Origin of the sequence: Actinomadura kijaniata, from assembly GCF_014138665.1 — a bacterium.
In the GTDB taxonomy this organism is placed as follows: Bacteria; Actinomycetota; Actinomycetes; order Streptosporangiales; family Streptosporangiaceae; genus Spirillospora; species Spirillospora kijaniata.
The window spans coordinates 674,880-731,575 of the sequence record NZ_JACJIA010000002.1; the positions used below are offsets into that span (position 1 = coordinate 674,880).

General features: G+C 72.5%; 46 protein-coding genes (1 of these 46 only partly in view). 23 read left to right on the plus strand and 23 right to left on the minus strand.

What is annotated here, in order from left to right; genetic code table 11:
* Positions 1-44 precede the first annotated feature (44 nt).
* A complete protein-coding gene (locus HNR61_RS10500; RefSeq protein WP_182842907.1) occupies positions 45-428 on the plus strand; it encodes a hypothetical protein in 384 nt (127 codons plus the stop codon).
* 108 nt (positions 429-536) lie between these two features.
* Here HNR61_RS10500 and HNR61_RS10505 read toward each other — a convergent pair whose 3' ends face one another.
* The 4 genes from HNR61_RS10505 to HNR61_RS10520 all read right to left on the minus strand — a co-directional run bounded on the left by HNR61_RS10505 (position 537) and on the right by HNR61_RS10520 (position 6,992).
* Positions 537-2,069 (minus strand): protein kinase family protein, encoded by a 1,533-nt coding sequence (locus HNR61_RS10505; protein WP_182842908.1) that lies wholly within the window; start codon positions 2,067-2,069, stop codon positions 537-539.
* A gap of 197 nt (positions 2,070-2,266) precedes the next feature.
* Complete coding sequence (murJ, locus tag HNR61_RS10510) at positions 2,267-3,922, minus strand: murein biosynthesis integral membrane protein MurJ (protein ID WP_312897836.1); 1,656 nt, start codon at positions 3,920-3,922, stop codon at positions 2,267-2,269.
* Between the two features lie 7 nt (positions 3,923-3,929).
* On the minus strand, positions 3,930-6,326 hold the full coding sequence (locus tag HNR61_RS10515; RefSeq protein WP_182842909.1) for a DUF6049 family protein: 2,397 nt from the start codon (positions 6,324-6,326) through the stop codon (positions 3,930-3,932).
* A 138-nt stretch (positions 6,327-6,464) separates the two neighbouring features.
* On the minus strand, positions 6,465-6,992 hold the full coding sequence (locus HNR61_RS10520) for an aminoacyl-tRNA deacylase (protein ID WP_182842910.1): 528 nt from the start codon (positions 6,990-6,992) through the stop codon (positions 6,465-6,467).
* Positions 6,993-7,343: 351 nt separating this feature from the next.
* Between HNR61_RS10520 and HNR61_RS10525 the strand changes: the two genes are divergently transcribed.
* Complete coding sequence (locus tag HNR61_RS10525) at positions 7,344-8,822, plus strand: CCA tRNA nucleotidyltransferase (RefSeq protein WP_182842911.1); 1,479 nt, start codon at positions 7,344-7,346, stop codon at positions 8,820-8,822.
* A 42-nt stretch (positions 8,823-8,864) separates the two neighbouring features.
* Here the strand turns inward: HNR61_RS10525 and HNR61_RS10530 are convergent, their stop codons facing one another.
* Positions 8,865-9,581 (minus strand): hypothetical protein, encoded by a 717-nt coding sequence (locus HNR61_RS10530; RefSeq protein WP_182842912.1) that lies wholly within the window; start codon positions 9,579-9,581, stop codon positions 8,865-8,867.
* A 196-nt stretch (positions 9,582-9,777) separates the two neighbouring features.
* Here HNR61_RS10530 and HNR61_RS10535 point away from each other — a divergent pair, with 196 nt between their 5' ends.
* Together HNR61_RS10535 and HNR61_RS10540 are read left to right on the plus strand one after the other, a co-directional pair.
* Positions 9,778-10,656 carry an NAD(P)-dependent oxidoreductase gene (locus HNR61_RS10535; protein WP_182842913.1) on the plus strand — a complete coding sequence of 293 codons (879 nt, stop codon included), beginning with the start codon at positions 9,778-9,780 and terminating at the stop codon, positions 10,654-10,656.
* A gap of 41 nt (positions 10,657-10,697) precedes the next feature.
* Positions 10,698-12,005, plus strand: a complete 1,308-nt coding sequence (locus HNR61_RS10540) for an adenosylmethionine--8-amino-7-oxononanoate transaminase (protein ID WP_182843209.1) — start codon at positions 10,698-10,700, stop codon at positions 12,003-12,005.
* Here HNR61_RS10540 and HNR61_RS10545 read toward each other — a convergent pair.
* The 4 genes from HNR61_RS10545 to HNR61_RS10560 all read right to left on the minus strand — a co-directional run bounded on the left by HNR61_RS10545 (position 12,002) and on the right by HNR61_RS10560 (position 17,090).
* Positions 12,002-13,285, minus strand: a complete 1,284-nt coding sequence (locus HNR61_RS10545) for an MFS transporter (RefSeq protein WP_182842914.1) — start codon at positions 13,283-13,285, stop codon at positions 12,002-12,004. The two genes, HNR61_RS10540 and HNR61_RS10545, sit on opposite strands and share 4 nt — an antisense overlap.
* A 50-nt stretch (positions 13,286-13,335) precedes the next feature.
* Positions 13,336-15,120, minus strand: coding sequence for an ABC transporter substrate-binding protein (locus HNR61_RS10550; protein WP_182842915.1), 1,785 nt, complete (start codon positions 15,118-15,120; stop codon positions 13,336-13,338).
* 180 nt (positions 15,121-15,300) lie between these two features.
* Positions 15,301-16,380 carry an inositol-3-phosphate synthase gene (locus HNR61_RS10555; RefSeq protein WP_182842916.1) on the minus strand — a complete coding sequence of 360 codons (1,080 nt, stop codon included), beginning with the start codon at positions 16,378-16,380 and terminating at the stop codon, positions 15,301-15,303.
* An 86-nt stretch (positions 16,381-16,466) separates the two neighbouring features.
* Positions 16,467-17,090, minus strand: a complete 624-nt coding sequence (locus HNR61_RS10560) for a PadR family transcriptional regulator (protein ID WP_182842917.1) — start codon at positions 17,088-17,090, stop codon at positions 16,467-16,469.
* A gap of 256 nt (positions 17,091-17,346) precedes the next feature.
* Here HNR61_RS10560 and HNR61_RS10565 point away from each other — a divergent pair, with 256 nt between their 5' ends.
* From HNR61_RS10565 to HNR61_RS10575, 3 genes are all read left to right on the plus strand, one after another.
* Positions 17,347-17,724, plus strand: coding sequence for a DUF5318 family protein (locus tag HNR61_RS10565; protein ID WP_182842918.1), 378 nt, complete (start codon positions 17,347-17,349; stop codon positions 17,722-17,724).
* A gap of 483 nt (positions 17,725-18,207) precedes the next feature.
* Positions 18,208-20,544, plus strand: a complete 2,337-nt coding sequence (locus tag HNR61_RS10570) for a transglycosylase domain-containing protein (protein ID WP_182842919.1) — start codon at positions 18,208-18,210, stop codon at positions 20,542-20,544.
* Between the two features lie 782 nt (positions 20,545-21,326).
* The gene (locus tag HNR61_RS10575) at positions 21,327-23,609 is read left to right on the plus strand and encodes a transglycosylase domain-containing protein (protein WP_182842920.1); all 2,283 of its coding nucleotides are present in this window, start codon (positions 21,327-21,329) and stop codon (positions 23,607-23,609) included.
* An 83-nt stretch (positions 23,610-23,692) separates the two neighbouring features.
* Here HNR61_RS10575 and HNR61_RS10580 read toward each other — a convergent pair whose 3' ends face one another.
* A complete protein-coding gene (locus HNR61_RS10580; RefSeq protein ID WP_182842921.1) occupies positions 23,693-25,276 on the minus strand; it encodes a serine/threonine protein kinase in 1,584 nt (527 codons plus the stop codon).
* Positions 25,277-25,381: 105 nt separating this feature from the next.
* Between HNR61_RS10580 and HNR61_RS10585 the strand changes: the two genes are divergently transcribed.
* Both HNR61_RS10585 and HNR61_RS10590 read left to right on the plus strand, forming a co-directional pair.
* Positions 25,382-26,557 carry a putative hexosyltransferase gene (locus tag HNR61_RS10585; protein ID WP_312897837.1) on the plus strand — a complete coding sequence of 392 codons (1,176 nt, stop codon included), beginning with the start codon at positions 25,382-25,384 and terminating at the stop codon, positions 26,555-26,557.
* A gap of 174 nt (positions 26,558-26,731) precedes the next feature.
* Positions 26,732-27,580 (plus strand): D-alanyl-D-alanine carboxypeptidase family protein, encoded by an 849-nt coding sequence (locus tag HNR61_RS10590; protein ID WP_182842922.1) that lies wholly within the window; start codon positions 26,732-26,734, stop codon positions 27,578-27,580.
* A 2-nt stretch (positions 27,581-27,582) separates the two neighbouring features.
* Here the strand turns inward: HNR61_RS10590 and HNR61_RS10595 are convergent, their stop codons facing one another.
* A complete protein-coding gene (locus tag HNR61_RS10595) occupies positions 27,583-28,533 on the minus strand; it encodes a MerR family transcriptional regulator (protein ID WP_182842923.1) in 951 nt (316 codons plus the stop codon).
* 146 nt (positions 28,534-28,679) lie between these two features.
* Here HNR61_RS10595 and HNR61_RS10600 point away from each other — a divergent pair, with 146 nt between their 5' ends.
* Entirely contained in the window at positions 28,680-29,183 is a 504-nt protein-coding gene (locus tag HNR61_RS10600; protein ID WP_246442404.1) for a guanyl-specific ribonuclease, read from the plus strand.
* Positions 29,173-29,781, plus strand: coding sequence for a barstar family protein (locus tag HNR61_RS10605; RefSeq protein ID WP_182842924.1), 609 nt, complete (start codon positions 29,173-29,175; stop codon positions 29,779-29,781). The genes HNR61_RS10600 and HNR61_RS10605 overlap by 11 nt, the downstream gene beginning before the upstream one ends.
* Positions 29,782-29,795: 14 nt before the next feature.
* Here the strand turns inward: HNR61_RS10605 and HNR61_RS10610 are convergent, their stop codons facing one another.
* The 3 genes from HNR61_RS10610 to HNR61_RS10620 all read right to left on the minus strand — a co-directional run bounded on the left by HNR61_RS10610 (position 29,796) and on the right by HNR61_RS10620 (position 31,511).
* Entirely contained in the window at positions 29,796-30,164 is a 369-nt protein-coding gene (locus HNR61_RS10610) for a DUF4190 domain-containing protein (protein WP_182842925.1), read from the minus strand.
* Between the two features lie 211 nt (positions 30,165-30,375).
* The gene (locus HNR61_RS10615; RefSeq protein ID WP_067821097.1) at positions 30,376-31,146 is read right to left on the minus strand and encodes a deoxyribonuclease IV; all 771 of its coding nucleotides are present in this window, start codon (positions 31,144-31,146) and stop codon (positions 30,376-30,378) included.
* Positions 31,147-31,187: 41 nt separating this feature from the next.
* Entirely contained in the window at positions 31,188-31,511 is a 324-nt protein-coding gene (locus HNR61_RS10620; RefSeq protein WP_067821100.1) for a hypothetical protein, read from the minus strand.
* A 249-nt stretch (positions 31,512-31,760) separates the two neighbouring features.
* Here HNR61_RS10620 and HNR61_RS10625 point away from each other — a divergent pair, with 249 nt between their 5' ends.
* The 6 genes from HNR61_RS10625 (at position 31,761) to HNR61_RS10650 (ending at position 34,637) form a co-directional block, all read left to right on the plus strand.
* Complete coding sequence (locus tag HNR61_RS10625; protein ID WP_182842926.1) at positions 31,761-31,925, plus strand: hypothetical protein; 165 nt, start codon at positions 31,761-31,763, stop codon at positions 31,923-31,925.
* A gap of 162 nt (positions 31,926-32,087) precedes the next feature.
* Positions 32,088-32,378: a 30S ribosomal protein S6 gene (gene rpsF / locus HNR61_RS10630; protein ID WP_182842927.1), complete on the plus strand. Its 291-nt coding sequence runs from the start codon at positions 32,088-32,090 to the stop codon at positions 32,376-32,378.
* Between the two features lie 37 nt (positions 32,379-32,415).
* Positions 32,416-32,961 (plus strand): single-stranded DNA-binding protein, encoded by a 546-nt coding sequence (locus HNR61_RS10635; RefSeq protein ID WP_182842928.1) that lies wholly within the window; start codon positions 32,416-32,418, stop codon positions 32,959-32,961.
* 67 nt (positions 32,962-33,028) lie between these two features.
* On the plus strand, positions 33,029-33,265 hold the full coding sequence (gene rpsR / locus HNR61_RS10640; RefSeq protein WP_019631633.1) for a 30S ribosomal protein S18: 237 nt from the start codon (positions 33,029-33,031) through the stop codon (positions 33,263-33,265).
* A gap of 18 nt (positions 33,266-33,283) precedes the next feature.
* Entirely contained in the window at positions 33,284-33,730 is a 447-nt protein-coding gene (gene rplI / locus HNR61_RS10645; protein WP_182842929.1) for a 50S ribosomal protein L9, read from the plus strand.
* Positions 33,731-33,953: 223 nt separating this feature from the next.
* Positions 33,954-34,637, plus strand: coding sequence for a peptidoglycan recognition protein family protein (locus tag HNR61_RS10650; protein WP_246442407.1), 684 nt, complete (start codon positions 33,954-33,956; stop codon positions 34,635-34,637).
* Between the two features lie 16 nt (positions 34,638-34,653).
* Here the strand turns inward: HNR61_RS10650 and HNR61_RS10655 are convergent, their stop codons facing one another.
* Positions 34,654-34,842 carry a hypothetical protein gene (locus HNR61_RS10655; RefSeq protein ID WP_182842931.1) on the minus strand — a complete coding sequence of 63 codons (189 nt, stop codon included), beginning with the start codon at positions 34,840-34,842 and terminating at the stop codon, positions 34,654-34,656.
* 128 nt (positions 34,843-34,970) lie between these two features.
* Positions 34,971-36,299 carry an MATE family efflux transporter gene (locus HNR61_RS10660; protein WP_182842932.1) on the minus strand — a complete coding sequence of 443 codons (1,329 nt, stop codon included), beginning with the start codon at positions 36,297-36,299 and terminating at the stop codon, positions 34,971-34,973.
* A 331-nt stretch (positions 36,300-36,630) separates the two neighbouring features.
* Here HNR61_RS10660 and HNR61_RS10665 point away from each other — a divergent pair, with 331 nt between their 5' ends.
* Together HNR61_RS10665 and HNR61_RS10670 are read left to right on the plus strand one after the other, a co-directional pair.
* Positions 36,631-40,530, plus strand: coding sequence for a replicative DNA helicase (locus tag HNR61_RS10665; protein ID WP_182842933.1), 3,900 nt, complete (start codon positions 36,631-36,633; stop codon positions 40,528-40,530).
* Between the two features lie 233 nt (positions 40,531-40,763).
* A complete protein-coding gene (locus HNR61_RS10670; protein ID WP_182842934.1) occupies positions 40,764-41,276 on the plus strand; it encodes a hypothetical protein in 513 nt (170 codons plus the stop codon).
* Between the two features lie 48 nt (positions 41,277-41,324).
* Here HNR61_RS10670 and HNR61_RS10675 read toward each other — a convergent pair whose 3' ends face one another.
* Positions 41,325-44,471, minus strand: coding sequence for an AfsR/SARP family transcriptional regulator (locus HNR61_RS10675; RefSeq protein ID WP_182842935.1), 3,147 nt, complete (start codon positions 44,469-44,471; stop codon positions 41,325-41,327).
* Positions 44,472-44,475: 4 nt separating this feature from the next.
* Positions 44,476-45,948, minus strand: a complete 1,473-nt coding sequence (locus HNR61_RS10680; RefSeq protein WP_182842936.1) for an MFS transporter — start codon at positions 45,946-45,948, stop codon at positions 44,476-44,478.
* Positions 45,949-46,059: 111 nt separating this feature from the next.
* Here HNR61_RS10680 and HNR61_RS10685 point away from each other — a divergent pair, with 111 nt between their 5' ends.
* A complete protein-coding gene (locus HNR61_RS10685; RefSeq protein ID WP_220509159.1) occupies positions 46,060-47,055 on the plus strand; it encodes an Lrp/AsnC family transcriptional regulator in 996 nt (331 codons plus the stop codon).
* 41 nt (positions 47,056-47,096) lie between these two features.
* Here the strand turns inward: HNR61_RS10685 and HNR61_RS10690 are convergent, their stop codons facing one another.
* Positions 47,097-47,984 (minus strand): RNA polymerase sigma-70 factor, encoded by an 888-nt coding sequence (locus tag HNR61_RS10690; protein ID WP_182842938.1) that lies wholly within the window; start codon positions 47,982-47,984, stop codon positions 47,097-47,099.
* Between the two features lie 40 nt (positions 47,985-48,024).
* A complete protein-coding gene (locus HNR61_RS10695; protein ID WP_182842939.1) occupies positions 48,025-49,176 on the minus strand; it encodes an NAD(P)/FAD-dependent oxidoreductase in 1,152 nt (383 codons plus the stop codon).
* A 139-nt stretch (positions 49,177-49,315) separates the two neighbouring features.
* Between HNR61_RS10695 and HNR61_RS10700 the strand changes: the two genes are divergently transcribed.
* The gene (locus HNR61_RS10700; RefSeq protein WP_182842940.1) at positions 49,316-50,212 is read left to right on the plus strand and encodes a LysR family transcriptional regulator; all 897 of its coding nucleotides are present in this window, start codon (positions 49,316-49,318) and stop codon (positions 50,210-50,212) included.
* Between the two features lie 7 nt (positions 50,213-50,219).
* Here HNR61_RS10700 and HNR61_RS10705 read toward each other — a convergent pair whose 3' ends face one another.
* The gene (locus HNR61_RS10705) at positions 50,220-51,092 is read right to left on the minus strand and encodes an NAD(P)-dependent oxidoreductase (RefSeq protein WP_182842941.1); all 873 of its coding nucleotides are present in this window, start codon (positions 51,090-51,092) and stop codon (positions 50,220-50,222) included.
* 70 nt (positions 51,093-51,162) lie between these two features.
* On the opposite strand from HNR61_RS10705, the gene HNR61_RS10710 reads away from it, so the two are divergent.
* Positions 51,163-54,237 (plus strand): AfsR/SARP family transcriptional regulator, encoded by a 3,075-nt coding sequence (locus HNR61_RS10710; protein WP_182842942.1) that lies wholly within the window; start codon positions 51,163-51,165, stop codon positions 54,235-54,237.
* Here the strand turns inward: HNR61_RS10710 and HNR61_RS10715 are convergent.
* Complete coding sequence (locus HNR61_RS10715; protein WP_182842943.1) at positions 54,203-55,345, minus strand: methyltransferase; 1,143 nt, start codon at positions 55,343-55,345, stop codon at positions 54,203-54,205. The two genes, HNR61_RS10710 and HNR61_RS10715, sit on opposite strands and share 35 nt — an antisense overlap.
* A 34-nt stretch (positions 55,346-55,379) precedes the next feature.
* Positions 55,380-56,228, minus strand: coding sequence for a helix-turn-helix domain-containing protein (locus HNR61_RS10720; RefSeq protein WP_312897839.1), 849 nt, complete (start codon positions 56,226-56,228; stop codon positions 55,380-55,382).
* 72 nt (positions 56,229-56,300) lie between these two features.
* Between HNR61_RS10720 and HNR61_RS10725 the strand changes: the two genes are divergently transcribed.
* Positions 56,301-56,696: the 5' portion of an SDR family NAD(P)-dependent oxidoreductase gene (locus HNR61_RS10725; RefSeq protein WP_182842944.1), read on the plus strand. The gene runs 384 nt beyond the window's last position; only the first 396 of its 780 coding nucleotides appear in the window; its start codon is at positions 56,301-56,303; its stop codon lies beyond the right edge, outside the window.

The following is a 56,696-nucleotide window of genomic DNA, read 5'->3' on the forward strand; positions in this document are numbered from 1 at the left end:
TGACTATTCTGTACAAAGATCATCAAATCAAACAAGGGAGTCGTGTGCGTCCGCGTTTCAAGGACATCCTGTCGGTCGGTGCCGCCACCGCTGCGGCCGTCGGTCTTCTCGCCGTCCCCGCCACTGCGCGGACCGCTGAGACGAGCGTCGGCGCCAAAGCCAAGAGCGGCCGTCTCTACACGATGAGCGGCAAGTACGAGAACAAGTACAACGTGCGCACCGGCCCCGGAACCGGGTACCGGGTGGTCGCCACCGTGCGGGGCAAGGGGAAGAGCCTTCCGTGCTGGTACAACGTCTGCAAGGGCGTCAAGCGCAAGTCCTACTACCGGTGCTACGCCAAGGGGGAAAGGGCCAACGAGTGGGTCCCCCTGAGCTACAAGGGCCGCAAGGTATGGGCGGCCATGAACTGCGGCGCCCTCGGAAGGTGATCCCGGCGAAGGGCAGCGGGCTCAAGTGGCAGCGCGCGGGACTGTGAGCAAGTGCCGACATGAAGAGGGGGTGCGGTGACCTCAGGCCACCGCACCCCCTCTTCATGATTACTGGGCTTGGCCGTGGACGGTGATCTCGCTCAGCCTCGCCTTGCAACTGGGCGGGAGCTCGGCGAACCACACAAGGACATATCGTCCCTGCGTCTGTTCACGCGCCTCCAGCGTGAAGGTCCCCGCCGAGCTGGTGCCCTTGCCGACGGTGCGCAGCGAGCCGAGGGCGTCGCTGTCACCGACCTTGAGCTGGAGGGAGGCCCCCGACTCGGGGGCGGTGACCTTCACGTTGGCGATCTTGACGGAGCGGCCCATGTCCAGCAGCACGCCGGCGCCCTTCAGCAGGTTCCCGAAGCGGACGTCCCGGTAGGTCTGGGTGTGCCAGTCGGCCTTGTACTTACCGTCCTTGATCGGGTCGGACACCCTGTTCATGGCCTCGTCGTGCTCGTTGCCGACCCAGAGCTCGTCGACCGATCGCGCGTTCTGGATGGGCAGGAGAACGGGGGGCTGCGGTGAGGCGGACTTCTTGGGGTCGGTGACGCCGGCCTTGTTGTTGTTCACGGGCGGGGTGCTGCCGTCGTCGCCGGTCAGGGCCCAGGCGCCCAGGCCCGCGATCACGGTCAGGGCCGCCGCGGCGGCGCCCAGCAGGGCCTTGCTCGTGCCCTTGCGGCGGGCCGGGGCGTGCTGGGGCGGCAGCGGGGGCGACGGGACGTGGTGCTGGTGCGTCGTCTGCCGGCTGGGCTGCGGGGTCGGCCGGGTGGGGGCCTGCTGGCGCGGGGGCGCCGGGCGGCGCGGCGGCGGGGGCGTGCCCAGGCCCGCGAACAGCGGGAGCGGGGTGCGCGGGACGCCGCGCAGCGCCGCGGCCAGGTCCGCCGGGGTCGTGATCGGGCCGTCGTCGGTCAGGCCCAGGCTGCGGCACACGATGTCGTTGATGCCGTGGGCGATGCCCGCCTGGACCATGCGGGGCGGCTGGACCGCGCCGTCGGTCCGGGGGGCGGCGGGCAGGGAGGAGCGTTCCGGGGTGCCCGGCCAGTGCGCGGTCAGCGCGGCGTAGAGCATCGCGCCGAGGCCGTGGGCGTCGTCGGCGGCGGGGTCGGCGGAGGCGCAGTCGCGGAGGGCGGCGTCGGTGGCGACGCCGAGGAGCTTGACGGTGCCACCGGTCGTCCACACCAGGTCGCGGGGCGACAGGCACAGGTGGGTCAGGCCCGCGCCGTGGGCGGCGGCGATCGCCTCGGCGGCCTCGTACAGCAGGGTGGCGGCGCGGCCCGGCTCCAGCGGGGCCTTGGTCAGCATCTGCTCCAGCGTCTCGCCGGACACCCACTCGCTGACGACGTAGGCGTTCTCGCCGCTGTCGTCGGCGTCGAAGACCTGGGTCAGACGCGGGTCGGTGAGGCGGCTGGCGGTGCGCGCCGCCGTGATGACGTCGGCGATGCGCGGGAACTCGGGGTCGAACGTCCGGACGGCGACGGCGCGGGCCAGGATCTCGTCCACGGCCTTCCACAGCGTCGAGCCGCCGGCGTCGTGGATGCGCTCTTCGAGGCGGTAGCGGTCGGCCAGGCGGGTGCCGGGCTCGATGACTGACGTGCTCACGGCAACGTCCTGCACAGGTGGTCAGATCCCATGTTCGTGGCGTGGCAGCTTACGCCTCCGACCCTCCTCTTTGCGTTCCCCAGGGTGTCGCCCCGCAAGCCGTAGTCCCCCACATGGTAGTGGTTAGCCACTCGAGTGGCTGCCTTATCGACGCGCGTCCCGTGTACTTTGCCACGCTTTACTCCCCGCGAGGTGACTCACCCCCGGCCCGGGAGACGGCGGGTGATGGTAGAGATCATCGTTTGGACCTCGCCGACGCGCAGCAGTTTCGCGAAAAGCAGGTACAGGGCCCCGCCGCCGGCGCCGCCGACGACCAGCGCGACCAGACCGGGCAGCAGGCCGGTGCCGAGGACCGCCTCGGTGATCGCGTGGACCGCGTAGCCGAAGCCCACAAGCGGCCACAGCGCGATGACGAGCTTGACGTACGACACGAAGACCCGGCGGCCGTCCATGCCGCCGAGGCGGCGGCGCAGGATCAGCCAGCCGACGAACGCCCCCATCGTCTGGGCGAGCGCGAACCCGCCCGCGATCCCCACGATGATCTTGTTGGTGGGCAGCACCGCGTAGGCGGTGAGCGCGCACGCGATGTTGGTCGCGACGACCGCGACGCTGACGAACGTCGGCGTGCGCGTGTCCTGCATGGCGTAGAACACCCGCAGCATCAGCTGGTAGGCGGCGAACGGCACCAGCGCGATCGCGAACATCCGCAGCACCTCGGCGATGACGTGCGCGTCGGCGACGCTGGTGGCGCCGTGCGCGAACAGCACCGTGGTGATCTCGGGCGCGAGCACGGCCATCAGCCCGGCGGCGGGCAGGATCACCACCGAGCACAGGCGCAGCCCGTTGGAGAAGTCGTCGGCGACCTCGCGCATCCGGCCCCCGGCGGCGTGCTCGCTCATCCGGGGCAGCAGCGCCGTGATCAACGAGACGCCGATGATCGCGTAGGGGAGCTGGAACAGCTGGTAGGCGTTGAAGTAGGGCGTGTAGCCGACGTCGCCGAGGTGTTCCAGGCGTCCCTTGACGCCGGCGGAGTTGGCCAGCCGGGTGGTGATCGCGAACCCGATCTGGGTGATCAGCACGTAGGCGAGCGTCCACACGGCCATCTTCCCGATCTGGCCGATCTCGCCCTTCTGGAAGTCCAGCCGGGGCCGCCAGCGGAAGCCCGAGCCGCGCAGCGACGGCCACAGCGCGACCGTCTGGAGCGCCATGCCGCCGATCGTGCCGCCCGCCAGCAGCGCGATCTGCCAGTCCGCGATCGTGTCGGGGTTGACCTTGCCGGTGCTGACCAGCAGGAACGCCGCGGCGGTGCCGATGATGACGAGGTTGTTCAGCACCGGCGCCCACATCGGCGCGGCGAACCGCTTGCGGGTGTTGAGGATCGCCCCGGCGAACGCGCTGACGCCCAGGAAGAAGATCTGCACCGCGAACAGCCGGGCGAACAGCACCGCCAGCTCGCGCTGCGAGCCGTGCATCGACCCGCCGTAGATGCCGATGAACACCGGGCCGAGCAGCACCGCCACCGCCGTCATCGCGGCCAGCGCCAGCACGGCGAGGGTGAACAGCCGCTGCTCGTAGCGTTCGCCGTAGGCGGTGTCGCGCTCCTTCGCCCGGACGATCAACGGGACGACGACGGCGGTGAGGATGCCGCCGAGCAGCAGGTCGTAGACGATGAACGGGACGGTGTTGGCGGTGTTGTAGGCGTCGGCGAGCGCGCCCACGCCCAGCGCCGCGACCAGCATCGCGGTGCGCAGGAAGCCGGTGATGCGGGACGCCAGCGTGCCCAGCGCCATGACCGCGCCGGACTTCAGGATCGACGACGCGCCGCCCTTGCCGCCGCCGGACGGGGGGACCACCGGCAGGTCAACCGCCGTCTCCGCCGCGGTGCCGCCCGCCCCGGGGGCCCGGTGGCCCGGTGGCGGAGTCGCCGTTGGGGGAGCCTGGTACGGGGGCCGCGGCGTCGGGTTCGGCGGCGGGCCCGGACGACCCGTTCCCGGAGGCCCCTGGGGTCCCGGCGGGTTCGGACGGCCAGAACCCTGCGGACCCGGCACCGGGGGTCCCGGGTTCCAGTGGTCCGGTCGCTGTTGGTCCCATTCCGGTCGACCCGTCACCGGCTGCCTCCGCTTTCCGGCGGCGCCTTGCTCTGATGGCCCGCACTCCGACGCCCACGAAGAGTACGGCAAGTCCGCCGCCGGTGATGAGCAGCGCGGTGCGCGCGTACCCGGTGGTGCGGATCGCGATGGTCATCGGGTCGCCGAACCGGCGCTTGCCGTCGGCCGACAGCAGGGTGATCCGCAGCTTGTGGGTGCCGTTGCCGAGCGCCTGGACGGGGACCCAGACGGTCTCCTTCTCGCCGCCGTCCAGGTCCCGCGGGCGCCAGCCCCCCTCCGGCTCGCCGACCTTGAACTTGAAGGTGTTCTCGGAGGTCACCGAGAGCAGGAACTCGACCCTCTGGTCCTTGGCGAAGTCGTTGACGATGGTGATCGGGATCCGGCCCTCGCGGCCGCCCATCGCCGCCCCCGGGGTGATCACCCGGACCTTGTCCATGTCCCGGGCCAGCTCGTCGGCCAGCTCCTCGCGGGTCCTGCGCGCCAGGGCCGAGTGGCCGCGCCAGGACGCCGACTGCATGCGCAGCAGCGCCCGCTCGTAGCTGACCGGCGTCTTCGACTTCATGATCGCGTGGAGGCCGCGGGCGCGGCGGCCGATGGCGCGGACCTCGCCGAGGTAGGTGTCGCCGAGTTCGTAGCGCTCGAACTCGTCGGGGTAGTTCTGGTAGGCGCGCGGCTGCGGCCTGGCCTTGCGGAGGTCGGCCAGCGACGCCGGTTTGAGCCAGGGGGCGTTGCCGGAGTACTCCAGCAGTTTCCTGGCGAACTCCGGGGTCGGGTTCCAGACGCGGTTCGGCGCGACGACCAGGGAGCGGTTGGGGGCGCTCGGGGCCTCCAGGGCGATCATCGCGGTCTCGGCGATGAAGCGCTGCTGGGCCAGCACCGCCGCGCCGGGGGCGCGCACGTTCGCGCTGACGATGTCGTTGAGCTTCTCGTCGTAGGTCAGCACGGGCTTGTTGCCCTGCTTGGTCCGGACCGTGGTCAGCGCGTTGGTGGTGATGTTCTGCGGGGCGAACATCCGCTCGCTGAGCACGAACGCGCCGTTCGGGTTCTTCAGGCCGTACTGGGCCATCACGTTGAGGCTGCCCGGACCGGCGACGCCCGCGGCGGGCCAGGCGTACTGGACGTCGGGCTGCTTGCCCAGGACGCGCGCCGCGACGTCGGTGTTGCGGTAGGCGGGTTCGAGCTGGTCGGTCAGGAGGTGCCGGGTCAGCGCCACCACGTCGGGATCGGCGTAGGGCAGCGTGAAGTACGGGTTTCTCCGCACCCCGTCCTTCAGCGAGTTCAGCCAGGTCAGGGCGGCGGGGTTCTTCGGTTTGCGAGCGGCGGTCTTCTCGTCGGCCAGCGGCGCCTTCACCCGGTGGTCGGAGGTGCCGACCGTCTCCAGGTCGTCCAGCAGCGCCGGGTCGACGGCCCAGGTGACGGGCACCTTGGTGTTCTTGGCAGGCGCGTTGACGAGGGCGGGCAGCCGCCCGTCGACGGCCAGGTCGCGGTTCAGCTGCTCGCTGACGAACGTCTGGTCGTTGGCGCGGTGCATCCGTCCCGCCAGCGGCCACACCCAACCGATCTTCACCCGCTGGGCCTCCTGCCCGGGCGGGTCGTAGGTGACGAACGTGGTGATGCCCGCGACGACCTGCTGGGCGGCGTTCACCACCTCCACGCCGATCGGGTAGACGCCGAACTGCTTCAGACCCATCACCTTCGGGTCCAGGGAGGACTGCCAGTTCTGGGTGCCGTCGGGGGCCTCGGCCTGCGGCAGTCTCCGGACCGACTTCTCCGCCACACCCGGCAGGTTGGCGGGCGGCGCGGAGGCGTACTGGTCGAGCTGGCTGCGGCTGCCGACCTTCCCGGCCGAGTATCTCAGCCGTACCGTCAGGCCGGGCATGGGCTGGCCGGAGCGGTTCGTCACCGACCCCTTGACCGTGATCCTGGAGTTGGGTTTGACGAGGGGGGTGACGTCGGTCAGGACCAGGCCGACCTGTTGGCGCCCCCGCTGGGGGGCGGTCCCGGGGGCCGCCCCGGGTGCGGCTTCGGGCACCGCCTCGGGGGAGGCGGGCGCGGCGACCGGGGCGGCCGACGCCGTCCGGGGCGTCAGGCCGGCCAGGAGGCAGGGCAGCAGTGCGGCCAGCGCGGCCGCGCGTTCGACCCGTCTCACGCCATGTCCGCCCGACGGCGACCCGCAGTGGGGACCGCGTGGGGACGGCGGGCGTCGTGTTCCCGCACCACGGGCTCGATGGTAGCCGCGACGCAACCGCCATCGGACCTTCCCGGCGCTTCCGTCGTCGTTCCCGGGTCAGGTGGTCGCCGCGTCGAGCCGGACGACGCCCCCGCCGAGCAGGGGCACCGGCTTCGCGCCGCACAACGCGAACAGGTCCGACGCGCGGATGCCGAGCGCCGTCGAGGCCTCCCCCGTCGCGGTGTAGACGACCTCGTCGGGCGACAGGCCGTCCAGCAGGCGCCGGTCCACCAGCAACGGCATCGAGTGCGGGAGCAGCAGCGGGCACACCAGTCCCGCGGCGTATTCGGTCACCCGGTTCACCTCGGCGGCGCGGGCCGGGCGGATCTGGCGGGCCCCGACGGCCTGCCGGACCGCCTCGGGCAGGGGGCGGGCCCCGGCGGTGACCACCGCCCCGGCCAGGAAGCGCCGGCCCAGATGGGGGTCGTCGCCGGAGAACACGCTCGTCACCAGGCACCGTTCCGCCGGGAGCCCCAGCGCCCTGGGCAGCTCGTCGGCGTGCGCGATGGAGATCGGCAGCCGCACGATCTCGTGCAGCGTCTCCCGCTCCAGCAGCGCTCGGTGGACGGTGAGAGCGTTCTTCATCTCCGGCTCCGTTCCGCGGGGAGGCACCGCCCCGCTCACATCCCCCCGGCTACCGACTCCGTGACCCCCGATGGTCTCCGGGCGGGGATCTCCCCACATACCCGTGGTGACGGACTTCATCCCTGGTGCACCCGCCGCTTCGTGATCCGACCCGCGATGGTCCCGCGCGCGGCGTTCCCCGCTACCGTTGAGGGGCCGGAAGGTTCGGCCGGGTATTCGTGGGGTGTTCACCCTGTCTCCGGAGACGGACGTGTCCAGAACGTAACCCGGGGATCGCGGGAAGTGAAGGCCCTCCGTGAGCCGGTGACCGGCAAAGTCTTTTGTCACAGACTCCCTGAGGAAATACGCTCGATGCCCGTGCCCAACCAGAACGTGACCCCAGAGCAGCAGGCGTCCGACGCCCCGCAGAGCACTGCGCGGCGCACCGCCGTCGCCGAGCTGCTGAGCCGCGTCGCGCCCGTCGCCGACGAGCTCGGCGCCCGTTTCGCGGCCGCGGGGCACGAGCTGGCGCTGGTCGGCGGCCCGGTCCGCGACGCGCTGCTGCGCCGTCCCACCAAGGACGTGGACCTGACCACCGACGCTCCGCCGGACCGGATCCTGGAGATCATCGACGGCTGGGCGGACGCGGTGTGGACGATCGGCATCGAGTTCGGCACGGTCGGGCTGCGCAAGGGCGACCACCAGCTGGAGGTCACCACCTACCGCAGCGAGTCCTACGACCCGAAGTCCCGCAAGCCCGAGGTGTCCTACGGGACCTCGCTGGTGGAGGACCTGCGGCGGCGTGACTTCGCGGTGAACGCGATGGCGGCGCGGCTGCCCGGCTACGAGCTGGTGGACCCGTTCGGCGGGCTGACCGACCTGCGCGACCGGGTGATCCGGACGCCGGGACGGCCGGAGGACTCGTTCGGCGACGACCCGCTGCGGATGCTGCGGGCCGCCCGGTTCGCCTCCCAGCTCGGGTTCGCCGTCGCGCCGGACGTGGTCGAGGCGATGACCGCGATGGCCGGCCGCATCGAGATCGTCTCGGCCGAGCGGATCCGCGACGAACTGTCCAAGCTGGTGTGCGGCACGCATCCGCGCGAGGGCCTGGCGCTGCTGGTGGACACCGGCCTGGCCGGGCAGGTGCTGCCCGAGCTGCCCAAGCTGCGGCTGGAGATCGACGAGCACCACCGGCACAAGGACGTCTACGAGCACTCGCTGATCGTGCTGGAGCAGGCGATCGCACAGGAGGAGGACGGCCCCGACCTGGTGCTGCGGCTGGCGGCGCTGCTGCACGACATCGGCAAGCCCCGGACCCGGCGGTTCGAGGCGGGCGGCCGGGTGTCGTTCCACCACCACGAGGTCGTCGGCGCGAAGATGACCCGCAAGCGGCTGACCGCGCTGCGCTACCCGAAGGACGTGATCAACGACGTGTCCCGGCTGGTGGAGCTGCACCTGCGGTTCCACGGCTACGGGACCGGGGAGTGGACCGACTCGGCGGTGCGCCGCTACGTGCGCGACGCCGGCCCGCTGCTGTCGCGGCTGCACAAGCTGACCCGCGCCGACTGCACCACCCGCAACAAGCGCAAGGCCGACCGGCTGCGCCGCACCTACGACGAGCTGGAGGCGCGGATCGCGCGGCTCGCCGAGGAGGAGGAGCTCGCGGCGATCCGGCCGGAGATCGACGGCAACGAGATCCAGGAGATCCTCGGCATCCGGCCGGGTCCGCTGGTGGGGAAGGCGTACCGGTTCCTGCTGGACCTGCGGCTGGACCGGGGCCCGATCGGCAAGGAGGCCGCCGCGGCGGAGCTGCGCCGCTGGGCCGCCGAGCAGGACGTCACCGGCGAGTGACGCGCGGCGGGGCGCCCGGAACCACCGGACGCCCCGGGCTGCTCAGCGCACGTCCACGTAGTCGTCGCCGCTGACCGACTTGAAGAACATCGACGAACCCCAGTAGCCCGCCCGCCAGGTCCCGTCGTACTTCGCCTTGAAGGTGCGCTTGTAGGAGCCGTTGGACGCGGTCGTGGCGGCCCCGGCGTACACCCACCTGCCGGTGCCGCGCTTGCGGAAGTAGACGCTCACGCGCTGCTTGCCGTACCCGACGTAGTCACCGTTCCAGCCGTAGGGGTCCAGGCGGGTGAGCCGTCCGGCGACGGTGAGGGTGCGGCCCTTGCGGACCGGCTCGGGACCGGCGTTGGCCGACAGTCGGGTGCTGCGCTTGACGGAGAACGTCGTGGACGGGCCGGGCTTCGTCGATCCCTCGTTGGTGTCGTAGACGCTGGTCTCGGCGCGCCAGCCGCCGGGCTCGGCGGAGCGGTCGAACTTGCCGCGTCCGACGAACACGCCGTCGCCGTCGGGGTCCTCGATCACCGCGTCGCCGACCCAGTCGCCCTTGGGGCCGCGCAGGTCGAAGTTGATCCACGACCCCGGGCCCATGCCGGGGGCGGTCACGGTCACCGTGACCCAGGTGGAGCTCTTGGCCTGGAGCACCACGGTGCCGGGGGCGATCTTCACGCCGGGGGCGCGGCGGGCGGCGGCCTCGGCGGGGACGGCGACGGCGGACGTCAGCGCGACGGCGGCCAGGGTCAGGGCGGGAAGGGTGTGCCTCACGTATGAGCTCCCGGGGAGAGGGTGGGAAGCGGCGGGGGGCGAGGCGACCGGGAAAGATCAAATCAGAGAACGGCGGACCCGCGCATCCGAATCCGGGAGCGGGGCCGTCCGGAAGGGGGCACAACCGGAGCGCAACCGAACCACAATCCCCGCCGCACAGGATCGGTCCCGACACCGATGACGGGAAAGGATCCTGATGACGAACACCAATGCCGTGCCGGTGACCGTGCTCGGCCTGGGGCTGATGGGCAGCGCGCTCGCCAGGGCGTTCCTCGACGCCGGGCATCCGACCACCGTGTGGAACCGTACCGCCGCCAAGGCCGCGCCCCTGGTCGAGGCCGGGGCCCGGCAGGCGGCGACGGTCGAGGAGGCGGTGGCCGCGAGCCCGCTGGTCGTGACCTGCCTGACGGACTTCGACGACACCCTCCAGGCGCTGGAGCCGGCCGCGGCGGCCGTGGCGGGGCGCGCGCTGGTCACGCTGAACACCGGGACCCCGGCCGGGGCGCGGCGGATGGCCGACTGGGCCCGCGAGCACGGGGCCCGCTTCCTGGCGGGGGCGGTCAAGAACGTTCCCCCGGCCGTCGGCGCGCCGGACACCCTGCTGTACTACGGCGGCGACCGGACCGTCTTCGACGAGCACCTGGCGGCGCTGCGGGTGCTGGGCGGCGACACCGTGTACCTCGGCGACCAGCCCGACCTCGCGGCCCTGTACGAGCTGGCGGTGGGCGCCACCCTGCTGCCCGCGCTGGTCGGGTTCTTCCAGGGGGCCGCCGCCGTGCAGGCACGCGGCCTGCCCGTGTCGAGCATGGTGCGGTTCGAGGCCAAGTGGCTGGAGATGATCGCCTCGGAGCTGCCCGCGCTGGCCGACGAGATCGACCGCGGCGACTACACCCGGCCCCGCTCCACCGTCGGCCTGTTCCTCGACGCGGTGCGGGGCGACGAGGAGTTCGGCCGGGAGGCGAACGTCGACACCTCCTGGAACAGGCCGCTGCACGACCTGCTGGAGCGGGCCGCCGCGGCGGGCCACCGCGACCACAGCATCGCGGCGCTGGTGGAGGTCCTGCGGAAGCCCTGACCCGGGCGGTGGGGCCGAGGCGGCATCCTGGTGGGGTGACCATGTTGAGCCTGGGCCGGATGAGCCCGCAGGAAGCCGAGCGCATCGTGGCGTTCGACCGTGAGCACGTCTGGCACCCCTACGCGCCGATGCCCGCGACCGAGGAGCCGTGGCCGGTGGTGTCGGCGTCCGGGGTGCGGTTGACGCTGGCCGACGGGGCCGAGCTGATCGACGGCATGTCGTCGTGGTGGTCGGCGATCCACGGCTACAACCACCCCGCGCTGAACACCGCCGTCACCGGCCAGCTCGGGAAGATGGCGCACGTGATGTTCGGCGGGCTCACCCACCCGCCGGCCGTGCGCCTCGCCGAGCGGCTCGTGGAGATCACGCCCGAGCCGCTGACCAAGGTGTTCTACGCCGACTCGGGCTCGGTGGCCGTCGAGGTCGCGATCAAGATGGCGTTGCAGTACTGGATGTCGCAGGGGCGGCCCGAACGCCACCGGCTGCTCACCGTGCGCGGCGGGTACCACGGCGACACGTTCGGGGACATGGCGCTGTGCGACCCGGTGAACGGGATGCACCACCTGTTCTCGGACGTGCTGGCGCGGCACCTGTTCGCGCCGGAGCCGCCGCCGGGCTACCTGGCCGACCCCGACGAGGCGTACCTGGCCGGGCTCCGCGCGCTCGCCGCCGAGCACGCCGGCGAGCTGGCCGGGATCGTGGTCGAGCCGATCGTGCAGGGCGCGGGCGGGATGCGCGTCTACGCGCCCGAGTACCTGCGGGCGCTGCGGGAGATCGCCGACGAGCACGGGCTGCTGCTGATCCTGGACGAGATCGCCACCGGGTTCGGGCGGACCGGCGAGCTGTGGGCCTGCGACCACGCCGAGGTCGCGCCGGACATCATGTGCGTCGGCAAGGCGCTGACCGGCGGGTACCTGTCGATGGCGGCGACGCTGTGCACCGACGAGGTCGCGCGCGGGATCTCCGAGGGGGAAGCGCGCGTGCTGCGGCACGGCCCCACCTACATGGCCAACCCGCTGGCCGCCGCCGTCGCGTCGGCCTCGATCGACCTGCTGCTGTCGCGCGACTGGCGGGACGAGGTGGACACGATCGAGGCCGTGCTGACCGCCGGGCTGGAGGGCGCGCGGGACCTGCCGGGCGTCGCCGACGTGCGGGTGCTGGGCGCGATCGGCGTGATCGAGACGCGCGAGCCGGTGGACGTCGCCGAGGCGCAGGGGATCCTCATGGCGCACGGGGTGTGGCTGCGGCCGTTCGGGAACCTCGTCTACACGATGCCGCCGTACGTCTGCACCGAGGAGGAGGTCGGGCGCATCGCGGACGCCATGTACGCCGTCGCCGAGTCCCTCTAGCCCGCGGTGACGACCCTCCCGGAACGGCCCGCGGCCGCCCGGTAGGCCACCGCGCCCCCCGCGTAGGCGGCGGCCACGGCCAGCAGCGCGACGACGGACGTCCCGTCGGCGGGCAGCGCCGCCGCCGCCAGCACCACGGCCGCCGCGAACAGCGCGTTGAACAGCATGTCGTACACGGCGAAGACCCGGCCCCGGTAGGCGTCGTCGACCGTCTCCTGGAGGATCGTGTCGGCGCACAGCTTCACGCCCTGGGACACCACGCCCAGCAGGAACATCAGCAGCGCCCACGGCGGCCGGTCGAACGACAGCCCCAGCAGCATGGAGGCCGCGCCGGTCACCAGCAGCGCCGTGATCCACGCCTGCTTGGAGATCCGGTGCACCACCGGCGGCGTGACCAGCGCGGCGACGAAGAACCCCGCGCCGGACACCCCGAGCAGCATCGCGAACACCGACAGCCCGTCCTCGACGCGGGCGGCGAAGTGCTCGCGGGACAGCAGCAACGCCATGATCAGGACGATGCCGTACAGGAAGCGGTGGAACGAGATCGCGCCCAGCGCCAGCGCCCCCTGCGGCCGCCGCGCCATGTGGCGGGCCCCGTCCACCAGGCCGTGCAGCACGTTGCCGAGGGCCCGGCGGGTCTGCTCGGCGGCCTCGTCCAGGTGCGGGCCGAGCCTGCCGCGCGGCAGCGTCGTGGCGACCGCCGCGGCCGCCAGGAACAGCGCCGCCGCGCACACCAGGATCAGCGCCGTCCCGGACCGCCCCGCCCCGAACGCCAGCCGCAGCGCGTACCCCACGCCCGCCCCGACGAACGAGATGATCGTCCCGGAGGTGACCGCGAACGCGTTGGCCGTCACCAGGTGCTCGCGCCGCACCACGTGCGGCAGCGCCGCCGACAGCGCCGCCAGGAAGAACCGGTTGACCCCGAGCACCAGCAGCACGCCCAGGTAGAACCCGGCGCCCTCGTACCCGGCCACGACCGTCGCCGCGACCGCCAGCACCAGCGCGGCCCGCACGACCGGGGCCCACGTCAGGATCCGCCGCCGCGACCACCGGTCGATGAACACCCCGGCGAACGGCCCCAGCGCCGAGTACGGCAGCAGCGTGACCGCGAACGCCGCCGCGGCCTTGGCCGCCGACTCCTGCCGCTCGGGGGAGAAGAACACGTATCCGGCCAGCGCGGCCTGGAACACGCCGTCGGTGAGCTGCGAGGTCAGCCGGGTCGCGTACAGCCGCCGGAAGTCCCGGCCGCGCACGATCACCCGCAGTTCGCTCGCCCTCATCCGATCACCCTACGCGGAGTACGGGCGGGGGCCGCCGGACGGTTCGGGCGTCAGGACGACAGCCAGATGTGGGTGTAGTCATAGCCCGCCGCGGTCGGCAGGAACCGGGCGTTGCGGACGCGCTCGGAGGTGAACAGCGTGGCCGAACGGTTGAGCAGCGGCACGATCGCCGCGTCCTGCGTGATCTTCCGGTCGGCCTGCTGCCACAGGCCCGCCGCGTGCCGCTCGTCGGGGGCGGTGAGGGCGGCGTCGATCAGGCCGTTGACCACGAAGTCGTCGTAGCCGCCGTAGTTGGTGGAGCCGGAGTCCCAGTCGCGGCCGTCGAACAGCGGCGCGATCAGCGTGCGGCCGTTGTTGCCGTACCAGTCGGGGATCCAGCCGGGCGCGGCGATGTCCCACGCGCCCGCGCGGGCCTGCTCCGGGGTGGAGATCGTACGGGCGTAGAAGTTGCCCCCGGAGTCGGCCGTCAGCCTCGCCCGCACGCCGCACGCCTCCAGGTTCGCCGCGATGGACTGGGCGATGAGGCGGTGGACGCTGTTGGTGCGGTAGGGGAACCGCAGCGTCAGGTCCCGGTGCCCCGTCCGGCCGAGCAGTTCGCGGCACCTGCCGGGGTCCCCGACCGCGCCGGGCGTGGCGTACCGGTCCGACGGCGCGTACCCGGTGGTGCCGGGCGGGATCACGGTGTGCAGCGGCTGCGCCACGTCCGGCCCGCCGACGATCTTCACGAGGGCGGAGCGGTCCACCGCGTGCGCCAGCGCCCGCCGCACCTCGGGCTTGGCGAGCGCGCCGCCGTTGTGGGGGCTGCGGGTGTTGAACACCAGGTAGGGGTTGTTGCTGGGCAGCTCGCGGATCGCGAACCGGCGGTCGCGGCGCACCCGGGGCAGCGCGGCGGTCGGCACCGGCTGGTCCCAGGACAGGTCGGCGTCGCCGCGTTCGATCTGCTGCTGGACGGTCTCCGGCGAGTCCTGGCCCAGGGTGATCTGGATGCGGGCCGCGTGCCGGGACCGCAGCGGGTCGGTCTCGGGCCGCCACACCGGGTTGTGGGTCAGCAGGTAGGAGCGGCCGGGCCGGTACTCGGCGATCCGGTAGGGGCCGTTGGAGAGCGTATGCTGCCGGAACTCGGGGCCGTCCGGCAGGTGGCGGTCGTACTCGCGCGGCGCGGCGGCGGTGTACTGGAGGGTCAGCAGGTTCAGGAAGTCGCCGACGGGCCTGCGCAGCCGGAAGACGAGCGTGTCGTCGTCGGCGGCGCGCAGGCCGGGGATGTCGTGCTCGTTCTGGTAGGCGGCGATGGCGGCGGCGTCCTTGGCGTCCACCCGGGCGAACCCCCGGCAGAACGCGTCCATCCCCTGGATCGTGTCGATGTAGTAGCCCTTGCCGGACGACGGGGAGGCCGGGTTGCACAGCCGCTCAAGGCCCCGCACGAAGTCGGCGGCGGTGACCGGGCGCGGCGGCTCGGTGTTCCACCGGACGCCGGGCCGCAGGTGGACGGTGTAGACGCGGCGGTCGGCGCTGATCCCGCCGTTCTCGCGGGTGGGGATCCGCGCGGCGACGTCGGCCTGCACGGCGACGGTCTCGGCGAAGACGTTGGACGCCCGCGTCCCGAACAGGGTCCGCGCGAACGTCCGGGTCAGCCCGTAGGAGCCGGCGCTGTTGGCCGAGGCGGTGTCCAGGTGCTCCACGTCGGAGGAGCCGACGATCCGCAGCGTCCCGCCCTTGCGCGGCGGCCCCGCCGCGGCCCCGGCGGAACGGTCGCCGCCGCCGCAGGCCGACAGCACCCCCGTCAGCACCGTCAGGCCCGCCAGCCCCGCCGCCGCCTTCCGCGCCACGCGTGCCATCCCTGCCTCCACAGCGGTACGCACATATCACCGACGGTGCAACAGTAGGGCCAGAGCGTGACAACGGCCGCTACATCACCATTTTCCATTGAGAAATAAGTGAGCCCTGACAGTGGTGTCCACTGTCAGGGCTCACTCGGAGAGCTTTGTGACGAGGCTCTCAGCCGGAACGGCTCAACCTCAGCGCTCGACCTTGCCGGCGATGAAGTCCTCCACGGCCTCGCGGGCCTCGTCGTCGGTGTACTGCACCGGCGGGGACTTCATGAAGTAGGAGCTGGCCGACAGGATCGGGCCGCCGACGCCGCGGTCCTTGGCGATCTTGGCGGCGCGCACCGCGTCGATGATGACGCCGGCGGAGTTCGGGGAGTCCCAGACCTCCAGCTTGTACTCCAGGTTCAGCGGGGTGTCGCCGAAGGACTTGCCCTCCAGGCGGACGTAGGCCCACTTGCGGTCGTCGAGCCACGGCACGTGGTCGGACGGGCCGATGTGCACGTCGGCCTTGGCCATCTCGTGCGGGATCTGCGAGGTGACCGACTGGGTCTTGGAGATCTTCTTGGACTGGAGGCGGTTGCGCTCCAGCATGTTCATGAAGTCCATGTTGCCGCCGAAGTTGAGCTGGTAGGTGCGCAGCAGCTCAACGCCGCGGTCCTCGAACAGCTTGGCCATCACGCGGTGGGTGATGGTCGCGCCGACCTGGGACTTGATGTCGTCGCCGACGATCGGGACACCGGCGTCGGTGAACTTCTGGGCCCACTCGGGGTCGGAGGCGATGAACACCGGCAGGGCGTTCACGAACGCGACGCCCGCGTCGATGGCGCACTGGGCGTAGTAGCGGTCGGCCTCCTCGGAGCCCACCGGCAGGTAGGACACCAGGACGTCGACCTCGGCGTCCCGCAGGGCCTGGGCGACGTCGACCGGCTCGGCGTCGGACTCCTCGACGATGTCGCGGTAGTACTGGCCCAGGCCGTCGAACGTGGGGCCGCGCTGCACGGTGACACCGGAGGGGGGCACGTCGGCGAACTTGATGGTGTTGTTCTCGCTGGCGAAGATCGCCTCGGAGAGGTCCATGCCGACCTTCTTGGCGTCCACGTCGAACGCCGCGACGAACTCCACGTCGCCGACGTGGTAGTCACCGAACTGCACGTGCATCAGGCCGGGGACCCGCGTCTCCGGGGAGGCGTTCCTGTAGAACTCCACGCCCTGGACGAGTGAAGAGGCGCAGTTGCCCACACCCACGATGGCTACGCGCACCGAACCCATCCGGTTGCTCCTTACTCTCTTGCGGAACATGTGGTGTTGCTTCACCCGATCCCCGAGGGGGGTGGGCCGTCCTGCTTCCGGCAGGATCAGTGGCCCGTCTCCCGAGGCATGTCCGGAGTCGTCTTCGAAGAATTCTTCGTTTGCTGTTCTTGCTCCGCCCGCTCGCGCCCGATCAGCTCGTTGAGCCAGCGGACCTCGCGTTCGACGGATTCGAGCCCATGGTTCTGGAGCTCAAGCGTGTAGGTGTCGACCCGCTCGCGGGTCCGCGCCAGCGCGGCGCGGAGCCGTTCCAACCGTTCCTCCAGCCGGCTGCGGCGACCCTCCAGGATGCGCAGCCGCACGTCGGCGCGGGTGTGCGAGAAGAAGGCGAAGTGCACGCCGAACCCCTCGTCCTCCCACGCCGCCGGGCCGGCCTCGGTCAGGAGCTGCTGGAGCCGCTCCTTGCCCTCGGCCGTGAGCTTGTAGACGATCTTCGAGCGGCGGCTCTGCAGCGCCAGCGGGACGTTCGGCTCCTCCGGCCGGTCCTCGACGATCAGCCCCTTGGCGAGGAGCTGCTTGAGGCACGGGTACAGCGAGCCGTACGAGAAGGCGCGGAACATCCCCAGCAGGGCGTTGAGCCGCTTGCGCAGCTCGTACCCGTGCATCGGGGACTCGTGGAGCAGGCCGAGCACGGCGAGTTCGAGCACTCCCGCACCCTTCTTGCCCGCCATGTCGCGTCCCACTTCCGCAGAGCCGGTATCTCGACCTGATGTATCGAGCGAATGTATCGGCTCGATACATCGCAAAGATACGTTCACCCTCGCGGCCTGGCAAGTCACCGGAGTGTGATCAGTCCCTCCGAACCGGGCGTCCCGGGCCGCCGGCCGCCCGTCCCGCGGCGAAAAAACCCGATCTTCCCTGGGCCGGGGCCGCGGCCTACCCTGCTGACATGCGGGGGAACGCCTCGCGGAACGCGGGATTCCGGTCATGAGACCGCGACTGGTCGTGGACTATGGGCTGGCGCGGCGGGCCGTCCTGGCCGAACTGAGGGCCGGACGCCTGGCCCGCGACGAGGCCTGCGACGCCCACCCGTACCTGATGCGCGCCGCCCGCCACCACGGCGAGCCCACCGACCGGCCCTGCCCCGTCTGCCAACGGGTGCGGCTCGTCCACGTCACCTACGTGTACGGGGACGAACTGGGACACACCGCCGGGCAGGCGAAGGGCGCGGCCGAGCTCGCGGAGATGGCGAAAGAATACGGAGAATTCCGGGTTTACGTGGTCGAAGTGTGCCAAGGTTGCGCCTGGAACCACCTGACCGTGTCGTACGTCCTTGGACACCAGGACCAGGCCACTGACCAGTAAGGACATCGTCCGGTCCGCACCCGGTGCGCACCGTCATGTCACACTGCGCAGGGCGGCCCGTACCGCCGGTTCCTCCCCCCTCACCTGCCCGCGCAGTAATCTTCGGACACCAGTCCCCCTGTTGATCGAGGTCGCGTGAGTAATCCAAGCCAGCCCCGACCGGAACCCGGGTCGCCTGGGCCGGGCGGGCAGAACCACCCCCGTCCCGGTCCGTTCGACGGCCCCGGCTCTCCCGGCATGCCCGCCGGGGCACCACAGCCAGGTCGCCCGGGCGCGCCGCCGGGCGGCTTCGGCGTGCCGGGGGGACCCATGCCGCAGAACGGCCCCGGCCCGAGCGCCACCGCGGTCTTCGGCGGCGGGCCGAACATCCCCGGCGGGCCGGGCGGCCCCGGGGGGCCCGGGGGTCCCGGTGGACCGGGCGGTCCCGAGGGACCGCGGCGCTCCCGGCGCGCGAAGGCCGCCGGAGCGCAGGGCGGCGGCTTCATGCGCCATCTCCGGTCCCGCGACACGGGCTGGCGCCGCTTCCTGCCGTCCTGGAAGGTCGTGCTGGGCACGACGCTGCTCGGGGGCGCGAGCGTCGCCGCGATGGTCGGCGTCGCCTACGCCAACACGCCGGTCCCGAAGCAGCCCACGGTCCAGGGCGTCGAGGACGAGGCGTCGATCTTCTACTACGCCGACGGCAAGACCGAGATCGGCCGGATCGGCAAGCGCCGCGAGATCATCGACAAGCTCGACAAGATCCCCCCGCACGTGCAGGACGCGGTGCTGGCGGCCGAGAACCGCTCGTTCTGGTCCGACAAGGGCGGCATCTCGATCAAGGGGACGTCGCGGGCGGTCTGGCTGAACCTCACCGGCGGGCGGGGCGGCGGCTCCACCATCACCCAGCAGCTCGCCAAGAACTACTACTCCAACCCGCTCGACCGGTCCTACAGCCGCAAGGTCAAAGAGCTGTTCATCTCGATGAAGCTGGAGGAGGAGAGCAGCAAGGAGGAGATCCTCCGGCTCTACCTGAACACGGTCTCCTTCGGCCGCGACACCTACGGCATCCAGGCCGCCGCGCGCGAGTTCTTCGACAAGAACGTCGGCAAGCTCACGGTCGAGGAGGCCGCCGTCCTGGCGGGCGCCATCCAGGACCCCAACCGTGACATCGCCAAGAAGCAGAACCGCGACTGGGTGACGGGCCGGTACCGGTACGTCCTGAACGGCCTGGTCGAGATGAAGAAGCTCGACAAGGCGCGGGCCGACCAGATGGGCCAGCGGCTGCCGAGGATCCTCACGGTGAACGCGCACAGCCCGGTCTACGCGGGCCACAAGGGCTACATGCTCATGCGCGCCAAGGAGGAGCTGCGGCGCATGGGCATCAAGGAGACCGAGCTCACCACCGACGGCCTGCGCGTCTACACCACCTTCGACAAGAAGAAGATGGACCTGGCGAAGGCCGCCGCCGAGCGCGGCGTGCCGCAGATCAACGCCGTCCAGCTCGCCAAGCGGAAGATCCGCGTCGGGCTGGTGTCGGTGAACAACGCCAACGGCGAGGTCGAGGCGTTCTACGGAGGCCCCGACTACCTCAAGTACGCCTTCGACAACGTCTGGAGCGGCAGCGCCCAGGCGGGCTCGGCGATGAAGCCGTACGTGCTGGCCACCGCGCTCAAGCAGGGCTACAGCCTGCGGAGCATGGTCGAGGGCCGGTCCCGCATCCCGCTGAACTTCAACGGCGACGTGGTGCCGGTGGGCACCCCGGGCGCGATCAAGGTGCCGAACGGCCACAGCGCCGGCCCCGCCGTCAACCTCATCGACGCGACCGCCGACTCGACCAACACCGCGTACGTGCAGCTCGGCCTCAAGGTCAGGCTCCAGAACGTCGTCAAGACCGCGACCGACGCGGGCGTCTCCCCGGACATGCTGAAGCCGTTCGCGGCCCAGGCGGGCCTGTCGCTGGGCATCAACAACATCCGCCCGATCGAGCAGGCGGCGGGCTACCAGGCGTTCGCCAACGGCGGCACCTACCACAAGCCGCACGTCATCCGCCGGGTGATGACGAAGGACAACAAGCCGCACCAGAAGAAGTACCGGCACGAGACCCGCAAGGTGTTCGACGCCGGGGTCGCGGCCGACGCCACCTACGCGATGCAGCAGGTCGTCCGGCGCGGCACCGGCACGTCGGCGGCGCTGCCCGACGGCCGCCCGGTCGCCGGGAAGACCGGCACCACCGACCGCAACGTCGCCACCTGGTTCGTCGGCTACATCCCGCAGGTGTCCACCGCGGTGACGATGTACAGCGACAAGGTCGACCCGGTCACCAAGCTCAAGCGTCCCCTGATCCTGGACGGCCACGGCGAGATCGAGGGCGGCAGCGGCCCGGCCAAGATCTGGCGCGCCTACATGGCCGAGGCCACGGACGGCATGGAGATCAAGCAGTTCCCGCCGCCGGTGTTCGGCGGCCGGACCGAGCTGTGGGCCAAGCCGCCCAAGAAGAAGGAGAAGAAGGAAGAGAAGAAGGAGGAGGACAAGGACCGTCCGGAGTGGTGCAACCTGCCCTGGCTGAAGGACCACCCGCGGTGCAAGGGCGAGGGCGGCCAGCCCGACGACCAGAACAAGCCGCCGTGCCAGTCGCCGGTCGCGAACGATTCCTGTGACCCGAACAAGCCTCCGTCCCGCAAGCCGCCGTTCTGGTGGTGCGCGTCGCACCCCGAACACCCGTGGTGCCGACGTGGTGGTGGAGGCGGCGGTGGCCGGGACCAGGACGACAACGGACTGATCTTCCCGAACTCGGCCGGCCGGGTGCCCCTCGTCGTCTCCCCGGGACGACCACGGACCTGACCCGGAACCTCCGACGCCCCGCCCGGCCCCGGCCGCGCGGGGCGTCCGCGTTCGCGGGCGGATGGACGTTCCGGCAGATCACAAGCGGGACACTAGGCGACATGAGTGAACGAAGGGTCATGTGAGAGAGTAGGAACGGCATATATCCACTTAACGGGTGTACCGGTTTAAGTCGCGAACATGCCCGGTGATCCGTCACCATCAGTTCTGCGTCTCCCTAGTACCGGAACTCGGTGGCCCCCCACGCCTCGGAGTCAGCAGTACCCTCGGACGACGCACAGCCGTACCCCAGGTGATGAGGACGCGTGAGTTACCCAAGCCAATATGGTCCGGAATACGGAGACGGTCCCAGCCCCCGGGGCCCGCGCCGCCCCGGCGGTTCTGGCGCGCCCCGCACTGGCCGGAGCGCACCAGGTGAGGCGAGGGGCGGCCCGCCCAGGCCCGCGCGGGGCGGTGGGCGGCAGGCGCCGCGTACGACGGGCGGCAGGCCCCAGCCGGGCGCCCGCCGCCGTCCGGCCGCGCCCCCGCCCCCGGTCCCGCAGCGCGGTGAACACCATGCCCCGCCCGCTCCCCGGCCGGGCGGCCCCGGTCGCCCCGGAGGTCCGGGCGGTCCCGGCGGGCCGCGCCGCCCCGGTGGCGGTGGCGGCCCCGGCGGCGGCGGAGGCGACGGCTTCTGGGACGAGACCGAGAAGCGGCCCCGGCGGAGCCGGGGCGGCAGAGGCGACGGGGACGGCCGCAAGCCCCGCAAGGAGGGCTGGCGCCGCTTCGTCCCGTCGTGGAAGGTGACGGCGGGCGTCACCGCGGTGATGGTGCTGGCCGCCTGCGTCCTGGTCTTCGTCGGCTACAGCATGACACCGGTTCCCAACGACAAGGACGCCCAGAAGGACGCCCTCACCCAGGGCTCGGTCATCACCTACAAGGACGGCAAGCCGCTGATGCGGCTGGGCGCCAAGCGCGAGTTCGTGGCGATCAAGGACGTGCCCCCGCACGTCAGGCTCGCGGTGGTGGCGGCCGAGGACCGCGAGTTCTACAACAGCAACCTCGGCATCTCGCCCAAGGGCATGGCCCGCGCGCTCCTCAAGGCGGCGACCGGTGAGAGCGTCGAGGGTGGCTCGACCATCACCCAGCAGTTGGCCCGCAACTACTACAAGGGCCTCAGCCAGGACCGGACGATGAGCCGGAAGTTCAAGGAGATCTTCATCGCGTCCAAGCTCGGTCAGAGCAAGAAAAGGGACGAGATCCTGGAGATGTACCTGAACACGATCCCGTTCGGCCGCAACTCGCTCGGGATCCAGATGGCCGCGCGCTCCTACTTCCGCAAGGACGTCAAGCATCTCACCGTCGAAGAGGGCGCACTGCTGGCCGCGATGATCCAGCAGCCCAGCTACTTCAAGACCCAGGGCGACTCCGAGGCCGCCCAGGCACTGCGGAACCGCTGGAACTACGTTCTCGACGGCATGGTCAAGATGGGCAAGCTCGACCAGGCCAAGCGGTCGGCGATGCAATTCCCCAGGACCAAGCAGGAGTGGAACGACGTCAGGCAGGACCCGCAGGCCATCTACATCCGCGACCGGGTCATGTTCGAGCTCAACAAGATCGACCCGGAACTGGCCAGGAACGCCGACATCAGCGGCGGCATCAAGATCGAGACCAGTCTCGATCCCCAGATGATGCAGTTCGCGATCGACGCGATGAAGGAGCAGGGCGTCCAGTCCTGGCCCAAGCACATCGGCACCGGGCTGATCGCGGTGGACTCCAGCAACGGTGAGATCCTGGCGTTCTACGGTGGTAACCCCAACCGCAACCAGTTGGCCAGTGTGTTCAGCCCCGGCGCGCAGGTCGGGTCGTCGTTCAAGCCGTATGTGCTGGCCGCCGCGCTCAAGCAGGGGCACAGCGTCAAGTCGATGATCAGCGGCAAGTCGCCGATGTGCTTCACCGCCTCCGGGGCCGTCCCGGGCAACTGCACCAGCGGCGGCTACCCGGTCCGCAACGACGCGGGCGACCCGCCGTTCAACGTGATCGACCTGGTCAAGGCCACCGAGAAGTCGGTCAACACCTCCTACGTCAAGCTCGGCCTGGAGGTCGGCCTCGACAACGTGGTCAAGACCGCCGAGGCCTTCGGCGTTCCGCACTCCTACATCAAGCCGCACGCCAACATGGCCGGTCTGTCGCTGGGCATCTCCAACATCCCGCCCATCTACCAGGCGGCCGGTTACGCCGCGTTCGCCAACGGCGGTACCTTCCGCGAGCCGCACCTGATCACCAAGGTGACGAAGACCGACCCGGTGACCAAGGAGACCAGAACGGTCAAGCTGCCCTGGAAGAAGGAGCAGGTGCTCAACGCCGAGCAGGCGGCGCAGGCCAACTACGCGATGCGCTCGGTGGTCACCAGCGGTACCGGTACGGCGGCGCGGCTCCCCGACGGCCGTCAGGTCGCCGGTAAGACCGGTACCGCAGAGAAGAACTCCGCCGCCTGGTTCGTGGGCTACATCCCGCAGGTCTCCACGGCCGTGTCGATGTACAACACGAAGGGCGTCAAGCCCATCACGGGCATCCCCGGCTTCCCCCAGACGCGCAGCGTCTACGGTGGTACCGTCCCGGCGAAGATCTGGAACAGCTTCATGCAGAAGGTCATCGCCCACAAGAACCTGGAAGCGAAGCAGTTCACGCCGCCGACCTTCACGGGCCTGACCAACCACCAGTGGGACGCTCCGCCCCCGCCGAAGCCGACGAAGAAGCCGACGACCCCGTCCGAGACGCCTTCGTGCCAGCCGACCGAACCGGGCACCGGCAACGGCGACGGCCAGCAGCCCCCGAACTGCCGGCCCACCGCGCCGACGGAGCCGACGGAGCCGACGAGCCCGCCTCCGAGCGGAGGCAAGCCGTGCACGGGTCCGGGGATCCCGGTCGGCTGTGATCCGAACAAGCCGCCGACCGACCCGAACGAGCTCAAGCGGTGGTGCCGGTGGAACGACCACCCGAGCTGCCCGCCGAAGGATCCGGACGGGCCCGGCGGCCCCGACGACAACCAGGCGCACAGCCGCCCCTTCGATGAGGGCGTGTAGCGAGCGCGACGGTTAGTCGGCACGACGGCGAAGGCCGCCCCTCCCAGATGCGGGGAGGGGCGGCCTTCGGCGTTCGGGAGCGTTTACCCGCGCACGTCGTGCCAGGGTTCGCAGCGGATGTAGTCGATCTTCAGGGCGCCGGCGGCGTCCCTGGTGACGTTCCGCGCCAGGCAGGTGCGGACCCGGAACGTCTTCGTGCACCGGGAGTCGAACCGCGCGGTGTGGTCCTGCCCGAACCTCGTGTACTCGACGCCGTAGTCGCACATCGTGCCGCCGTCGAAGTGCTGGTGCTCGAACAGCGCGTACCCGGCGGTCTTCCGCGTCATCCGCAGGCTCAGCGAGCTGGTGAACTGCCCGCCGGACACGTCGTACACGCCCCTCGCGGAGATCCCCGGCAGGCCGGGCGCGGTCCAGGGGCCCTTCGGCGGGGGCTTGCGCGTCGCGGTTCTGGACGGTTTCGGGCTGGCGGTCCGGGTCGGCCTGGCCTTCGCCGACCCGGCGGGGGACGGGCGGGCGGAGTCGGCCGAGGGCGAGGGCGGCGCCGGGGACGTCGAGGCCTGCGGCATCGTCGTGTTCGCGGCGGGGACGCCGGTGTCCGGCCAGAGGACGAAGCCCGCCGTCACCGCGACCGCCACGCCGACGACCGCGCCCGCCAGCACCCCCGCCAGCGGGACGCTCCTGGGCTGTTTCGGCGGCTGCGTCGCCGCCCCCGCGTGTGCCCACGGCGCCGGCGGCGGCGGCGCGGGGGGCTGGTTCGTGGACGAGGCGGCGAGCCCGGCCCCGATCCCCATCATCTGCGCGGCCGACGGCCGCGGCGGCAGCCCCGGCGCGGCCAGCGTGGGCGCCCTGCCGGTGATCAGCGCCGACAGCAGCCGCTCGGCGGTGGGCCGGGCGCGCGGGTCCTTGGCCAGGCACGCCGCGACCAGGTCCCGCAGCGGCGAGGGGAGACCGGTCAGGTCCGGCTCGGCGTGCAGGATCCGGTGCGTCGTCATCGCGTCGGTCCCGAACGGCGGCCGCCCGGTCGCGACGAACACCATCGTCGACGCCCACGCGAACACGTCCACCGCCCCGGTCAGCGGCTCGCCGCGCAGTTGCTCGGGCGCCATGTAGGCGGGCGTGCCGATGATGTCGGTGGCCTCCCCGGCCGCCGTCGCGGTCGCCGTCTCCCGCGCGATCCCGAAGTCGATGACGCGCGGCCCGTCGGGGCCCATGATGACGTTGCCGGGCTTGAAGTCGCGGTGCACGATGCCCGCCTCGTGGATCGCGACCAGCGCGGTGGCGGTGGCGACGGCGATCCGGTCCAGCGACGGGCCCGAACGCGGCCCCTGCCCGTCCACCAGCGCCAGCAGCGACGGGCCCGGCACGTACTCGCCGGCGATGTAGGGCCGCCCGTCCGCGGTGGTGCCGACGTCCAGCACCCGCGCGGTGCAGAACTGGGCGACGGCCTTGGCCGTCGCCGCCTCCCGCTGGAACCGCCGGGCCGCCTCGCCCGAGACCCCGCCGCCGGGGCCGCTGAGCAGCTTGACCGCGACAGGCCCGTGATCGGGGGATTCGCCCAGGTAGACGACGCCCTGCCCGCCCCTGCCGAGGACTCGGCGGATAACGTGGGGGCCTACGCGCTCGGGGTCCCCCGGTCCCAGCGGTTCCCCGACCGTGGGAAGATCCACCCCTGCGGCTCCTCTCGTTGGCACGGCGTCGTCGCCGTTTCTTGGACGTGGTGTCAGTTGATCTCGGTCGACCAAGCATCCGACGAACGGAAATCGAATAGCAAAGTGAAGGCGATCACCGACCGGTTCCGGCCGGGGGACCGCGGGGCGCTGGCGCTGTGGCTCGGGGCGTGGCTCGGCGTCATGTTCGTCGTCGCGGTCGCCCCCCGCGCGCTGCCCGCGCTCTTCGATTCCCGCCCGTATCTTGACAGGTGGGCGCAGTGGGACGCGGTCCGGTTCACCAAGCTGGCCACGTACGGGTATGACGGTCCGCCGTGGGAGAAGTTCGATCCGGGATGGCCCGCGTTCTTCCCCGGTTATCCGCTGGCGCTGCGCGCGGTCGGCGCCCTGGTGGGCGACCTGCGGGCCGCCGGGTTGTTGATCTCCCTGGTCGCGGGCGCGGTCGCGGTGGTGGCGCTGGCCCGGCTCGGGAACGACGCCGAACGCGAGCGTGTGACCGACGCCACATCCGGGGTGGACGGGGAGCGCGCGCCGTCCGGGCGGCTCGGCACGATGGCGGTCGTCGCGATGCTGGCGGGCCCCGGCGCGGTGTTCCTGTTCGCGGGCTACTCGGAGTCGCTGTTCCTGGCGTTCGCGCTGCCCGCCTGGCTGTGCGCGCGGCGCGGGCAGTGGATGTGGGCGGGGCTGCTGGCGATGCCCGCCTCCGCCGTCCGCATCACCGGCCTGTTCCTGGTGCTGGCGATGCTGGTGGAGTACGCGGTCGGCGCGCACGGACGGCGGAGCAGGGGCCTTCGGCCGGCCGGGTGGCTGGTGCTGCCGTTCCTGCCGCTGGCGGCCTACACCTTCTACCAGTGGACGCGGACCGGCGACTGGATGGCGTGGCAGCACGCGCAGGAGGCGGGCTGGGACCGGAAGTTCACGATGCCGTGGGACGCGCTGGAGCTGACCTGGCAGGCGGCGTTCGCGGTGGACAACGAGTTCACGCTCGCGTTCCGCATCGAGCTGGCCGCCGCCGCCGTCGGGGTGGCGCTGACGGTGTTCCTGCTGCTGCGGCGGCGGTGGCCGGAGGCGACGTACGTGGGGTTGCAGCTGGTGGCGCTGATGACCTCGTCGTACTACCTGTCGATCGGGCGGGCGACGCTGCTGTGGTGGCCGCTGTGGCTGGCCCTCGGCGGCATGGCGGTGCGCTGGCCGAGGGCCTTCACGGGGCTGGTCGCGGTGGCGCTGCCCTTCGCGGTGCTTCAGCTGCTCACGTTCACCTCGGGGTCCTGGGCGGGCTGATCAGCGCAGCCCGCGCGCGGTGCGTCCGGTGTCCCAACCCTCGCGGAACGGGTGGATTTCGCGGTCCATGGGAGTCCCCGCACAGAGAATTAGCGGAATGAACCGTTCCGCTGCCAGGTCAAGATCTTGCCTGCTTCGAATGGAACGCCAGGTGGGAGGGGTAGTTCACCGATCATGCGGATCACCCCTGTGCTCGCCGCTCTCGCCCTGCTGTCCGGAGTCCTCCTCACGCCCGGCACCGCCGACGCCCGGACGGCACCTGCGCCGCCCGGTGTCCGGGCCCGTTCCGCCCTGCTGGTCGACGACGGGACCAGCGAGATCCTGTGGGGGCGTCGCGTCCGCGAACGCCGCCCCATCGGCAGCCTCGCCAAGCTCATGACCGCCGTCGTCGTCGTCCACGAGGGCGGCCTGAACCGGCGGCTGCGCGTGAGGCCGTGGCACCTGGCCTACGCGCACGCCCGCCACGGCACCGTCGCGCGGCTGCGCCCCGGCGACCGGATCCGCGTGCGCGACCTGCTCCACGCGCTGCTGCTGCCGTCCGGATCCGACGCCGCCGCGGTGCTCGCCGAGGCGTACGGGCCGGGCCACCACCGCTTCGTCCGCAAGATGAACCGCCTCGCGCGCGCGTTCGGCATGACCCGCACCCGCTACTCCGACGCCGCCGGGCTGCCGCCGTCGCCGGGCCACTCCACGGCCCGCGACCAGGTCGTGCTCGGCAGGTACGCGCTGGGCCTCCCCGAACTCCGGCGGATCGTGCGCAAACCCCGGCACGCGCTGCGCGCCGGGGACGGCCACGGCCGTTACGTGTGGCTCACCACCAACACCATGCTCGGCGACTATCCCGGCCTGCTCGGCGTCAAGAGCGGCTACACCCTCGCCGCCGGGGCCAGCTTCCTGTTCGCGGCCCGCCGCCACGGCCGCACGCTGGTCGGCGTGGTCCTCAACAGCTCCCCGACCGTGCGGGCGGCCCGTTTCCGGGACGCCCGCAAGATCCTGAACTGGGGGTTCCACCACACCCGCTGAGGTCAGCCCACCCGCACGCGCAGCGCCTCGACGAACCAGGAGTACGCCGGCGACAGCTCCGGGAACTCCGGCCAGCCGTTGATGACGCCCAGCAGCCTCCAGTACCGCTCGGTGCGCGGATCGTCGCCGATCTCGCAGCGTTCCAGCAGCTCGGCGCGGAACGCGGGGTCGTCGTCCCGCCCGGCGGCCGCCGCGAACCCGGCGACGACCTCGTCCACCACCGCGGCGGCCTCCGGCGACGCCGGTGCGAGGCCCGCCTCCCGCGCCGCACCGGCCCGCCGCTGGACCAGGTCCATCAGCTCCCCGTTGTGCGACCGCAGCGCCTCGCCGGTGTCGTCGCCGCGCGCCATCTCGGAGTGCTGGTACTCGGCCATCCGCCGCACGCTGGCGCGGAAGCCGGGGTCCTGGACCAGCTCGGCCAGCTCCACCCACGCCTCCACCTGCTCGGGCGTGGGGTCGTCGGGCAGTTCGGGAACGGCCGCGCGCATCCGGTCGGCGAAGCCCGGCGCGGACTCCAGCCCCTCGAACGTCGCGTCCACGAAATCGGTGATCAGCCTGCGGCGCTCCTCGTCGGACAGTTTCGCGAGCCTGTGCATGAGTTCCATCTCCCTGGGACCTGATCGGCGTCTGGCGACCGCCCGCAGCACCGCCCGGCGCAACCGCAGCGCGTCGATCTGCACGTCGATCGCCCGGACGTGCGCGGCGGCCACGTCCGCGAGGTCCACCTCGTGGTCCAGCACCCGTCGCACGGTCGGCAGGTCGACGTCCAGTTCGCGCAGCGTGCGCACCAGGTCGAGGCGGGCCACGGCCGTCACGTCGTACAGCCGGTAGCCGCCCCCGCTGCGGGTCGACGGCGGCACCAGCCCCGCGTCGGAGTAGAACCGGATCGTGCGCACCGGCAGACCGGTGCGGCGGGCCAGTTCCCCGATCGTGTAGAAGGTGTCGCCGTCCATGTCCCCACCCTGCGGTCTCCAGTCGGTGGAGACTCAAGCACGAATACTCACGATCATGAAGGGGAGGGATACCCCCAGGTCAACGCGTTCCGATCGGGCGGGCGCGGGGCGCGGGCGAGCATCCGCGCGGGGAGGGGGGCGCCGCGATGGCGATGGCCCGGAGAGCGGCGGGGGCACTGGCGGCGTGCGTTCTGGCGCCGCTGCTGACGCTGGGACTCGGCGCCTGCGCCGGGCAGCGGTCCGGCACCACCGGGCCGGTCGTGCCGGCCTCGCCGTCCGCCGGGGGCTCCGCGCCGCGGACCGGCCGGACCGCGGCGCCGTCCGAGATCACGGTCGCGGAACTGCCTCCGGAGGCGCGGGAGACGCTGCGGCTGATCGAGGCGGGCGGACCGTTCCCCCACCGTAGGGACGGGACCTACTTTCTCAACCGCGAGGGCCTGCTGCCCGCCAGGGAACGCGGCCACTACCGCGAGTACACCGTCCCCACGCCCGGCGAACGCACCCGCGGGGCCCGCCGTATCGTGGCCGGGCGGGACGGGGAACGCTATTACACCGCCGACCACTACCGCAGTTTCTCCCGGGTGGTCGGGGAACGATCGGGCGGCCGGAACCGACCGGAGCCGACCGGAGGGAGGCACGATGACCACTGACCGGGATGCCGAGCGAGCGCTGGACGACCTGCTGGCGGGGCGGCTCAGGACGGGTGTGTACCAGTGGCGCGCCCCCGTCCCGACCGCCTGGGCGGCCGTCGGGGAGCCGGACTGGCGGGACCGCGCCGCGAAGGCGGGATGGCGCACGTTCACGGTGGACGCCGGGCGCGTCCGCGACGGGAACGGGTTCCTGAAGCTGTGCGGCGAGGCGTTCGACCTGCCGGAGTGGTACGGCGAGAACTGGGACGCGCTGCAGGACTGCCTCACCGACCTGTCCTGGGCGCCCGCGCGCCACGGCTACCTGGTGCTGTGGGAACGCTGGACCGGGCTCGCCGAGGACGACCAGAAGGCGTTCCGCACCGCGCTCGACGTGTTCGCCGAGGCCGTGGAGTGGTGGCGGGACACGGGGACGCCGATGGTCGTGCTGGTGCTGCCGACACCGGGCGTGGAGGTCGCCGGGATCCCCCGGCTCGCTCCCCGGCCCGCGCCGTCCGAGCCCACCGACGACGCCGGGCCCGCCGACGACTCCGGAAACGGCTCCGGAAACGGCTCCGGAAACGGCTCCGGCCCGGACCGCCGGGGCGATCCGGGCCGGTAGCGGCCGGCGGCGCGTCAGTAGGTGCTGCTGCTGGGGGAGTCGCTCATGCCGATCACCGCCAGGAGGCCGAAGATGTACAGCCCCCAGACCAGGATCGTGAGGAAGCTGAGGATGTAGCCGATGATCAGGCCGGCCACGGCCATGCCGCTGCCGCCCTCGCCGGTCCGGCGGATCTGCCCCTGCGCCACGTGCCCGAAGATGACCCCCAGGAACGCGGCGAAGCCGCAGGTGAACAAGCCCGCGATGGAGCAGATCAGGGACGCGACCGCCATGCCGTTGGTGGGCGGCATCACGACCTGCTGCGGAGCGCCGTAGTAGTGGTGCTGCACGGCCGGCTGCTGGTAGGGCTGCTGTCCGTAGGGGTCGTAAGGGGGCTGCGCCATGGGATTCCCGATCGCTCGCGCGCCCGCCGCCGAACTGCCAGGCGCGCGTGCGCAGGGGGTAGATGGTCCGGATTATGCCAGGGGGTGCGGTTCCACGGTCGTCGTCGCCGGGCTGGGTCGTCCATGGCGTTAGATGCGGAACGGCGGACCCGGGTTCCCGCCGCCGGGGCCCGATCTTCACCCCGCGCCCGCGTCGGGCGCGGGCCCGGGATCAGGTGAGGTTCTCGCGGAGCCAGGCGATGTCGGCGGCCTGCCCGTCGCCGGGGGTCTCCACCACGACCGGCGCGGCGGCGGCCCGCACCACCGTGAGGATCAGCTCCGGGTCGATCTTGCCGCTGCCCAGGTTGGCGTGCCGGTCGGCGCCCGACCCGAACGCGTCGCGGCTGTCGTTGCAGTGCACCAGGTCGATCCGCCCGGTGATCGCCTTGATCCGGTCCACGGCGTCGATCAGCTCCTCGCCCGCCGCGTGCGCGTGGCAGGTGTCCAGGCAGAAGCCGAGCTTGCCGTCCAGGCCGTCGACGCCCGACAGCACCTCCCACAGCCGCGCGATCCGGTCGAACCGGCGCGCCATGGCGTTGCCGCCGCCCGCGGTGTTCTCGATGAGGACCGGGACCGGGAAGTCGAGCCGCTCGAAGACCTTGCGCCAGTTCTCGAAGCCCGTCTCGGGGTCGTCGTCCTTCAGCACGTGACCGCCGTGCACGACCAGGCCCTTGGCGCCGATCCCCGCCGCCGCCTCCAGTTGCTGGACCAGCAGCTTGCGGCTGGGGATGCGGATGCGGTTGTTGGAGGTCGCGACGTTGATCACGTACGGGGCGTGCACGTACACGTCCACGTCGCCCGCCGCGACCTCCCGGACCGCGTCGGGGACCACCGGCTTCTTCCAGCCCTGCGGATCGCCGAGGAAGAACTGCACCACCTCGGCGTTCTTCGCGCGGGCGCTGGCCAGCGGGTCGGTCTGGTCGACGTGGGCTCCGATGCGCATGACCCGAGGGTATCCCCGGACACCGACGGACGGCGGGGCGTTCAGATCGTGAAGCCGCCGTGCCGCAGCGCGAACGCGGCGCCGACGAACGAGGCGACCATGCCGATGACGTTCATCCAGCGCTCGTTGGTGGTCGCCGACATCATCTGCGAGTACAGCGCCAGCGGCAGGCCGACCACGCCCGCGACCGCGCCGAAGAAGTGGGTCGCCGGGACGAAGCCCAGCACCAGCGCCGTCAGGCCGATCACCAGCGCGGTGACCGCCATCGCGTCCTCGCGGCCGTGGCGCTCGTCGCGCGCCCGGGCCTGGGCCTGTGCGCGGCGGCCGACCCGCGCGCTCTCGCCTCCGGCTACCTGTTCGGGCATCGGTCATCCCTCCCTGTGACGAGTGTCGCATCCGGTGCGCTCCGGGCCCCGTTCCCGCAGGTGCCCGTGTGACACCGGGGACGGACCGACCGGCCTCGTAGAGAGATTCCCGGGTGAGGCGATGATCAATCGGAGGCGGTACCGCGGAAAAATGTCGGCGCCACCCGGTAACGTCGAACGTGGATTCGAGAACCGGACTTCTCGGCTCCGCCCCCGAGGGGAAGCGGGGAGAGGCTGGAGGTGTTCGTGATGAGGGAGAGCGAGCTGGCGGTCATCGGCGACGCCGAGCTGGTGGAGGAGCTGTCCATGCTCACCACCCAGACGGCCCGGATGCGCGCCCGCATGGCCGACATCATGGCCGAGCTCGAACGGCGCCGCTGCGCCGGCCGGGCCCCGGCGGGTGCCCGCCACTAGTCCGTTCCGGGCCGTCACGCTGCCGACTCTTGGTAGCCTGTATCGGTCTCGCGGCGATGAGTGCGGCCGACATGGGCCCGTTTCCCGCCGCGAAGGACGCAAGAAGCCCTCCTGTCACGGAGAGACCGTGACCGCATCAGTCCAGAGGAGGTAGGGACAAGCATGCGTCGTTACGAAGTCATGACCATCCTCGACCCGGCCATCGACGAGCGCACCGCCGGCGCGGCCCTGGAGCCGTACCTGAAGGTCGTCAAGGACAACGGCGGCAGCGTCGAGAAGGTGGATGTGTGGGGCCGTCGTCGGCTGTCCTACGACATCCAGAAGAAGTCCGAAGGCATCTACGCGGTGATCGACCTGTCGGCTGAGCCCGCCACGGTCAAGGAGCTGGACCGTCAGCTCAACCTGAGCGAGTCGATCCTCCGCACCAAGGTCATCCGCCCCGAGGTCCACTGAGCCAGGCTCAGCCCTCACAGCAGCCGGAGCGAGCCCCATGGCAGGCGACACCGTAATCACGATCGTCGGGAACCTCGTCGAGGACCCGAACCTGCGCTTCACCCCCAGCGGCCAGGCGGTCGCCTCCTTCCGCATCGCCTCGACCCCGCGGTTCTTCGACCGCCAGTCGAACGAGTGGAAGGACGGCGAGGCCCTGTTCCTGACCTGCAACGTCTGGCGGCAGGCGGCCGAGAACGTCGCCGAGTCCCTCCAGCGCGGCATGCGGGTGATCGTGCAGGGACGCCTCAAGCAGCGGTCCTATGAGACCAAGGAAGGCGAGAAGCGCACCGTCTTCGAGGTCGAGGTCGACGAGGTCGGCCCCTCGCTGCGCAGCGCCACGGCCAAGGTCGCCAAGACCCAGCGTCAGGGCGGCGGCGGCGGTTTCGGCGGCGGCGGTTTCGGCGGCGACCAGGGCGGCGGCGGCTTCGGCGGCCAGCAGCAGGGCGGCGGCTTCGGCGGCGCGCCCGCGGGCGCGCCGGCCAACGACCCCTGGGCCACCGGCGGCAACAGCGGCGGCGGCTTCAACGACGACCCGCCGTTCTAACCGCGACCTTTCACTGTTCACCACGTCCATTCCCGCGTGAGCGGGGCTCTCACAAAGGAGCACCACGATGGCGAAGCCACCTCCTCGCAAGCCGAAGAAGAAGGTTTGCGTGTTCTGCCAGGAGAAGATCTCCTACGTCGACTACAAGGACACCGGTCTGCTGCGGAAGTTCATCTCCGACCGCGGCAAGATCCGTGCCCGCCGTGTGACCGGCAACTGCACCCAGCACCAGCGCGACGTCGCCACCGCGATCAAGAACGCTCGTGAGATGGCGCTGCTGCCCTACACCAGCACCGCGCGCTGAGGGGAGGACTGACCAACCATGAAGCTCATCCTCACCCAGCAGGTCTCCGGCCTCGGCGAGCCCGGTGACGTCATCGAGGTCAAGGACGGCTACGGCCGTAACTACCTCGTTCCGCGCGGCTTCGCGATCCGCTGGACCCGGGGCGCCGAGTCCCAGGTCGAGTCGATCAAGAAGGCCCGTGCCTCCCGCGAGATCGCCACGGTCGAGTCGGCCAAGGAGATCGCCGACCGGCTCAAGGGCCTGAAGGTCACCCTGAAGACCCGGACCGGCAGCAACGGCCGCCTGTTCGGCGCCGTGACCGCCGCCGACATCGCCGACGCGGTCAAGGCCGCCGACGGTCCCGACCTGGACAAGCGCCGCATCGAGATCGGTAACCCGATCAAGACCGTGGGCGTCCACCGGGTCAGCGTCCGGCTGCACGCCGAGGTCAGCGCCGCCATCGACGTCAACGTCGTGGCCGCCTGATTCCGACGCGTACCAGGCCGGGTCCCCTTTTCCGGGGGGGCCCGGCCTTCGCGCGTTCCCGGCGCGTTCCGCTTGGTGATCTCTGTTCGTGCGGCTACGTTCCGTAACAGAGATCGCTACGGGGGGTCCGATGCGGGAACGGGAGTACCGGCTGGCGCGCCGTGCCGTGCTCGGCGGAATGCTCGGGTTGGGGCTACAGGCGACGTTGGCGAACAATGAGGCCATGGCGGCGGAACGACCGGAGGGGCCACTGCTGCTCCCCCGGGTGCACACCCGCAGGGAGTGGGGCGCCCGACCCGCCCGCCGCCGCGCCGAGGTGCTGGACCGCGCACCGGACCACATCGTGGTCCACCACACGTCCACCCCCAACGTCACGGACTACTCCGTGGACGCGGCCTACGACCTGTCACGGGCCATCCAGCGCTTCCACATGCGCACCCGCGGCTGGAACGACGCCGGCCAGCAGCTCACCATCAGCCGCGGCGGCCACATCATGGAGGGCCGCAACCGCAGCCTCACGGCGATCCTGTCCGGCCGCCACTGCGTCGGCGCCCAGGCCCTCCACCACAACGACCACACCATCGGCATCGAGAACGAGGGCACCTACATGACGGCCGACGTCCCCGGCCGCCTGTGGGAGTCCCTGGTCCACACCTGCGCGTGGCTGTGCGACCGCTACGACCTGAATCCGTACCAGGCCCTGGTGGGCCACCGCGACTACGGCAGGACGGACTGTCCCGGCGACGTCCTCTACTCCCGCCTCCCCGCGTTGCGGGAGGAGGTGGCGGGCCTGCTGAGGTTCCCGTCGCGGAAGTCGGCCCCCCGGATCGACACAGACGACCTGCCCGCGGACCCCGGCGAGGCCATGCCGTCCGGGACGGCGCACCCCGAGCGCCACGACCGCTGACCGGCGCCCGCCGGGGTCACTCCCCGGAAGTGGCGTAGCCCTGGCGGCGGCGGTCGATGTCGGGGTCCAGGGCCGCCACCAGGGACCAGATCTCGGCGATGCGTTCCACCAGCTTCTCCGGGGGGAGGTCGGCCAGGCCCTCGGCCGCCAGGTCGTCGATCGCCTGCGCGAGCTGGGCCCACGGCTCACCCTCGGTGGAACACATGTTCGAATAGTAGTGATCGGGAAGGGTGTCGCGCGTGCGGTTGGAGCAGCGCGTCTCATGTATCCCGATAAGAACGTTGTGTCCCTCGGCCCCCAGGGGCGGGACCCGTTCGCCCCGACCGGCGTTGATCAGCGGCGGACCGCGCCGGTGACCATCCACGCGCGCCCGCGCGCCCGCCACCCGAGCGTCAGCATCCGCACGCACATCCACAGGCCGATCGCCAGCCACAGCCCCGTCAGGCCCGCGTCCGCCCGGTACGCGCCCAGCGCCGCCGGAAGGAACGCCAGCGTCGCCAGCGCCGTCGTCCACGCCAGGTAGAACCCGTCACCGGCCCCGATCAGGATGCCGTCCAGCACGAACACCACCCCCGCCACCGGCTGGAACAGCGCCACCAGCAGCAGCGACCCCGCCAGCAGGTCCCGCACCTGCAGATCGGGCGTGAACAGCGCGGGCAGCCAGGGCCGCACCACCAGGATCGCGATCCCGAACGCCACGCCGCACACCACGCCCCACCACACCATCCGCCGCGTCACCGCCCGCGTCCCCGCCAGGTCCGACGCCCCCAGGAAACGCCCCGTGATCGCCTGCCCGGCGATCGCGATCGCGTCCAGCGCGAACGCCAGCAGCGTCCACACCTGGAACCCCACCTGGTACGCCGCGATCTCCGGATCGCCCATCCGCGCCGCCACCGACGTGCCCACGACCAGCACGATCCGCAACGCCGCCGTCCGTAGCAGCAGCCCCACACCCGCCGTCGCCGCCGTCCGCAGCCCCGCCACGTCCGGCCGCACCCCGGCCCCGTGCTCCCGCGCCGCCCGCAGCACGACCGCCGCGTACACCGCCGCGCTCCCGGTCTGGGCGATCACCGTTCCCCACGCCGACCCGGCGACGCCCCAGCCGAAACCGAGCACGAACACCACGTTCAGCAGCAGGTTCACCCCGAACCCGCCGACCGACACCAGCAGCGGCGTCCGCGTGTCCTGCAACCCGCGCAGCACGCCCGTCCCGGCCAGCACCACCAGCATCCCGGGGATCCCGAACAGGCTGACCCGCAGATAGGTCTCCGCGTACGGCGCGACGCCCGGCGACGCCCCGAACAGGTCCACCATCCACGGCACCAGCGCCCACCCGGCCACGATCAGCACCACGCCGAGCGCGACCGCCAGCCACATCCCGTCGATGCCCTGCCGCAGCGCCGCCCGCATGTCCCCGGCCCCCACCTGCCGGGCGACGCCCGCGGTGGTGCCGTACGCGAGGAACACGCACAGGTAGACCAGCGTGCTCAGGATCTGCCCCGCGACCCCCAGGCCACCCAGCTGGGCCGTGCCGAGGTGCCCGATGATCGCCGAGTCCGACAGCAGGAACAGCGGCTCGGCGACCAGCGCCCCGAACGCCGGGACCGCCAGCCGCCAGATCTCCCGGTCATGGGGGGACGCACGGAACCTCACGGACGGCACGCTACCAACCTGTAATCGATATGAACACTTTGACGCTTACGTTGGGAACGTGACGCGAATCGCCCGACTTTCTTTCCCACACACCCCGTGGACGAAGTTCTCGCACTTCAACGGTAGTCTGTGCCGGCACTCGCCGCGGTAATCCCCAGGGTTGTCCACAGCTCGTGCACAACCGGAACGGCGTGTCTGCACAGCGCCTCCACATGCTCATCCACAGGGCTCTTTGCGTTCGGCCCCAGTAATGTCAGACCCTTCCGGTAGACGTGGGATGAACGTACGGCGTCGTGGCGGACGGGGCCGCCGGTGCCGCAGCCGATGGGGGGTGTGCCAGATGAGCGTGACCGATCTCGGAACACATGAGCAGGAGTTCGAACGCACCCCGCCGCACGACATCGCGGCCGAACAGGGCGTGCTCGGCGGCATGCTCCTGTCCCAGGACGCCATCGCCGAGGCCATCGAGATCCTCCGCACCGCCGACTTCTACCGCCCCGCCCACCAGATCATCTGGGACATCGTCCTCGACCTGTACGGCCGCGGCGAACCCGCCGACGCCGTCACCGTCGCCGGCGAACTCACCAAACGCGGCGAGATCACCCGCATCGGCGGCGCCCCCTACCTGCACACCCTGATCTCCTCGGTCCCCACCGCCGCCAACGCCGGCTACTACGCCAAGATCGTCCGCGAGCGCTCCGTCCTCCGCAAACTCGTCGAGACCGGCACCCGCATCGTCCAGATGGGCTACGCCGCCGACGGCTCCGACGCCGACGACATCCTCGACCGCGCCCAGGCCGAGATCTTCGCCATCGCCGAGAAGCGCTCGGGCGAGGACTACCTCCCGCTCAGCGAGATCATGCCCGGCGCCCTCGACGAGATCGAGACCATCGGCTCCCGCGGCGGCCAGATGACCGGCGTCCCCACCGGCTTCGCCGACCTCGACGCCCTGACAAACGGGCTGCATCCAGGACAAATGGTAGTGGTTGCTGCTAGGCCTGCCATGGGGAAGGCCTTGAGCCTCGACACCCTGGTCCCGACGCCTTTCGGTTGGACGACCATGGGTGACATCGAAGTCGGTGACCTGGTCTTCGGCGCGGACGGCAAAACAACCCGTGTCGTGGCCGCCACTGAGGTCATGCATGGTCGTCCCTGCTATGAGGTCGAGTTCTCCGACGGCGAAGTGATCGTCGCCGACGCCCAGCATCTGTGGCGTACCACGACCCGTGCGAGCCGTCGCCAGGCGAGCGAGCGTAAGCCGTCCTATTACTGGCCGAACGAGGCGATCCATCGCGTTCGGTATGCGACGGCCGAGGCCAACGACGACCCGCGCCGCCTCCTCACGCACCGCGAGGCGGTGGCCGAGGTCGGCGCGGAGTTCAGGGACGCTCTCTACGCGGTCACCCGTCAGTTGGGCCACCAGGGCAAGGCCGACAGGACCCTGTCCAAGCGCCAGCCGCGCTACGAGGCCGCGGATCTCTACCGCAACCTGCTGGGTCGAGTGATCCGTCCCAAGAACTTCGCGACCACGGCGCAGCACCAGCCCATCAAGACCACCGAAGAGATCTGCGCGACCCTGCGCTGCGACGGCGACAACCGCCCCAATCACGCCGTCGAGGTGGCCAGATCGTTCCAGCTTCCGGATGCAGATCTTCCAATCGACCCCTATGTGCTCGGAGCCTGGCTTGGTGATGGCGATAGCTGGCACGGGGCGATCACCTGCTTCGACGAAGAGATCATCGCCGAGCTCGAGGCTGCAGGTGAGACGGTCACTCGTCATTCGGCTCCAGGTAGGTACGGCATCCTGAAGTTGCAACGTCGACTCATTGAGAACGGACTTCACCGCAACAAGCACATCCCCGCCGCGTACCTGCGCGCCTCTGAAAAGCAGCGGCGGGCGTTGCTCGCCGGGATGCTGGACACCGACGGCTACGTCTCCGAGATCGGGCAGGTCCAGCTCGCGTTCGCCAACAAGCGGCTCGCCGAGGACGCCCACGAGCTGATCCTCAGCCTGGGCTATCGGGCGACGATGACGACCAAGCCTGTGAAGGGCCGTTGCGAGGAGACCTCGACCTTCTACCGGATCAACTTCACGCCGGCCGAGCCGGTGTTCCGCCTTCCCCGCAAGCTGGAGCGGCAGCGCAGGAACGTGGACCCGAAGGCCCGCGTCCGCTACATCGTGGACGTGCGGCCGGTCGAGAGCGTGCCGGTGCGCTGCATCCAGGTGGACAACGCCGACCACATGTACCTGGTGGGCCGTTCGTGCATCCCGACGCACAACTCCACGCTCGCGCTCGACTTCGCGCGGGCGGCGTCGATCAAGCACGGGCTGACCTCGGCGTTCTTCAGCCTGGAGATGGGGCGCAACGAGATCACCATGCGTCTGCTGTCGGCCGAGGCGCGGGTGGCGCTGCACGCGATGCGGTCGGGCACGATGCAGGACGAGGACTGGACGCGGCTGGCCCGCCGGATGAGCGAGGTCGCCGAGGCCCCGCTGTTCATCGACGACTCGCCGAACATGTCGATGATGGAGATCCGCGCGAAGTGCCGCCGCCTGAAACAGCAGCACGACCTGCGCCTGGTCGTGATCGACTATCTCCAGCTGATGAGCTCGGGCAAGCGCGCCGAGAGCCGCCAGGTGGAGGTCTCGGAGTTCTCCCGGTCGCTGAAGCTGCTGGCGAAGGAGCTCCAGGTCCCGGTGATCGCGCTCTCCCAGCTGAACCGAGGCCCCGAACAGCGAACGGACAAGAAGCCCATGGTGTCCGACCTTCGCGAATCGGGCTGTGTGACCGCCGGGACGCGAATCATGCGAGCGGACACCAACGAGGAGATCACGATCGGCGAGCTGATCGAGAGCGGTGTCCGTGACATTCCGGTATGGGCGCTCGACGATCGGCTCAAGTACGTGCCGAGGACGATGACGCACGCCTTCTCCAGCGGACGCAAGGAGGTTTTCCGGGTCACCCTGGCGTCGGGCAGGCAGGTCGAGGCGACCGCCAACCACCCGTTCCTGACCTATTCGGGCTGGTCTCCACTTGGAGAGCTGGAGCCAGGGACACGGGTGGCGTCGTCCCGCCATGTGCCACCACCGTTGGAGATCAAGCCCTGGCCCGAGGAACGCGTCATCCTGCTGGCGCACCTCATCGGTGACGGCTCCTTCGTGAGGCGTCAGCCCATCCGGTACGCCAGCAAGGACGAGGCGTGCCTGTCGGCGGTGACCGATGCCGCCAAGCACTTCGGCATCACGGCCGTCCGGGACGAGTACGAGGCGGCACGGGTCACCACGCTCCGACTGCCCGCGCCTTACCGGCTGACCCATGGTCGCCGAAACCCGATCGCCGAGTGGCTCGACGAACTCGGCCTCTTTGGGCTGCGTTCGCACGAGAAGTTCGTGCCCGGCCCGGTCTTCGGTCTGCCCAAGGAGCAGGTGGCGCTCTTCCTGCGTCACCTGTGGGCCACCGACGGCTGCGTGTACTGGGACGCCAAGCAGGGGCAGTGCCGCGTCTACTACGCCTCGACCAGCCGCCGCCTTGTCGAGGACGTGTCGCGGTTGCTGTTGAGGTTCGGGATCCTGTCGCGCATCAAGAAGGTCAACAAGACGGGTTACCGGCCGGGTTACCAGCTTCACCTGTCCGGCGTGGAGAACCAGCTAGCGTTCTTCGAGGCCGTCCAGGTGCACGGCGCACGTGGCGTGATCGCGGCCGCCGCCGTGGAGAAGCTGCGTGATCTGCGCGCGAACACCAATCTCGACACCGTTCCTCGCGAGGTCTGGAACGACGTCCGTCAGATCCTCGTCGACAAGGGGATGACGCAGCGCGGGTTCGCGGAAGCGATGGGTACCAGTTTCTCTGGTAGCGCGATGTGGAAGCGCTCGCCGAGCCGGGCCCGTCTCGGGCGGGTGGCGACGGTGCTGGACAGCGCCGAACTGGAGATGCTCGCCACCAATGACGTTTTCTGGGATGAGATCGTCTCGGTGGAGAGCATCGGCGAGCAGGAGGTCTACGACGCGACGGTGCTCGGACTGCACAACTTCGTCGCGAACGGCATCGCTCTGCACAACTCGATCGAGCAGGACGCGGACATGGTCATCCTGTTGCATCGTGAGGACGCGTACGAGAAGGAGTCGCCGCGGGCCGGTGAGGCGGACCTGATCGTGGCCAAGCACCGTAACGGTCCGACCGCGACGGTCACCGTGGCGTTCCAGGGCCACTACAGCCGTTTCGTGGACATGGCGCAGTAGGCGCGTCTTCGGTTTCTCTCGCGAGGGTCCTTCCCGGTCGACGGCCAGGGAGGACCCTCGCCGCTTAGGGGCGTGGTGATCGCCGGACGAGATAGGGCGTCGTGTGTCGGGTCGGCTGACAGCCGGGGCCGGAGATCGGTGGTGGCTGTCAGCCGGTTGGCCGTGGGCCGTCAGGGCGGGTGGGCAACGTGGGGATCAGCAAGAACGAACCCCCTGGAAGAAGGAGCCCCCCGATGCTGGTCTTCGCCGCGGTCATGCAGGTTCTCGTCGGTCTCGCCTTCGTCAGCATCCCGGTCGTCCGGGCCCGGTACGGGCGGGACGCCGCCGCCAAGGCGGAGGCCGAGCTGGTCCGTCAGGGCGTGCCGGCCTCGGTGCTGAAGGAGAACGGTCTCAGCTTCGACGCCAGCGGGCACGAGACCGCCGCCCCGGTCGCCGTGGCGCTGGTCATGGCGGTGCTGGCGGCGCTGAACCTGCTGGCCCACCCGTGGGGCCAGACGCTCACCTGGGGCTTCCAGACGCTGGTGCTGATCGGCAACGCGCTGATCCTGTGGAGCCAGGTCACCGCCGAGCGGTCGGTGCGGGCCGCGTTCCGCAGGAAGGGTGGCCCGATGCTGGAGCGTGTCGACGTGGTGGCGCTGTTGAAGGCCGCCGAGAGCGGCTTCCCCGCCTGGGTGAAGGTCCAGCAGTACGTCCGGCACACGGTGGTGTTCGCCGGTTCCGTGCTGGCCCTGGTCGCCGTCGCCTGATCTTCACGACAACGGTCCCGTCGCTCGCGCGGCGGGGCCGTGGCGCGTTCAGAGGGCGGTCTGTTCGGCCAGGCGGGTCAGGGCCTCGTCGCGGGGGAGGCCGGCTCCCGCGGCGTACGCCGTCTGGTAGGCGGGCTCGCCGAGTCGTTCGGTGAGGGTGGCGGTCAGGGCGCGTAGTTCGGGGTCGCCGTGGTCGAACGCGCCGCGGATCGCCTCGCTCAGTCCCAGGGCGGTGGCCGCGCCGCGCGGGTCGTCCTCCAGCGCCAGCAGCCAGGCCAGCAGTTCCGCCGTGCGGGCGAGGCCGCGGTTGTCGTCCCGGGCGGCCAGGCCGGCGGCCGCGCGGGGCAGCAGGGAGCGGGCCCCGGCGGCGTCGTTCTCGGCGAGGCGGTTGGTCATCCGGGCGGCGGCGATCAGGTCCAGGGCGCTGTCGCGGGGCAGCGACAGCCGGTCGGCGGCCGGTTCCAGCCGGTCGAGGGTCGCCTCGGCGGCGGCCGGGTCGCCGGAGCGGCGGTGCAGGTCGGCGAGGACGAACAGCAGGTCGCCGCCGAACCGCTGGTGGCCGCGTTCGGCGGCGCGGCGGCGGGCGGCGTCGAGGTCGCGGTGCGCGCCGTCGAGGTCGCCGGAGCGCATGCGCTCCTCGGTGAGGCGGATCCGGACGGAGAACAGGTCGTCCTGGGTGCCGAGTTCGGAGCTGACCGCGACGCCGCGTTCGAGGGCGGCCAGGGCGGAGGCGTGGTCGCCGTCCAGGGAGTGGGCGTGGCCGACGGCGAACAGCGCCAGGGCCAGGCCCCAGCGGTCGCCGAGTTCCTCGAAGCCGCGCAGCGCGGCCAGGCGGGAGCCGGCTCCGGAACGCGGGTCGCCCCGTTCGGTGCCGATGTCGTCGCGGGCCCAGTGCGCGACGGCCCGCACCCAGGGGTCGGGGTGGTCCAGGGCGCGCCGGAGCAGGGGTTCGCCGAGGTCGGCGTTGCCGGAGGAGAACGCCAGCATCGGGATCCACACCGGTAGCGCCGGGTGGAAGTCGTGCGCCCCGGTCCGTTCGCACGCCTCGACGAGCGCGCGCGCCTCGGCGGTGTCGCCGGGCATCGCGCCGACCATCGTGCGGATCGCGTCGAGCGAGGCGCGGGTGCGGGCGGGCAGGGTGTCGCCGGACTCCAGGGCCTCCGTCACGAACGTCTCGAACGGCGCGACCATGCCGCGCAGTCCCCAGTACCAGAACAGCGCCCTGACGAAGCGGGCGGTGGTGGCGGCGTCCCCGGTGGCGCGGAGTGCGGCGACGAGGTTGTCGTGTTCGGCGTCGAGGAGGGCGACGGCGCGGAGCTGGTCGCGGGTGCGCAGCAGGGGGTCGTGCTCCTCGGCCAGTGCCAGGAAGTACGCGGCGAACCGGGAGGACACCTCGTCCCCCGACTCGGCGAGCCGGGAGGACGCGTAGGCGCGGACGGTCTCCAGCATCCGGTACCGCGGCTCGTCGTCGTCGGAGGCGTGCACGAGGGACTTCTCGACGAGCGCGTTCAGCACGTGGAGGACGTCGCCGGCGGGCAGCCGCTCGTCGGAGCAGACGCCCTCCAGCGCGGTGACGGTCGCGCCGCCGGGGAAGACCGACAGGCGGCGGGCCAGGGCGCGTTCGGGCTCGTCGAGCAGGTCCCAGCTCCACTCGATGAGGGCGAGCAGGGTGCGCTGGCGGGGCAGGGCGGTGCGGCTGCCGGAGGTGAGCAGGCGGAAGCGGTCGTCGAGCCGCCGGGCGATCTGGTCGACGTTCATCGCGCGGAGCTTGGCGGCGGCCAGTTCCAGGGCGAGCGGCAGGCCGTCGAGGCGGCGGCAGATCTCGACGACGGCCCGCACGGTGGAGTCGTCGAGGGCGAAGTCGGGCCGGACCCCGGCGGCGCGGTCGGTGAACAGCCGGACGGCGGGCGAGGCGGCGGCCTCGGCGGGGCCGGCGGTCGCGGCGGGCGGCGGGAGCGGGCCGAGGTGGCACAGCGCCTCGCCGATGATGGCCAGGGGTTCCCGGCTGGTGGCGAGGACGCGCAGGTGGGGCAGGTGGGCCAGGAGGCGTTCGGCGAGTTCGGCGGCGGCCTGGACGAGGTGTTCGCAGTTGTCGAGGACCAGCAGGGCGTCGCCGACGTCGAGGAGTTCGGTGACGCGGTCGAACGCCCGTCCGCTGTCGGCCAGGCGGCGGTCCCGGGGGGCGAGCGCGCCGAGGACCGCGTCGGTGAGCTGGTCGGGCGCGGTGATCCCGGCCAGCGGCACGAACCACACCCGTCCGTGCCCGTACGCCCGGTCGCGGGCGGCGGCCTCCAGGGACAGCCGGGTCTTGCCCGCGCCGCCGGGGCCGACCAGCGTGACCAGCCGGGCGGAGGTCATCAGCTCGGCGAGCCGTTCCAGTTCGGTGTCGCGGCCGACGAAGCTGGTCAGCGGGGCGGGCAGGCGGGCCGGGGCGGGCCCGGCGCGCCCGGCGGGGCGGTCCAGCTCGCCGCGCAGCAGGGCGAGATGGGTCTCCCGCAGGTCGGGTGAGGGGTCGACGCCGAGCTCGTCGGCGAGCCTGGCGCGCACGTCCTCGTACACGGCGAGCGCGTCGGACTGGCGGCCGGCGGCGGCCAGCGCGCGCATGCGGAGCGCGGCGAGGCGCTCGCCGAGGGGGCGTCCGGTGTGCGCGGCCTCCAGGTCGGCGAGGACGCCGGCGTGGCGGCCGAGCCGGATCTCCGCCGCGAACCGGTCCTCGGCGGCCGTGGCCCGCAGGTCCTCCAGCCGGGTCGCGACGGCGCCGGCGAACGGGGCGTCGCGCACGTCGGCGAGGGCCGTGCCCCGCCACAGGCCGAGGGCCGCGCCGAGCACCGAGGAGGCCTGCTCGGCGCGGCCCGCCGCCAGCTCGCGCCCGCCCTGGGCGGCGAGCTCCTCGAACCGGTGGGCGTCGACGTCGGTGCCGCGCACCGACAACCGGTAGCCGCCGCCCGCGCCCTCGACCGTGCCCGCGCCGCGCAGGGCCCTGCGCAGCCGGGACACCAGGGCCTGGAGCGCGTTGGCCGCGTCCGCCGGGGGCTCCTCGCCCCACAGGCCGTCCACGAGCGCGTCGACGGGGACCGGGCGGCCGCCCTCCAGGGCGAGCCTGGCCAGCAGCATCCGCAGCCGGGCGCCGCCGACCGGGATCGGGGAGGCGTCATCGGCGAAGACCTGAACCGGTCCGAGAAGGGCGATCCGCACGCGGTCACTCTGCCAGAGCGGCCGCGGGTTCCGGCGCCCGCTCCGTCCCGGACGGGGTGCGGCGGATCAGCAGGAGCGCCGTCGCCGCGGCCGCCAGGGCGATCGCCGACGCCGTCAGGGTGGTGGTGTTGAGGGCGGTGGCGAACGCGCCGGGGACCGCCGGGTGCGCGGGGGCGTGCCCGCTGGTCAGCGCCTGTGCCGTGGCGGCGGCGTCCGGGACGCGGCCGGTCAGGGCGCGGTCCAGGGCCGGGTGGAAGACGCCGCTCAGCACCGCGATCCCCAGCGCGTAGCCGAGCTGGCGGAACGCGCTGACCGCCCCCGCCGCCATCCCGCCGCGCTCGGGCGGCACGGCGGCCATCGCGGCGGCCGTGACGTTCGGCAGCGCCAGGCCGACGCCGATCCCGGTGAGGGCGAAGCCGGGCACCAGCGCGGCCCACGAGGAGCCGGCCGACAGCGTCGACTGCGCGAGGGTCCCGGCCGCGACGAGCAGCATGCCGCCGCCGACGGTCCACCGGGCCGGGACGTCGTGCGGGAGGCGGCCGGTCAGCCAGGAGGCGGCGAACGACAGCCCGCTCATCGGCAGGATCGCCAGCCCCGCCTCGATCGCGCCCAGCCCCTGCACGGACCGCAGCCACAGCGACGTGAACATCAGGGAGGCGAACGCGGCCCCCGACATCGCCAGCGACGCGACCATGACCCCGGTGAAGGCCGGGTCGCGGAACAGCCGCAGGTCCAGGACGGGATGCTCGTTCCGCGCCTCGACCAGCAGGAACGCCGCCAGCCCGGCGCCCCCGAGCGCGAACGCGCCCGTCGCCGCGGGCGAGGTCCAGCCGTCGCGGCCGGCCTCGGTCAGGGCGAGGACGACGGTCCCGGCGGTGAACGCGAACAGCAGCGTCCCGGTGACGTCCAGGGGCCGCGCCGGGCCCCGCGACTCCGCCACGACCCGCCGGGTGAGGACGACGGCCGCGACGCTGACCGGCAGGTTCACCAGGAAGATCCAGCGCCAGCCGGCGGTCTGCGCGACCAGCCCGCCGAGCACCGGCCCGATCCCGGCCGCCGCGCCGTTCACCGCGCCCCACACGCCGAACGCCACACCCCGGTCGCGTCCGGTGTAGGCGGAGCCGACCAGCGCGACCGTCGTCGCGAACATCAGCGCCGCGCCCGCGCCCTGCACGGCCCGCGCGGTGACGAGCAGCGTCGCGTCCGGGGCCAGGCCGCACGCCAGCGACGCCGCCGCGAACACCGTCAGCCCCGCCACGTAGGTCCGGCGGCGTCCCAGCCGGTCGGCCAGGGCGCCCGCGCCCAGCAGCAGCGCCGCCAGCACCAGCGCGTAGACGTCCAGGACCCACTGCAACGCGCCGTAGGACGCGTCCAGCCCGCCCGCCATGTCCGGCATCGCGACCGTGACGATGTTGACGTCCACCAGCAGCATGAACGACCCGAGGCAGATCGCCGCCAGCGGTCCCCATCTCCCCATCGTGACCTCCGTGATCTCGTTTCCGGGAGCCTCACGATCACCGGGCGGGTGGGGAGGAACCACTCAGGGAGGCCGAGGATCGGGGTTTTCGACATCGGCTAGGTTCAGATGGTGAATTCCTCCATCGCCGACGAACTCGACCGGCGGCTGATCCACGCGCTGCAACTGGACGGCCGGGCCCCGTTCAGCCGGATCGCCGAGGTGCTGGGCGTGTCCGACCAGACGGTCGCGCGCCGCTACCGCCGCCTGCGGTCGGAGGACCGGCTGCGGATCGTCGGCGTCCCCCCGGCCAACCACGCCGCCCACGGCCGCTGGCTGCTGCGGCTGCGCTGCGCGCCCGGCGCGGCGCAGGGCGTCGCGGGCGTGCTGGCGCGCCGTCCCGACACCGCCTGGGTGCAGATCGTCTCCGGCGGGACGGAGGTGCTGTGCGTCGCCCGCGGCCGGGACCGGGACGAGAGCCGGGAACTCCTGCTGGACCGGTGGCCGCGCGGCAGCCGGGTCGTCGCGGTCGCCGCCCACGAGGTGCTGCACACCTTCTACGGATCGCCGAGCCGCATCCGCGCGTTGAACGCCCTCACCCCGGACGAGGTCGCGGCCCTCACGCCCGGGCCGGTCCCCGAGCCCGACGGCCTGCTGCGGCTGGACCCCGGCGACCGGGCGCTGCTGGACGTCCTGGCCCGCGACGGCCGCGCCTCCCACGCCGAGCTGGCCGCCGCGACCGGCCGGTCGCCGTCCACGGTCGCGCGCCGCCTCGACCAGCTGCGCGCGGCCGGTGTCCTGCACTACTACGCCGAGTTCGACCTGTCGTTCGTCGGTCTCGAAAGCGCCGCCCGGCTGTGGCTGACGGTCCCGCCGTCGGAGCTGGTCGCCACCGGGGAGGCGCTGGCCGCCCACCCCGAGGTGGTGTTCGCCGCCGCCACCACCGGCCCCACCGGCCTCGCCGTCCAGGTCGTCTGCCGCGACTCCCGCGCGCTGTACCGCTACCTGACCGGGAGCGTCGCCGCCCTGCGGTCGGTCACCCATGTCGAGACCGCGCCGATCGTGCGGAACGTCAAGCGCGTCGGCGCCCTGCTCGACCCGGCGTTCCTGACCGTCTCCCGCCTCTGACCCCGCCGCCGGGGACCGGAGGCGGGGTCACCGGCGCGGGGTCACAGGCGCGGGGCGCCGGACAGGCCCTGGAGCTTGTCGGGGTTGAGCTGGAGGCACAGGTCGCGGATCGCGCCGTCGGCCAGGGTGAACGTCAGCGCGCCGATCGGGGTGTCGCCCATGGCGACCAGGATGCCCGGCTCGCCGTTGATCGTGGCGCCGCGCAGGGCGACGCCCGCCGAGACGGGCTTGGCGAGGACGCCGAGCAGCCAGCGGGCGGCGTGGTCGCGGCCGTGCAGCGGGCGACGGGCCGCGGTGACCTTGCCGCCGCCGTCGGACCAGACGGTGACGTCGGGGGCGAGCAGTTCCATGACGGCGTTCAGGTCGCCGCCGGAGCAGGCCTCCAGGAACCGGGCGGTGACCTGCTCGCGTTGCGCGCGGTCGGCGTCGTAGCGGGGGCGTCGGGCCTGGACGTGGGACCGGGCGCGGTGCGCGATCTGCCGGACCGAGGCCTCCGACCGGCCGAGCGTCTCGGCGATCTCGGCGTGGGTGTAGCCGAAGACCTCGCGGAGCAGGAACACGGCGCGTTCCATCGGGTTGAGGGTCTCCAGCACCACCAGCATCGCGGTGGATACGGTGTCGGCCAACTCGGTGTCCTCGGCGACGTCGGGGGAGGTGAGCAGGGGTTCGGGCAGCCACGGACCGACATAGGTCTCGCGGGTGGCACGGGATGAGGTGAGGCGGTTGAGCGCGAGGTTGGTGACGGTGCGCACCAGGTAGGCGCGGGGGTTGCGGACACCGGAGCGGTCGGCGCCGTTCCAGTTCAGCCAGGCGTCCTGGAGGACGTCCTCGGCGTCGGCGACGCTGCCGAGCATCCGGTAGGCGGTGGCGAACAGCAGGCGGCGGTGCTCCAGGAACGGGTCCCGGGCGGTGGTCTCGGCGGCGTTCATCGGCTCATGGTCTTCGCTGCTCAGGGATGAGGGCGAGCCCTCAGCCACGGGTGGCGCGGCCGCCCTTCGACAGCTGCGGGTTGATGTGGACGTGCTTGCCCAGCGCGTACAGCTTCAGCGGGCTCGAGCTGACGCTCTCCTTGTAGAGGATGGCGGCCCGCCCGGTCAGGCACCAGCGGCTCGCGCTGTCGTCGGCGTGGGTGAACTGGATGACCGCGTCGCGGCGTCCCAGGCTGAGGGGCTGGTGGAAGTACCCGAACCGGAACGGCTTCACGGTCCTGCCCCGCAGCCGCCGCGCGATGGCGTCGCCGGTGTACGCGCCGGTCGGGATCCCGCTCTGGCAGGTGCCGTGGATCGTTCCCCACGCCTGCCGGATGGCCGCGGCGTCGCCGACGGCGTGGATCTCCGGGTGCGACACCGAGCGCAGCGTGGCGTCCACGACGACCCGGCCGTTCCCGTCGGCGTCGACTCCCGCGTCGGCGGCCAGCGGGGGGACGCGGACCCCGGCGGTCCACAGGCAGGCGTCGGCCTGGAGCAGCTCGCCGCCGTCGAGTTCGACGGCGTCGGGCAGCACCTTGGCGACCTGGCCGATGCGGACGGTGACGCCGAGGCGGTCCAGGGCGCGGGTCAGGTGGGTGCGGGCCCGCGCGTTCATGCCCGCGCCCGGGGCCCGGGTGGTGACCAGCGTGACGCGCAGGCCGGGGCGGCCCTCGGCGATCTCGGTGGCGGCCTCGATCCCGGTGAGCCCGCCGCCGCAGACGACCAGCGTGCCCCCGGCGGGGATCGCGTCCAGCCGGGCGGTGAGGTCGGCGGGCCGGTCGAGGACGAACGCGTGCTCGGCGACGCCCGGGACCCGCGCGGTGTCGGTGGCGCTGCCCAGCGCGTACACGAGGGTGTCGTAGGCGAGTTCCCGCCCGTCGTCGACGGTGACGCGGCGGGCGTCGGGGTCCAGGGCGGTGGCGCGGCCCCGGACGAACGTGACGCCGGTGCCGTCCAGCACGTCGGTGACGCGGTGCTCGGGGAGGGTCTGCCCGCCGGCGACCTGGTGGAGGCGGAGCCGCTCGACGAACAGCTCCGACGGGTTGACCAGGGTGATGCGGACGCCGAGCCGGCGGGTCCGGCGGGCCAGGCGGACCGCGCACATCATGCCGGCGTAGCCCGCCCCGAGGATGACGACGTGGTGGTTGTCCATCTCTCACTCCCGTCTGCGTGGTGACGTCCATGGGACAGGTGACCTCTGTCGGACGTGACAGCCCGGGAATGTGATGTGGCTCACCGGCGTCCGGGCGGGCCCGCGCGGGGTGCCCGGGGGGTTGTTAGGGTCGCCGGTTATGGAATTGCGGCAGCTCAGGTACTTCGTCGCGGTGGTGGAGGAGGCCAACTTCACCCGCGCGGCCGAACGGTTGCACGTCGCGCAGCCCGGGGTGAGCGCGCAGATCCGCCAGCTCGAACGCGAGCTCGGCCAGGAGCTCCTGGACCGCACCGGCCGCGCGGTCCGGCTGACAGAGGCGGGCCGGGCCGTGCTGCCGTACGCGCGGGCGGCGCTGGCGGCCGTCGAGGGCGCGCGGCTCGCGGTGGACGAGCTGACCGGGCTGATGCGCGGCCGGGTCGCGGTCGGCGTGGTGACCTCGCTGCCCCACCGCCTGCTGCCCGACCTGCTGGCGGGGTTTCACGTGGAACACCCGGCGGTGGAGATCCACCTTTCCGAGGCCAACTCCGACCGGATGGTCCGCGACCTGCTCGACGGGCGGCTCGACCTGGCGTTCCTCGGGCTCGCGGGCGACCCGCCCCCGGGGCTCGCCGTGCAGGTGGTCATCGACGAGGAGATGGCGCTGGTGGTGGCGCCGGACGATCCGCTGGTCGGCGCGGACCCGGCGCCGATCACGGTGCTGCGGGACCGGGCCGTGATGAGCCTGCCGCACGGCACCGGGCTCCGGGCGGTCCTGGAGAACGCGTGCGCGGCGGCGGGGTTCGCGCCGCGCGTGACGTTCGAGGTGGCCGACCCCGGCATGCTCGCCGAGCTGGCCGCGCGGGGCCTAGGCGTGACGCTGGTGCCGCGCTCCCTGGTCGACCACTACGCCGGCCGGCTGCGCGCCGTCGAGATCGACGGCGCGGACCTGCGCGGCCGGATCGTGCTCGCCTGGCGGGCCGAGGGCCCGGTGAGCCCGGCGGCGCGGGCGCTGATCGAACGCGCCCGCGCCCTGTTCCCGCCCGGCCCGGCGTCCTAGCGGCGGGTCACCCGAGCCTTCCGACCAGGTCGTCGATGACGGGCGGCAGCACGTCGGTGAACCCGGCGTCCACGATCTCCTTCATCATGCTGAGCAGGTGCGCGGCGAGCATCGGGGGCACGCCCTCGGCGTCGCTGGCCTCCAGGATGTTGACCAGGGCGGGCGCCTGCATGTCCAGCGGGGACTCGTCCGCCATCTTGGCGGCGTCCATCCCGGCGAACACCGACAGCATGGCCTGGATCCAGGACAGCAGCATGGTCTGGGAGAACTCCTGCGCCTTCGCCGGGCCGGCGTGGGCGGTGACCAGCGCGCGGGCGTGGGCGACGCCCGCCGCCATCCCGTACATGCCCGACAGCAGCGCCAGGTCGTACAGCGCGGCGGCGCCCGGGTCCTCGCCCATGAAGTGCGGCGTGCCCAGCACCGCCAGCGCGTCCCGGTGCGCGTCGAACGCCTCCCGGTCGCCGCTGTAGAGCAGGAACGACGCCGGTCCCCCGATCAGCGGCGGCGTCGCCATGATGCCGCCGTCCACGTAGGTGACGCCGTTCTCGCCGGCCCAGGCGGCGATCTCGCGGGCCTGGTCGGGGGTGCTGTTGGTGAGGTTGACCAGGACGCGGTCGGCGAACGCCTTCCCGGCGGACGCCAGGGACTCGCGGGTGACGGCGTGGTCCACCAGGCAGACGATCACCAGGGGGCTCGCGGCGGCGGCCTCCGCCGGCGTCGCGGCGCGCGCCGCCCCGGCCGCGACCAGGTCGTCGGCCTTCTCCGGGGTGCGGTTCCACACGGTCAGCGGGTGCCCGGCCTTCAGGAACGTGGAGGCGAGGGTGTGGCCCATCGAGCCGAGGCCGATGACGGTGACGGGGGTCTTGTTCGTTGCGGTCATGACTCCACGGTCGGGGACGGGGGTTGCGGTCGGGTTCGGATCGGGTTGCGGCGGGCGTTAGCGTGGCGGCATGCGTTTCGGGGTGCTCGGTCCGCTCGCGGTGTGGACGTCGGACGGGGAGCCGGTACGGATCCCCGAGACGAAGGTCCGCGCGCTGCTGGCGGACCTGCTGGCCCATCGGGGCCGTGCCGTGTCGGCGGACCGCCTGGTCGAGGACCTGTGGGGGGAGGATCCGCCCGGCAGCCCCTCGGGGACGCTGCGGGCGAAGGTGTCGCAGCTGCGGCGCGCGCTGGGGGACCGCGACCTGGTCGTCCACCAGGCGCCCGGCTACGTGCTGCGGGACGCGGACGTGGACGCCGACCGCTTCGAGGAGCTGACCCGCCGGGCGCGCGGCGCCGGGGACGCCCGCGTCCGCGCGGACCTGCTCGCCGAGGCCCTCGACCTGTGGCGGGGACCGGCGTTCGCCGACTTCGCCGACGAGGAGTTCGCCCGCCCCGAGGCCCGGCGGCTGGAGGAGGCCCGGCTGACCGCCCTGGAGGAGCTCGCCGAATGCCGCCTCGACCTGGGCGAGCCCGCCGACGTCGGCGCGCTGGTCGCCGAGCATCCCCTGCGCGAGCGCCTCCGCGCCGCGCACATCCGCGCGCTGTACCGGGCGGGGCGCCAGAGCGAGGCCCTGGCCTCCTACGAGGACATCCGGACGCTGCTGCGCGACGAGCTCGGCCTCGATCCCGGCCCCGAGCTGACCGCCCTCCACCAGGCGATCCTGCGCCAGGACCCCGCCCTGGCCCCCCGCCGCCCCCGGAGCAACCTGCCCGCCCCGCTCACCGAGCTGATCGGCCGGGACGACGCGGTCCGCGCGGTCCGCCGCCTGCTGGACGGTGGCCGCCTGGTCACGCTCACCGGCACCGGCGGCGTCGGCAAGACCCGGCTGGCGCTGGAGGCGGCGGCGCGGTCGGCGGAGGCGTTCCCCGGCGGGGCCTGGCTGGTCGAGCTGGCCCCTCTGGACGGCTGCGCCGAGACCCTGGCCGAGGCGGTCGCGGCGGTGCTGGGGGTGCGCGACGTGCCCGACCCGGGCGGCCGCCCGCTGCTGGACCGGGTGGTCGAGGCGCTGCGCGGCGCCCCGGCGCTGCTGGTCCTCGACAACTGCGAGCACCTGGTCGAACCGGTCGCCGAGCTCGCCGCGGCCCTGCTGCGCGCCGCCCCCGACCTGCGGATCCTCGCCACCAGCCAGGAGCCGCTGTCGGTCGCGGGCGAGCTGCGCTGGCCGGTGCCGCCGCTGGAGCCCGACAACGCGGCCCGGCTGTTCGCCGCGCGGGCCCACGCCGCCGCGCCGCACGCCGCGCTCGACGCCGACGCGGTCGCCGCGATCTGCCGCCGCCTCGACGGCATCCCCCTGGCGCTGGAGCTGGCCGCGACCCGGCTGCGCGTGCTGAACGTCCGGGACCTGGCCGACCGCCTCGACGACCGGTTCCGGCTGCTGACCGGCGCGAACCGGGCCGCGCCGCCCCGGCAGCGCACCCTCCGCGCGATGATCGACTGGAGCTGGGAGCCGCTCACCGAGGCCGAGCGGACCGTGCTGCGCCGCCTGGCCGTCCACGCCGACGGCTGCGCCCTGGACACCGCCGAGCAGGTCTGCTCCGGCGACGGCGTCCGCCCCGACGAGGTGCTGGACCTGCTGGGGCGGCTGGTCGAACGGTCCCTGGTCGTGCCGGGCGAGGACGGCACCCGGTACCGGCTGCTGGAGTCCGTCGCCGCCTACGGCCTGGAACGCCTGGCCGAGGCGGGCGAGACCGACCGCGTCCGCGCCCGCCACCTGGCCCGCTTCGTCGCGCTCGCCGAACGCGCCGACCCGCTGCTGCGCGGCGGCGACCAGCGCGCCTGGCTGGCCCGGCTGGACGCCGAGAGCGCCGACCTGCGGGCCGCGCTCGACACCGCCGTCCGCACCGGGGACGCGGAGTCGGCGCTGCGGCTGGTGAACGCGCTGGGCTGGTACTGGTTCCTGCGGGGGCGGCTGGGGGAGGCGCGCCGGTCGTTCACGCGGGCGCTGGAGACGGCCGGGGACGCGCCCGAGGCGGTGCGGGCCACCGCGCTGGCGTGGCGGGCCGCGATGGCGCTGCTGATCCTGGACGGCGCGGACCCCGACCCGTTCGAGCAGGTCGACGCGGCGCTGGCCCGCCTGGAGGCGGCGGGCGACCCGGCGGCGCTGGCGTGGGCGCGCTGGTTCCTGGGACGCGGCCAGCTCGGGTTCGGCGACTCCGAACGGGGGCTGGTGCTGATCGAGCTGGCGCTCGCCGACTTCGAGGAGCTGGGCGACCGGTGGGGGATCGCCGCCGCGCTCAGCGTCCGCGCCGAGCTGCGCACCTACCGCACCGACCTGGAGGCCATCGAACGCGACGGGCGGCGCGCCATGGAGCTGTTCCGCGAGCTGGGCGACCGCTGGGGAGAGCTCCAGGTCACCTTCGTCCTCGGGGAACGCGCCGAGGTCGCCGGGGACTACGCCGGGGCGGCCCGGCTGCGGACCGCCGGGCTGCGCATCGCCGAGGAGCTCGGCCTGTGGTCGGAGATGTCGGGGCTGCTGGCCCGGCTGGGCCGCATCGCGCTGCTCACCGGCGACCTGGACCGGTCCCGCGACCTCCACCAGCGGGCCAAGCAGATCGCGGCCGAACGCTCCCACCAGCGCGGGGAGGAGTTCGCCGAGGTCGGGCTGGCGCTGGTGGCCCGCCGCCAGGGCCGCCTCGACGACGCCGAACGGCACCTGACGGCCTGGATCGACTGGTGCCGCCAGTGGGAGGGCGACGGCGGGCTGGCGTTCATCCTCGCCGAGCTGGGCTTCATCGCCGAGCTGCGCGGCGACGCCGAACGGGCGCTGGCGTTCCACACCGAGGGCCTCGTCCACGCCGAACGCACCGGCGACCGCCGTGCCTACGCCCTGGCCTGCGAGGGGCTGGCCGGGGCGCACTCGCTGGCGGGCGACCACGAACGGGCCGCGCGCCTGCTGGCCGAGGCCCACGCGGCCCGCGCCGCCGTCGGCGCGCCGCTGCCGGACGCCGAACGCGGCGACGTGGACCGGATCGCGCGGCGGGTGCGGGCGGCGCTGGGACCGGACGCGCTCACGACCGCGGAGCCAGCCTCCACAGGGACGTGACCTCGGCGGACCGGGCCGCGTGCATCGGGTCGTCGGGATCGACCGAACGCGGGTGCGTGGGCCGGGTGTCGAGGCGGTCCAGGACCTCCAGCCCCGCCGCCTCGAACGCCGCCAGGAGCTGGCCGCGGGTCCGCAGCCCCAGATGCTCGGCCAGGTCGGACAGGATCAGCCAGCCCTCCCCGCCCGGCTCCAGATGGCCGGGCAGCCCGTCCAGGAAGCCGCGCAGCATCCGGCTGCCGGGGTCGTAGACGGCGTGCTCCAGCGGTGTCGCGGGCCGGGCCGGGATCCACGGCGGGTTGCAGACGACCAGGTCGGCGCGGCCCGGCGGGTACAGGTCGGCCTCGACGACCTGCACGCGGTCGGCCAGGCCGAGCCGGGCCGCGTTGTCGCGGGCGCAGGCGAGGGCGCGCTCGTCCAGGTCGGTGGCGACGACCCGTTCCACGCCCCGGTGGGCGAGGACGGCCGCGAGCACGCCGGTGCCCGTCCCCAGGTCGAACGCGGTGCCCGCCCCGGGCAGCGGAGCCTTGTCGACCAGGCTCACGTACTCGCCCCTGACCGGGGAGAACACCCCGTAGTGCGGGTGGATCCGGGCTCCGCCGAGCGCGCCGACCGGCACGCCGTTCAGCCGCCACTGGTGCGCGCCGACGAAGCCGAGCAGCTCGCGCAGGGACACGACATAGGGCTCGTCGGCGGGGCCGAGCGCCGCCTCGCACGCCTCCCGCACGTCGGGCGCGCGCCGCGCCGCGACGACATGCCCCGGCTCCACCGGCACCAGCACCATCCCCAGGATCCGCGCCCGCTGCGCCCGCGCCTGCCGGAACAGGTGGAACTCCTGCGCCGGGTCGCGCACCGGCTTGGGGCGGCGGCGCGGGGCGTCCACCCGGCGGGCCATCGCGTTCAGCAGCTGCCGGGCGTTCTGGTAGTCGCCGCGCCACAGCAGCGCGGTGCCCTCGCAGGCCAGCCGGTAGGCGGTGGCGGCCTTGGCGCGGTCGTCGGCGACCACGACGCGGGCGGGCGGCGGCGCGCCGTTGCCCGAACGCCACCGCGCCCGGTGCTCCGCGCCGTCCTCGTCCCAGGAGATGACCTGCCGTTCCTCGGGTCCGCCCATCCCAAGATCGTAGGTCAGGAGGGAGGCCGGGCGGTCAGAGCTCCGCGCTCGACCGGTGCGCGCCGGTCTCGGCGAGCCTCCGCAGCGCGGCCTCCGACGGCGACCCCGGCTCGGCCGCGTACAGCATCAGGCGGCTCAGGTCCGGGTCCCCCGGAAGGTGCAGCGTCTCGAACGGCAGCACCAGCCGCCCCACCTCGGGATGCCGCACCCGCGCCTCGCCGTGCCGCAGGTCCTCGACGGGATGCTCCTCCCACATCCGCGCGAACTCCTCGCCGCGTTCCAGCAGCTCGTCCACCAGGCCCCGCAGTTTCGGGTCGTGCGGGTCCTGGCCGAGGCGCAGCCGCAGGTAGGCGACGTTGCGGCGGGCGACCGGAAGCCAGTTGTCGTCCAGGCGGGCGCGGTAGTCGGGGTTCAGGTGGATCTGGTGCGACCAGGTGCGCTCCTCCGGCGGGACGTCGGCGAGGTCCACGAACACGGCGGCGGTCAGCCGGTTCCAGGCGACGACGTTGGTGTAGTGGCCCACGACGTACGCCGGGGCGTGCGTGATCGCGTCCAGGAGGTGCTGGAGCGGCGGGCGCAGCCGCACGACCTCGGCGCGGGGCGCGCGGCGCGGCGGGCGCGCGAGCCGGTGCAGGTGGGCCCGCTCGTCCGGGGTCAGCCGCAGCGCCCGCGCGATCGCGTCCAGGACCTCGGCGGAGACGTTGTCGGCGGTGCCCTGTTCGAGCCGGATGTAGTAGGCGACGCTGACCCCCGCGACCTGCGCCAGCTCCTCCCGCCGCAGCCCCGGCACGCGCCGCCGCCCGCCGTAGGCGCGCAGCTCCACGTCCTCGGGGCGCAGACGGGCCCGCCGCGATTTCAGAAACTCGCCCATTTCGGATGCCACGAGCCTGATCCTGCCAGTGGTACGAACGGCCGGGAGCTGGGCGGGTGCGCGCGGGCACGCGACCGTGGGGCCATGGATCTCGAACTGACCGGAAAGGTCATCATCGTCACGGGCGCGTCGGCGGGCATCGGCGAGGCGACCGTCCGCCTGCTCGCCGCCGAGGGAGCGGTCCCGGTCGGCGTGGCCCGCCATGTGAAAGCCCTGGTCGAGCAGGGGTTCGACGCGGTCGAGGCCGACGTCGCCGACCCGGCCGCCGCGCAGCGCGCCGTCGACGCCGCCCTGGACCGGCACGGCCGCCTCGACGGCCTGGTCAACAACGCGGGCGGCCTGGACTCCCGCATCGGCTTCCTCGACGTCACCGACGAGCAGTGGAGGCACACCTTCGACCTGAACCTCCACTCCGCCGTCCGCATGGCCCGCGCCGCCATCCCCGCCCTGTGCGACCAGGGCGGCGGCAGCCTGGTCCAC

Excerpts from the sequence above, each read along its gene's own strand:
- HNR61_RS10520 (WP_182842910.1), bottom strand. The coding sequence starts at position 6,992 with ATGAAGAACGCTCTCACCGTCCACCGAGCGCTGCTGGAGCGGGAGACG.
- HNR61_RS10525 (WP_182842911.1), top strand. The coding sequence starts at position 7,344 with ATGCCCGTGCCCAACCAGAACGTGACCCCAGAGCAGCAGGCGTCCGAC.
- HNR61_RS10535 (WP_182842913.1), top strand. The coding sequence starts at position 9,778 with ATGACGAACACCAATGCCGTGCCGGTGACCGTGCTCGGCCTGGGGCTG.
- HNR61_RS10540 (WP_182843209.1), top strand. The coding sequence starts at position 10,698 with ATGTTGAGCCTGGGCCGGATGAGCCCGCAGGAAGCCGAGCGCATCGTG.
- HNR61_RS10545 (WP_182842914.1), bottom strand. The coding sequence starts at position 13,285 with ATGAGGGCGAGCGAACTGCGGGTGATCGTGCGCGGCCGGGACTTCCGG.
- HNR61_RS10550 (WP_182842915.1), bottom strand. The coding sequence starts at position 15,120 with ATGGCACGCGTGGCGCGGAAGGCGGCGGCGGGGCTGGCGGGCCTGACG.
- HNR61_RS10555 (WP_182842916.1), bottom strand. The coding sequence starts at position 16,380 with ATGGGTTCGGTGCGCGTAGCCATCGTGGGTGTGGGCAACTGCGCCTCT.
- HNR61_RS10560 (WP_182842917.1), bottom strand. The coding sequence starts at position 17,090 with ATGGCGGGCAAGAAGGGTGCGGGAGTGCTCGAACTCGCCGTGCTCGGC.
- HNR61_RS10565 (WP_182842918.1), top strand. The coding sequence starts at position 17,347 with ATGAGACCGCGACTGGTCGTGGACTATGGGCTGGCGCGGCGGGCCGTC.
- HNR61_RS10570 (WP_182842919.1), top strand. The coding sequence starts at position 18,208 with ATGCGCCATCTCCGGTCCCGCGACACGGGCTGGCGCCGCTTCCTGCCG.
- HNR61_RS10590 (WP_182842922.1), top strand. The coding sequence starts at position 26,732 with ATGCGGATCACCCCTGTGCTCGCCGCTCTCGCCCTGCTGTCCGGAGTC.
- HNR61_RS10595 (WP_182842923.1), bottom strand. The coding sequence starts at position 28,533 with ATGGACGGCGACACCTTCTACACGATCGGGGAACTGGCCCGCCGCACC.
- HNR61_RS10600 (WP_246442404.1), top strand. The coding sequence starts at position 28,680 with ATGGCGATGGCCCGGAGAGCGGCGGGGGCACTGGCGGCGTGCGTTCTG.
- HNR61_RS10605 (WP_182842924.1), top strand. The coding sequence starts at position 29,173 with ATGACCACTGACCGGGATGCCGAGCGAGCGCTGGACGACCTGCTGGCG.
- HNR61_RS10610 (WP_182842925.1), bottom strand. The coding sequence starts at position 30,164 with ATGGCGCAGCCCCCTTACGACCCCTACGGACAGCAGCCCTACCAGCAG.
- HNR61_RS10615 (WP_067821097.1), bottom strand. The coding sequence starts at position 31,146 with ATGCGCATCGGAGCCCACGTCGACCAGACCGACCCGCTGGCCAGCGCC.
- HNR61_RS10620 (WP_067821100.1), bottom strand. The coding sequence starts at position 31,511 with ATGCCCGAACAGGTAGCCGGAGGCGAGAGCGCGCGGGTCGGCCGCCGC.
- HNR61_RS10625 (WP_182842926.1), top strand. The coding sequence starts at position 31,761 with ATGAGGGAGAGCGAGCTGGCGGTCATCGGCGACGCCGAGCTGGTGGAG.
- rpsF (WP_182842927.1), top strand. The coding sequence starts at position 32,088 with ATGCGTCGTTACGAAGTCATGACCATCCTCGACCCGGCCATCGACGAG.
- HNR61_RS10635 (WP_182842928.1), top strand. The coding sequence starts at position 32,416 with ATGGCAGGCGACACCGTAATCACGATCGTCGGGAACCTCGTCGAGGAC.
- rpsR (WP_019631633.1), top strand. The coding sequence starts at position 33,029 with ATGGCGAAGCCACCTCCTCGCAAGCCGAAGAAGAAGGTTTGCGTGTTC.
- rplI (WP_182842929.1), top strand. The coding sequence starts at position 33,284 with ATGAAGCTCATCCTCACCCAGCAGGTCTCCGGCCTCGGCGAGCCCGGT.
- HNR61_RS10650 (WP_246442407.1), top strand. The coding sequence starts at position 33,954 with ATGGCGGCGGAACGACCGGAGGGGCCACTGCTGCTCCCCCGGGTGCAC.
- HNR61_RS10655 (WP_182842931.1), bottom strand. The coding sequence starts at position 34,842 with ATGTGTTCCACCGAGGGTGAGCCGTGGGCCCAGCTCGCGCAGGCGATC.
- HNR61_RS10665 (WP_182842933.1), top strand. The coding sequence starts at position 36,631 with ATGAGCGTGACCGATCTCGGAACACATGAGCAGGAGTTCGAACGCACC.
- HNR61_RS10670 (WP_182842934.1), top strand. The coding sequence starts at position 40,764 with ATGCTGGTCTTCGCCGCGGTCATGCAGGTTCTCGTCGGTCTCGCCTTC.
- HNR61_RS10680 (WP_182842936.1), bottom strand. The coding sequence starts at position 45,948 with ATGGGGAGATGGGGACCGCTGGCGGCGATCTGCCTCGGGTCGTTCATG.
- HNR61_RS10690 (WP_182842938.1), bottom strand. The coding sequence starts at position 47,984 with ATGAACGCCGCCGAGACCACCGCCCGGGACCCGTTCCTGGAGCACCGC.
- HNR61_RS10695 (WP_182842939.1), bottom strand. The coding sequence starts at position 49,176 with ATGGACAACCACCACGTCGTCATCCTCGGGGCGGGCTACGCCGGCATG.
- HNR61_RS10700 (WP_182842940.1), top strand. The coding sequence starts at position 49,316 with ATGGAATTGCGGCAGCTCAGGTACTTCGTCGCGGTGGTGGAGGAGGCC.
- HNR61_RS10705 (WP_182842941.1), bottom strand. The coding sequence starts at position 51,092 with ATGACCGCAACGAACAAGACCCCCGTCACCGTCATCGGCCTCGGCTCG.
- HNR61_RS10710 (WP_182842942.1), top strand. The coding sequence starts at position 51,163 with ATGCGTTTCGGGGTGCTCGGTCCGCTCGCGGTGTGGACGTCGGACGGG.
- HNR61_RS10715 (WP_182842943.1), bottom strand. The coding sequence starts at position 55,345 with ATGGGCGGACCCGAGGAACGGCAGGTCATCTCCTGGGACGAGGACGGC.